Annotated in this window: 51 protein-coding genes and 1 pseudogene (2 of these 52 only partly in view); 33 read left to right on the top strand and 19 right to left on the bottom strand. The window is 55.8% G+C overall.

The genetic code is table 11. The annotated features are described in order from the left end of the window. Positions 1-690, bottom strand: the 5' portion of a protein-coding gene (gene uxuA, locus WH279_RS00830; RefSeq protein ID WP_339454696.1) for a mannonate dehydratase. The gene continues 498 nt to the left of window position 1, outside the view; the window shows 690 of its 1,188 coding nt (coding positions 1-690); the start codon lies at positions 688-690; its stop codon lies beyond the left edge, outside the window. A gap of 62 nt (positions 691-752) precedes the next feature. Beyond that, a complete protein-coding gene (locus WH279_RS00825) occupies positions 753-2,042 on the bottom strand; it encodes an MFS transporter (RefSeq protein WP_167864243.1) in 1,290 nt (429 codons plus the stop codon). Between the two features lie 262 nt (positions 2,043-2,304). On the opposite strand from WH279_RS00825, the gene WH279_RS00820 reads away from it, so the two are divergent. Next, positions 2,305-2,991 (top strand): FadR/GntR family transcriptional regulator, encoded by a 687-nt coding sequence (locus WH279_RS00820; protein WP_339454695.1) that lies wholly within the window; start codon positions 2,305-2,307, stop codon positions 2,989-2,991. Between the two features lie 63 nt (positions 2,992-3,054). On the opposite strand, the gene WH279_RS00815 is transcribed toward WH279_RS00820, so the two are convergent. From WH279_RS00815 to WH279_RS00800, 4 genes are all read right to left on the bottom strand, one after another. Then, positions 3,055-4,092, bottom strand: a complete 1,038-nt coding sequence (locus WH279_RS00815) for an AI-2E family transporter (protein ID WP_159337795.1) — start codon at positions 4,090-4,092, stop codon at positions 3,055-3,057. 160 nt (positions 4,093-4,252) lie between these two features. Continuing rightward, on the bottom strand, positions 4,253-5,908 hold the full coding sequence (locus WH279_RS00810; RefSeq protein WP_339454694.1) for an ABC transporter permease: 1,656 nt from the start codon (positions 5,906-5,908) through the stop codon (positions 4,253-4,255). A gap of 44 nt (positions 5,909-5,952) precedes the next feature. Beyond that, complete coding sequence (locus WH279_RS00805; RefSeq protein ID WP_339454693.1) at positions 5,953-6,927, bottom strand: ABC transporter substrate-binding protein; 975 nt, start codon at positions 6,925-6,927, stop codon at positions 5,953-5,955. After that, complete coding sequence (locus WH279_RS00800; protein ID WP_133844289.1) at positions 6,924-7,628, bottom strand: ABC transporter ATP-binding protein; 705 nt, start codon at positions 7,626-7,628, stop codon at positions 6,924-6,926. Before WH279_RS00800 ends, WH279_RS00805 begins: the two co-directional genes overlap by 4 nt. Before the next feature lie 151 nt (positions 7,629-7,779). Between WH279_RS00800 and WH279_RS00795 the strand changes: the two genes are divergently transcribed. Further along, positions 7,780-8,988 (top strand): MFS transporter, encoded by a 1,209-nt coding sequence (locus WH279_RS00795; RefSeq protein WP_339454692.1) that lies wholly within the window; start codon positions 7,780-7,782, stop codon positions 8,986-8,988. Positions 8,989-9,093: 105 nt separating this feature from the next. Here WH279_RS00795 and WH279_RS00790 read toward each other — a convergent pair whose 3' ends face one another. Then, complete coding sequence (locus tag WH279_RS00790) at positions 9,094-9,909, bottom strand: TIM barrel protein (protein ID WP_339454691.1); 816 nt, start codon at positions 9,907-9,909, stop codon at positions 9,094-9,096. Between the two features lie 517 nt (positions 9,910-10,426). Between WH279_RS00790 and WH279_RS00785 the strand changes: the two genes are divergently transcribed. Together WH279_RS00785 and iolB are read left to right on the top strand one after the other, a co-directional pair. Continuing rightward, complete coding sequence (locus WH279_RS00785) at positions 10,427-11,932, top strand: CoA-acylating methylmalonate-semialdehyde dehydrogenase (RefSeq protein ID WP_133844282.1); 1,506 nt, start codon at positions 10,427-10,429, stop codon at positions 11,930-11,932. Between the two features lie 47 nt (positions 11,933-11,979). After that, positions 11,980-12,801: a 5-deoxy-glucuronate isomerase gene (iolB, locus tag WH279_RS00780; RefSeq protein ID WP_133844279.1), complete on the top strand. Its 822-nt coding sequence runs from the start codon at positions 11,980-11,982 to the stop codon at positions 12,799-12,801. A 154-nt stretch (positions 12,802-12,955) separates the two neighbouring features. Here iolB and WH279_RS00775 read toward each other — a convergent pair whose 3' ends face one another. Then, on the bottom strand, positions 12,956-13,810 hold the full coding sequence (locus WH279_RS00775; protein WP_159337799.1) for a MurR/RpiR family transcriptional regulator: 855 nt from the start codon (positions 13,808-13,810) through the stop codon (positions 12,956-12,958). Between the two features lie 220 nt (positions 13,811-14,030). Beyond that, positions 14,031-15,953 (bottom strand): bifunctional 5-dehydro-2-deoxygluconokinase/5-dehydro-2-deoxyphosphogluconate aldolase, encoded by a 1,923-nt coding sequence (locus WH279_RS00770; RefSeq protein ID WP_339454690.1) that lies wholly within the window; start codon positions 15,951-15,953, stop codon positions 14,031-14,033. A 597-nt stretch (positions 15,954-16,550) separates the two neighbouring features. On the opposite strand from WH279_RS00770, the gene iolD reads away from it, so the two are divergent. From iolD to iolE, 4 genes are all read left to right on the top strand, one after another. Further along, positions 16,551-18,491, top strand: a complete 1,941-nt coding sequence (gene iolD / locus WH279_RS00765; protein WP_339454689.1) for a 3D-(3,5/4)-trihydroxycyclohexane-1,2-dione acylhydrolase (decyclizing) — start codon at positions 16,551-16,553, stop codon at positions 18,489-18,491. A gap of 199 nt (positions 18,492-18,690) precedes the next feature. Next, positions 18,691-19,704 (top strand): Gfo/Idh/MocA family protein, encoded by a 1,014-nt coding sequence (locus tag WH279_RS00760; RefSeq protein WP_167864248.1) that lies wholly within the window; start codon positions 18,691-18,693, stop codon positions 19,702-19,704. A gap of 91 nt (positions 19,705-19,795) precedes the next feature. Next, the gene (locus tag WH279_RS00755) at positions 19,796-20,680 is read left to right on the top strand and encodes a sugar phosphate isomerase/epimerase family protein (protein WP_133844269.1); all 885 of its coding nucleotides are present in this window, start codon (positions 19,796-19,798) and stop codon (positions 20,678-20,680) included. Between the two features lie 44 nt (positions 20,681-20,724). Continuing rightward, the gene (gene iolE, locus WH279_RS00750) at positions 20,725-21,621 is read left to right on the top strand and encodes a myo-inosose-2 dehydratase (protein ID WP_339454685.1); all 897 of its coding nucleotides are present in this window, start codon (positions 20,725-20,727) and stop codon (positions 21,619-21,621) included. A 58-nt stretch (positions 21,622-21,679) separates the two neighbouring features. On the opposite strand, the gene WH279_RS00745 is transcribed toward iolE, so the two are convergent. Both WH279_RS00745 and WH279_RS00740 read right to left on the bottom strand, forming a co-directional pair. After that, the gene (locus WH279_RS00745) at positions 21,680-22,240 is read right to left on the bottom strand and encodes a DcrB family lipoprotein (RefSeq protein ID WP_133844265.1); all 561 of its coding nucleotides are present in this window, start codon (positions 22,238-22,240) and stop codon (positions 21,680-21,682) included. A 158-nt stretch (positions 22,241-22,398) separates the two neighbouring features. Further along, on the bottom strand, positions 22,399-23,064 hold the full coding sequence (locus tag WH279_RS00740) for a 7-cyano-7-deazaguanine/7-aminomethyl-7-deazaguanine transporter (RefSeq protein WP_133844263.1): 666 nt from the start codon (positions 23,062-23,064) through the stop codon (positions 22,399-22,401). Between the two features lie 206 nt (positions 23,065-23,270). Here WH279_RS00740 and tusA point away from each other — a divergent pair, with 206 nt between their 5' ends. After that, positions 23,271-23,516, top strand: coding sequence for a sulfurtransferase TusA (gene tusA / locus WH279_RS00735; RefSeq protein WP_133844261.1), 246 nt, complete (start codon positions 23,271-23,273; stop codon positions 23,514-23,516). A 174-nt stretch (positions 23,517-23,690) separates the two neighbouring features. Here tusA and WH279_RS00730 read toward each other — a convergent pair whose 3' ends face one another. Next, positions 23,691-25,958 (bottom strand): zinc/cadmium/mercury/lead-transporting ATPase, encoded by a 2,268-nt coding sequence (locus WH279_RS00730; RefSeq protein ID WP_339454678.1) that lies wholly within the window; start codon positions 25,956-25,958, stop codon positions 23,691-23,693. A 357-nt stretch (positions 25,959-26,315) separates the two neighbouring features. Next, positions 26,316-26,942 carry a lysoplasmalogenase gene (locus tag WH279_RS00725; protein ID WP_200642607.1) on the bottom strand — a complete coding sequence of 209 codons (627 nt, stop codon included), beginning with the start codon at positions 26,940-26,942 and terminating at the stop codon, positions 26,316-26,318. A 152-nt stretch (positions 26,943-27,094) separates the two neighbouring features. Here WH279_RS00725 and WH279_RS00720 point away from each other — a divergent pair, with 152 nt between their 5' ends. Further along, positions 27,095-27,454 (top strand): DUF2500 domain-containing protein, encoded by a 360-nt coding sequence (locus WH279_RS00720; RefSeq protein ID WP_200642608.1) that lies wholly within the window; start codon positions 27,095-27,097, stop codon positions 27,452-27,454. Between the two features lie 64 nt (positions 27,455-27,518). On the opposite strand, the gene WH279_RS00715 is transcribed toward WH279_RS00720, so the two are convergent. Together WH279_RS00715 and rsmD are read right to left on the bottom strand one after the other, a co-directional pair. After that, positions 27,519-27,788: a DUF1145 family protein gene (locus tag WH279_RS00715; protein ID WP_133844253.1), complete on the bottom strand. Its 270-nt coding sequence runs from the start codon at positions 27,786-27,788 to the stop codon at positions 27,519-27,521. Beyond that, positions 27,778-28,383 (bottom strand): annotated as a pseudogene (gene rsmD, locus WH279_RS00710) (16S rRNA (guanine(966)-N(2))-methyltransferase). The gene WH279_RS00715 and the pseudogene rsmD overlap by 11 nt, the downstream one beginning before the upstream one ends. A 174-nt stretch (positions 28,384-28,557) precedes the next feature. Here rsmD and ftsY point away from each other — a divergent pair. The 4 genes from ftsY (at position 28,558) to rpoH (ending at position 32,927) form a co-directional block, all read left to right on the top strand. Beyond that, a complete protein-coding gene (gene ftsY, locus WH279_RS00705) occupies positions 28,558-30,120 on the top strand; it encodes a signal recognition particle-docking protein FtsY (protein WP_339454671.1) in 1,563 nt (520 codons plus the stop codon). Positions 30,121-30,126: 6 nt separating this feature from the next. Then, positions 30,127-30,795 (top strand): cell division ATP-binding protein FtsE, encoded by a 669-nt coding sequence (gene ftsE / locus WH279_RS00700; RefSeq protein ID WP_133846607.1) that lies wholly within the window; start codon positions 30,127-30,129, stop codon positions 30,793-30,795. Beyond that, positions 30,785-31,777, top strand: a complete 993-nt coding sequence (gene ftsX / locus WH279_RS00695; protein ID WP_133846608.1) for a permease-like cell division protein FtsX — start codon at positions 30,785-30,787, stop codon at positions 31,775-31,777. The genes ftsE and ftsX overlap by 11 nt, the downstream gene beginning before the upstream one ends. A 295-nt stretch (positions 31,778-32,072) precedes the next feature. Further along, positions 32,073-32,927, top strand: coding sequence for an RNA polymerase sigma factor RpoH (gene rpoH, locus WH279_RS00690; protein WP_339454665.1), 855 nt, complete (start codon positions 32,073-32,075; stop codon positions 32,925-32,927). Between the two features lie 74 nt (positions 32,928-33,001). Here rpoH and panM read toward each other — a convergent pair whose 3' ends face one another. Further along, on the bottom strand, positions 33,002-33,388 hold the full coding sequence (gene panM / locus WH279_RS00685) for an aspartate 1-decarboxylase autocleavage activator PanM (protein WP_339454663.1): 387 nt from the start codon (positions 33,386-33,388) through the stop codon (positions 33,002-33,004). A 388-nt stretch (positions 33,389-33,776) separates the two neighbouring features. Here panM and WH279_RS00680 point away from each other — a divergent pair, with 388 nt between their 5' ends. The 10 genes from WH279_RS00680 (at position 33,777) to ugpQ (ending at position 43,952) form a co-directional block, all read left to right on the top strand. Next, complete coding sequence (locus tag WH279_RS00680; protein WP_339454661.1) at positions 33,777-34,892, top strand: branched-chain amino acid ABC transporter substrate-binding protein; 1,116 nt, start codon at positions 33,777-33,779, stop codon at positions 34,890-34,892. A 194-nt stretch (positions 34,893-35,086) separates the two neighbouring features. Then, positions 35,087-36,013, top strand: a complete 927-nt coding sequence (livH, locus tag WH279_RS00675) for a high-affinity branched-chain amino acid ABC transporter permease LivH (RefSeq protein ID WP_133846615.1) — start codon at positions 35,087-35,089, stop codon at positions 36,011-36,013. After that, positions 36,010-37,284, top strand: a complete 1,275-nt coding sequence (locus WH279_RS00670; RefSeq protein WP_133846616.1) for a high-affinity branched-chain amino acid ABC transporter permease LivM — start codon at positions 36,010-36,012, stop codon at positions 37,282-37,284. The genes livH and WH279_RS00670 overlap by 4 nt, the downstream gene beginning before the upstream one ends. Then, complete coding sequence (gene livG / locus WH279_RS00665; RefSeq protein WP_133846617.1) at positions 37,281-38,048, top strand: high-affinity branched-chain amino acid ABC transporter ATP-binding protein LivG; 768 nt, start codon at positions 37,281-37,283, stop codon at positions 38,046-38,048. The genes WH279_RS00670 and livG overlap by 4 nt, the downstream gene beginning before the upstream one ends. A 1-nt stretch (position 38,049) precedes the next feature. Beyond that, positions 38,050-38,763, top strand: coding sequence for a high-affinity branched-chain amino acid ABC transporter ATP-binding protein LivF (livF, locus tag WH279_RS00660; RefSeq protein ID WP_062747708.1), 714 nt, complete (start codon positions 38,050-38,052; stop codon positions 38,761-38,763). A 232-nt stretch (positions 38,764-38,995) separates the two neighbouring features. Then, positions 38,996-40,312, top strand: a complete 1,317-nt coding sequence (gene ugpB / locus WH279_RS00655) for a sn-glycerol-3-phosphate ABC transporter substrate-binding protein UgpB (protein WP_133846618.1) — start codon at positions 38,996-38,998, stop codon at positions 40,310-40,312. Positions 40,313-40,409: 97 nt separating this feature from the next. Next, a complete protein-coding gene (ugpA, locus tag WH279_RS00650; protein ID WP_133846619.1) occupies positions 40,410-41,297 on the top strand; it encodes a sn-glycerol-3-phosphate ABC transporter permease UgpA in 888 nt (295 codons plus the stop codon). Continuing rightward, positions 41,294-42,139 (top strand): sn-glycerol-3-phosphate ABC transporter permease UgpE, encoded by an 846-nt coding sequence (gene ugpE, locus WH279_RS00645; RefSeq protein ID WP_133846620.1) that lies wholly within the window; start codon positions 41,294-41,296, stop codon positions 42,137-42,139. The genes ugpA and ugpE overlap by 4 nt, the downstream gene beginning before the upstream one ends. A 2-nt stretch (positions 42,140-42,141) precedes the next feature. Beyond that, positions 42,142-43,212, top strand: coding sequence for a sn-glycerol-3-phosphate import ATP-binding protein UgpC (locus tag WH279_RS00640; protein WP_200642615.1), 1,071 nt, complete (start codon positions 42,142-42,144; stop codon positions 43,210-43,212). After that, positions 43,212-43,952 carry a glycerophosphodiester phosphodiesterase gene (ugpQ, locus tag WH279_RS00635; RefSeq protein WP_200642616.1) on the top strand — a complete coding sequence of 247 codons (741 nt, stop codon included), beginning with the start codon at positions 43,212-43,214 and terminating at the stop codon, positions 43,950-43,952. Before WH279_RS00640 ends, ugpQ begins: the two co-directional genes overlap by 1 nt. Positions 43,953-44,020: 68 nt before the next feature. Here the strand turns inward: ugpQ and WH279_RS00630 are convergent, their stop codons facing one another. After that, the gene (locus WH279_RS00630) at positions 44,021-44,308 is read right to left on the bottom strand and encodes a DUF2756 domain-containing protein (RefSeq protein ID WP_200642617.1); all 288 of its coding nucleotides are present in this window, start codon (positions 44,306-44,308) and stop codon (positions 44,021-44,023) included. A gap of 155 nt (positions 44,309-44,463) precedes the next feature. Here WH279_RS00630 and ggt point away from each other — a divergent pair, with 155 nt between their 5' ends. Both ggt and WH279_RS00620 read left to right on the top strand, forming a co-directional pair. Then, positions 44,464-46,212, top strand: a complete 1,749-nt coding sequence (gene ggt / locus WH279_RS00625; protein ID WP_339454651.1) for a gamma-glutamyltransferase — start codon at positions 44,464-44,466, stop codon at positions 46,210-46,212. 255 nt (positions 46,213-46,467) lie between these two features. Further along, positions 46,468-47,649 carry an aspartyl protease family protein gene (locus WH279_RS00620; RefSeq protein ID WP_339454649.1) on the top strand — a complete coding sequence of 394 codons (1,182 nt, stop codon included), beginning with the start codon at positions 46,468-46,470 and terminating at the stop codon, positions 47,647-47,649. Positions 47,650-47,674: 25 nt separating this feature from the next. On the opposite strand, the gene WH279_RS00615 is transcribed toward WH279_RS00620, so the two are convergent. After that, positions 47,675-48,169 carry a GNAT family N-acetyltransferase gene (locus WH279_RS00615; RefSeq protein ID WP_200642620.1) on the bottom strand — a complete coding sequence of 165 codons (495 nt, stop codon included), beginning with the start codon at positions 48,167-48,169 and terminating at the stop codon, positions 47,675-47,677. Positions 48,170-48,533: 364 nt separating this feature from the next. Between WH279_RS00615 and WH279_RS00610 the strand changes: the two genes are divergently transcribed. The 4 genes from WH279_RS00610 to gntU all read left to right on the top strand — a co-directional run bounded on the left by WH279_RS00610 (position 48,534) and on the right by gntU (position 52,423). Beyond that, a complete protein-coding gene (locus tag WH279_RS00610) occupies positions 48,534-49,229 on the top strand; it encodes a pirin family protein (RefSeq protein ID WP_339454646.1) in 696 nt (231 codons plus the stop codon). A 105-nt stretch (positions 49,230-49,334) separates the two neighbouring features. Further along, positions 49,335-50,330, top strand: a complete 996-nt coding sequence (gntR, locus tag WH279_RS00605; RefSeq protein WP_339454644.1) for a gluconate operon transcriptional repressor GntR — start codon at positions 49,335-49,337, stop codon at positions 50,328-50,330. Between the two features lie 206 nt (positions 50,331-50,536). Beyond that, complete coding sequence (gene gntK, locus WH279_RS00600; RefSeq protein ID WP_133846632.1) at positions 50,537-51,076, top strand: gluconokinase; 540 nt, start codon at positions 50,537-50,539, stop codon at positions 51,074-51,076. A gap of 6 nt (positions 51,077-51,082) precedes the next feature. Then, entirely contained in the window at positions 51,083-52,423 is a 1,341-nt protein-coding gene (gntU, locus tag WH279_RS00595) for a gluconate transporter (protein ID WP_339454642.1), read from the top strand. Positions 52,424-52,600: 177 nt separating this feature from the next. Here the strand turns inward: gntU and WH279_RS00590 are convergent, their stop codons facing one another. Beyond that, the gene (locus tag WH279_RS00590; RefSeq protein WP_200642624.1) at positions 52,601-53,194 is read right to left on the bottom strand and encodes a YhgN family NAAT transporter; all 594 of its coding nucleotides are present in this window, start codon (positions 53,192-53,194) and stop codon (positions 52,601-52,603) included. 272 nt (positions 53,195-53,466) lie between these two features. Between WH279_RS00590 and asd the strand changes: the two genes are divergently transcribed. The 3 genes from asd to glgX all read left to right on the top strand — a co-directional run. Beyond that, positions 53,467-54,576: an aspartate-semialdehyde dehydrogenase gene (asd, locus tag WH279_RS00585; RefSeq protein ID WP_339454890.1), complete on the top strand. Its 1,110-nt coding sequence runs from the start codon at positions 53,467-53,469 to the stop codon at positions 54,574-54,576. A 465-nt stretch (positions 54,577-55,041) separates the two neighbouring features. Further along, positions 55,042-57,228 (top strand): 1,4-alpha-glucan branching enzyme, encoded by a 2,187-nt coding sequence (gene glgB, locus WH279_RS00580; protein ID WP_339454640.1) that lies wholly within the window; start codon positions 55,042-55,044, stop codon positions 57,226-57,228. Beyond that, positions 57,225-57,671, top strand: partial view of a glycogen debranching protein GlgX gene (glgX, locus tag WH279_RS00575; protein WP_339454638.1) — the beginning only. 1,539 nt of this gene lie beyond the right edge of the window; only the first 447 of its 1,986 coding nucleotides appear in the window; it begins with the start codon at positions 57,225-57,227; the stop codon falls past the right edge of the window. The genes glgB and glgX overlap by 4 nt, the downstream gene beginning before the upstream one ends.

Here is a 57,671-nt window from a genome sequence, read left to right as displayed (position 1 = left end):
CAGCACAATCCCGGCTTCTTTCGCCACCGGCACGATGGCGCGCAAGAATTCGGCCATATGCTCACGTAACTGTGCTTTGTCGATGCCATCATATTGGGATAGCTGCGCCTGGAACTGTTCCAGCGTGTAACCCTCTTCTGCGCCCGGCAGCCCGGCGATGATGTTGCGCGTCAGGGTATCGATCGCTTCCTGGCTCATGGCGGCAAAACAGGCGGCGGCTTCGCGCTGTTCCTGCGCGTCATAATCCTGCTGCGCTCCGGGGCGTTGCAGGATATGCAGCTCAAAGGCGGCAAAGGCAACATGGTCAAAGCGCAGCGCTTTTGCCCCGTCCGGTAGCGTCCAGCCGAGGTCGGTACGCGTCCAGTCCAGCACCGGCATAAAGTTGTAGCACACGGTGTCGATACCGCAGGCACCGAGGTTGCGCAGTGATTCCTGATAGTTGGCGATGTACTTTTTGTAGTCGCCGCGCTGGGTTTTAATCGACTCGTGGATCGGCACACTTTCCACCACCGACCAGACCAACCCTTTCTCTGCCAGCAGAGCCTGACGGGCTTTGATCTCTTCTACTGGCCACACCTCGCCGTTAGCGATATGGTGCAGAGCGGTCACGATACCCGTCGCGCCCCCCCGGCGGGCATCATCCAGCGAAACCGGATCGTTAGGGCCGTACCAGCGCCATGTATGTTCCATACGTTCTCCTTTCGGGGCTATCTGCCTGCGATAACGCCCCTGATGTTGAATGATTTAGCTAATTAATCCGCAATCGGATCTTTCACGATAAAGAAATAAGCCAGTGCGCCTGCGAAGGTCACGCAGGAGCAGATCACCAGCGCCATATTGAACGAACCGGTGGTATCGACCACCCAACCGGTGACAATCGGGGCGAATGAGGCACAGATAAAGCTACCGAAGTTTTGAATACTGCTGACCGAGGCCACCATGCGTGACGGTGCCATCACCTGTACCAGCCCCCAGGCGGACGTCCCGGCAAAGTGCACAAAGAACAGCGCCAGACTGATAAAACCGACGGCCATGGCGGTTGAGGTGGATTGCACCACTAACAGGGTACAGGCAGCGGAACAGACCAGGCCCAGGCAAATGAGCGCCTTGCGGGTTTTCGCCAGCGCATAGCCACGGCGCGCCAGACGGTCAGCAACGGTGCCATTCACCAGCATCCCTATCGAACCAAACAGAAAGGGAATGGCGGCGACCCAGCCAGTGCTGGTCAGGCTCAGACCTCGCTCGGCCTGTAAATAACCCGGCAGCCACGAGAGATACAGCCAGCCGGTGTAGTTCACGCCGCTGAAGCCGAGGATCATTCCCCATACGGTGCGCTTCTTAAACAACGCGCCCCACTCTTTCAGCGATACGCGGGTTTTCTGTGACGGCGTGGAGCCTTGATCGAGGTACTGCTGCTCCTCCGGCGTCAGGGCAAAACGGTCACGGTTGCGGTACCAGGCATACCAGCAGAGGGCAATCGCTACCCCGGCCACGCCAATAATCACAAACATCATGCGCCAGCCAAACGCCAGCATCAGCGCCACGAGGATCGGCGGGGCGAACGCCTGACCAAAGGTGGTGGAGGAGTTAAATATTCCCATCGGCAGGCCGCGTTCGCGGGCATTAAACCAGTCGTTGACGACTTTAACGCCGCTGGGCATAAACGGCGCTTCGCCTATCCCCAGACCGATACGCAGCATAATGAAGTGGCTGAAGCTGTTGACTGCGCCGGCCATCGCCTGCATCACCGACCAGAACAGCAGGCCGCCGCCCAGCACGATACGCGGGCCGAAGCGGTCCAGCAGCAGTCCGCTGGGCAGCTGGGAAATACCGTAAGAGAGGGAAAACGCCGAAAGCAGCACGCCGAACTCGGTTGCCGACAAGCCAAGATCGTTGCGGATCGCGGCATTGGCGATCGACAGCGATCCACGATCGAGGAAGTTAATGATCCCGGCGAGGAACAGCAGCGTCAGTGAAACGGTTTGTATCCGTTTGAGACGGCTGGATTTTTGTAAGGGTGATTCAAAGGCTGAAACCGTCATCGGTGTTCCTTGTACGGCTCAACGGCCGTTTTCTTATCAGGTAGTCACAGGTTACATTGTCTGGCCCAGTGGTCAGGCCGCTGGACCAGAGCATAAACGCGAAGGGCCTGTGGGTTCCGTGATCGCGATCGCAGCATGATCATTTTTCCCAATACAGGATCAGGTGGTGATGCCGGATCCACCGTAGGGGGGGGGGCGGGCCTCGCCCGGCTGTGGGGCCTTGTGATAAGCTCTGCCATCATCTTTGCCGCCAGGAATGGGTATGGAATTACCAACACTGAAAGTCGAACGCCTTTACCGGCAGATTTCTAACCTGCTGATTGGCTGCATTAAAAAGGGACAGTTTCCCGCCGGGGCCATTTTGCCGCCGGAGCGTGAATTAGCGAAGCAGCTGGGCGTCAGTCGTTCGTCGATTCGTGAAGCTCTGATTGCTCTGGAGATTACCGGCTGGGTGGAAATTCGCACCGGCAATGGCGTTTACGTGATGAACCCGCTGCCGCAAAGCGAAGATACACCGGTTGAAGAGGAGTTCAGCCTGAAGGCGCTGATCCAGGCCCGCCAGGTTTATGAAGCGATGACGGCTGAACTGGCGGCGCGCAACGGCAGTGACGATCAGCGTGCCGAATTGCAGGAGATCACCCAGGATCTCATCCAGCTACATGTTAATGACGAGAAATTCCTGCGGGAAGATAAGCGTTTCCATTTGCTGATCGCCGAGATGACCGGGAATGAAGTGCTGCGCGATATGATGGAATATCTGTGGAACAAGCGTAAAAGCTCGCGCTTTGTGCGGTTGGAGAGTCACTACGCGGAGAGCGATTTCCCGCGCGAGATGAACCAGGATCATGAAGACATTGCCCGTGCCATTATCGCAAGGGATGCCATTCAGGCGCGGGCCTGCATGGAACGCCATTTACAGCATGTGTATGACCGATTGTTTATCGAATAACACGGCCCGGCATATCGGCCAGTAGGGTTTTTGTAGGGGTCGGGCATGCCCGACCCGCGCGGATTAAATCGATTTGCGCCCATTCCCCAACAGGATCGCCAGCTTGCCGCCGCCGGGGGTGGTTTCCATCAGAATTTTACAGACGCTGGTCAGTGGGACGGAGAGCAGCATTCCCACCGGGCCGAGCAGCCAGCCCCAGAATATCAGCGACAAAAACACCACCAGGCTCGACAGCCCCAGTCCGCGTCCCATCACTCTGGGTTCCAGCAGATTGCCCAGCAGCATATGAATGGCGATAAACAGTGCTGCGACCAGCCCGGCTTCCAGCGGAGTGTTCAGCAACAGCGCCTGCAATACCGGGGGGATGCCGGCAATGACTGGCCCGATATTCGGCACAAAGTTCAGCACAAAAGCGACCACACCCCACAGCAGCGCGAATTTCACCCCCAGCGCCAGCAGTGCCAGCCAGACCAGCACGCCCGTTGCCAGACTGATCAGCGTTTTCAGTGCCAGATAATGGGTGACCCCCTTCAGCGCCTTATGCATGCCGGCAATACGGATCTGCGGATTGACCAGCGCGTAACGTAGCTTGTACGGCAGATGATGAACCTCAAACAGCATAAAAATCACCGTCATCATCACCAGAACGATCTGCGCCATTGCCCCGGAAAACTGCCCCAGCATGGTGGTGGCGACATCCATCACTGCATTCGGGTCCAGCCGCTGTGCCAGCGACTCAGGGGAAATCATGATATGAAAACGGGCGGCAACGTGTTGCACCAGGGCCAGTTTTTGCTCCGCCTGTGCCTGAAGCTGTGGGTAGACTTCGCCAAACTCCTGCAACGACCCGGCAATCATGGCGATCAGCAGCGCCAGGCCAATCAGCACCACCACCACGACCAGGCTGATAGCAACACCACGGCGCATTTTTCGCCGCATCAGCCAGCTTACCAGCGGGTTGAGCACGATGGCGAAAAACAGCGCCATCAGGAACGGCACGACGATCTCTGCCGACAGCTTGATTCCGCCCAGAATCACCACCAGCGTGGCCAGTTTTAGCAAAATATTTTGCCCGATCTTCTCCTGCGGCAATGGCTTCATTGCGTCTCCGTTTTGACAATATGCGCAGCAAGTGTAGCGGCTCTGGCGCGGCAGCCATTCACTTTAGGAATGGTCGTGTTTTTCCATTGGCAACGGGCGCGGCATGCCTCGCCCCTACGGCAATAAAGTTTTGTAGGGGTCGGGCATGCCCGACCCGGATTTATCCGCGCTCGCGTCGTTGCAGGATTGCCAACGCGGTGAGCATCAGCGCCAGCCCGGTGCCCATCGCAATGCTGGCCATCGCCATTCCCTGACCCACGGAACCCTGCTCAAACTGACGCCAGATAAAGACCGATACCGTCTGGGTACCTGCCGGGGCCAGCAGCAGCGACGTCACCAGCTCGCGCGAGGCGATGGCAAACACCATCAGCATTGCGGCCAGCAGGCTGGGGAACACCAGCGGCAGCACGATATGGCGCAATGCTGCCCAGGCGCTGGCACCGTGCACCCGCGCTGCCGGCTCCAGGTTGCTGCCCAGTTGTTTGAGCGCGCTACTGACATAGCGCACCGGCCAGGGCAGCAACAGGCAACAGTAGGAGAGCAACAGGATCGGCCAGCTGTTATAGGGTGTCAGCGGCCAGAACGGCTGATTCCACAGCAGGATCAGCCCAACGCCGACCACCACGCCCGGCAGCGCGGCCGGGAGCAGGGAGAGCGCATCGATGAGCGCAGCACCGCGAATACGCCGTACCACCACCAGCCAGGCCGCCAGAAACCCCAACAACCCGGTGATCAGTGCCGCGCCGAGCGCCAGGCCGAGGCTGGTGGAGAGCGCCGTCAGGGCATCACCCTGTAGCGCAAACAGCGCCGCGAAATGGCGTAGTGTCAGATTGCTGAGATGCATCCCGCCGGACAACGTGGAGAGCAGTGACGTCAGCAGCATGGAGCTCATCGGGAGCACCACCATTAGTAATGCCATCAAACAAAACAGCAGCAGCACCGGCGCGCGCCAGACACCGAGCGAAATGCCGCTGTTCTGCGCGGGCTTGCCGTTGATACTGGTGACATCTTTGTTGCCGACCAGCTTCTTCTGTAAAGCGAACGCGGCCAGCGCTACCATCACCAGCAGCATGGAGAGCAGCGACGAGCCCGGCAGGTCGATCGGCCAGTCTGCCAGGCGCTCCTCAATACCGACAGTCAACATCACCACCCCCGCACGTGAGCCGAGCGCGGCGGGAACGCCATACTCTTCAATCGCCAGGGTAAAGGCCAGCAGGATACCGGCGGCCAGCGCAGGCAGCAGCATGGGCAGGGTCACGTGCCAGAAAGCCCGCCATGCGCTGGCACCATGTACCCGTGCCACGATGGCCAGCTGCTGACCACTCGCCAGCAGGCTGCGCGACACGGCAAAGTAGACCACCGGGAAAATATTCAGTGTCATCACCAGCGTAATGCCGCTCTGACTGAACAGCAGATCGTTGAGATCGAGACCGATCGCCTGATACAGATAGCCATTATGTTGCAGCGCCAGCATCCAGCTGAGGGCAGAAATATAGGGTGGAGTCAGGAACGGGATCAGCAGCAGCAGATCCCAGATACGCGCCAGCGGCAAATGAAACAGCCCGCGCAGCGTGCCGAGAGGAATGCCGACCAGCGCACTGAGCAGCGCCACGCTCAGGCCGGTTTTCAGCGTACCGCTGAGTAGCGCGGGCAACTGCGGATCGGCCAGCAGCGTCGGGATCGGGGTAAAGGCACCGGCCAGCGATCCCTGTGCCAGCGCGGGAAACAGCGCCTGTAGCAGAATAAACAACAGCGGCAGAGCGACCAGAATAAGCAGCAGCGCCACGGTCAGCAGTGGAAGTAAACGAGAGGTCATCGTGGATTCCTGCAGGGCGACGCAGAGGCGCCGCCCGGGGAGAATTAAGGATGGCTGAACAGCGTGCCAAAGCGTTGCAGGACGGAGCTACGGTCGGCGTTACCACCGCTTTGGGCTGGCAGGATGTTCAGGTCACTGAGCAGTGGGCGTTTTGCGCCGACGTCAGAACGCGCGGGCATTAACCAGGCATCGGCGACTTTCTGTTGCCCCTCTTCCGACAGCACATAGTCGATAAAGGCTTTGGCCTCGGCCGCGTGCTGCGTACTTTTCAGGATCATCATCGGACGCGGTGCCACCACCGTACCGCTGGCCGGGAAGATCACTTTGATCGCTTCACCCTCCTGAATGCTGTTATAGGAGACGTAATCCACCGCGCCGAAGACGGCGGCTTTTGCACCCTGTAACACCGGGGTCAGCGCCTGAGCGTTAGGCCCGGCAATCACCATTCCGTTCATCTTCAACTGACTGAACAGCTGCCAGGCGCGGTTGCCCATGCTGTTTTGCAGGCCGATAAGCAGGTCAAGCGAGGCACCGGAGAGCGAGGGATCGGGGGTGGTTACGCGGTCTTTAAAGGCCGCACTGGTCAGATCGTTCCACTCTTTCGGCTCCGGGGTGCCGCTTTTGGTATTCCAGACAATCCCCAGCGCTGAAATGCCCTGGGCCACATACGCATCGGTTTTGAACGCAGCGGGCACCTTTTCGGCATTCGGGCTTTGATAGGGCAGCAGCCATTCACGCTTCTCAAGCTCTTCGGCCGTATCCCAGGAGGCGGAGATCAGGATGTCGGCCTGCGGATTGGCCTGCTCGGCCTCCAGTCGTGCCATCACCTTGCCGGTGGTGGCCTGGAAAATATTGACCTTCACGCCGCTCTGTTTCTCAAAGCCCGCCGCGAGGCTCTTCGCCAGCGATCCCGGCCCCGCGGTGTAAACCGTCAGCGCCTGTGCGTCATTCATTATCATGCCGGAAGATAACAGCATCGCGAAAAGTGCTCCTCTTTTCATCGAGTTTAACAAGGTCATGCGAGTTCCCCAGAGAGTGACGTAACGGTTTGAAGTGCAGAAACGGACCCGGCAGACAGCCAGACGATACGGTCAGCCAGCATTTCGGCTTCGCTGCGATCGTGGGTGACATACACGGCGGTCGTACCGAGCTGGCGCAACAGACTGGCCATTTCGCGACACAGAGATTCACGTAAATCGCGATCAAGATTGGAGAGCGGTTCATCGAACAGCAGAATCTTCGGTTCCGCAATAATCGCCCGTGCCAGCGCCACGCGCTGCTGCTGACCGCCGGAGAGATCGGCGGGTTTACGCCCGGCGAAATCCGCCAGCCCAACGCGTTGCAGGGCGGCCATTACCCGCTCATCGCGTTCGCGCGCAGCAACCCGGCGCATCAGCAGGGGAAAGGCAACGTTCTGCGCCACGCTCATATGCGGCCACAGGGCGTAATCCTGAAAGACCATGCCGATGTCGCGTTGTTCAGGTGGCAGGCAGTGGCCCGGGCTGGCAATCAGGCGTTCGCCAAATTGCAGCGTGCCCTGCTGCGGTTGCAGCAATCCGGCCAGCAGTTTCAGAAGGGTACTTTTGCCGCAGCCGGAGGGGCCAAGCAGGGCGACAATGCTGCCCGCCTCGATATGAAGATCGAGATGGTTGAGCACCGTCTGCGTGCCGAAGGCATAGTGGATGCCTTCCAGCGTGACGGAAGTGGGGGAACAGGTCATCTTGTTATCCTCTTTGGGACTTTGTGCGGGGAAGTATAGGGAGGCTGTATGACGGATTTATGGCGGAAGAAAGACGCCAGCGTTTGCTACCGGGTCTGCTATTTCGCGTATAGTGGACTTTCGTCCATTTTCCCCTGCGAGCAGGATTTTCATGTCTGAGCAGCCCGTCGGGGCCACGTCGCTAAGTGGCTTTCGCTTAAATCTGCGTATTTTCTCCGTAGTGATGTTCAATTTCGCCAGCTATATGACCATCGGTTTACCGCTGGCCGTGCTGCCCGGTTATGTCCACGATGTGATGGGCTACAGCGCCTTCTGGGCAGGGCTGGTGATCAGCCTGCAATACTTCACCACGCTGTTAAGCCGTCCCCATGCCGGGCGCTATGCTGACCTGTGGGGCCCGAAAAAAGTGGTGGTTGTTGGCCTGTGCGGCTGCTTTATCAGCGGGATTTGCTACCTGCTGGCGGCGTTGAGCAGTGGGCTGCCGTTGCTGAGTCTGCTGCTGCTGTGTGCAGGCCGGCTGATACTTGGCGTTGGGCAGAGCTTTGCCGGGACGGGCTCAACCTTGTGGGGGGTTGGGGTCGTCGGCTCGCTGCATATTGGCCGGGTGATCTCCTGGAACGGGATTTTCACCTACGGGGCGATGGCGATTGGCGCACCGCTTGGCGTGGCCATTTATCACTGGGGCGGCCTGATGCTGCTGGCAGGGATTATCACGGCGATTGCGCTGGTGGGTATTCTTCTGGCGCTACCACGAGCCCCGGTGAAAAGCAGTAAAGGCAAGCCACTGCCATTCCGCGCGGTGCTCGGCCGCATCTGGAGTTTTGGCCTGCTACTGGCAATGGGATCGGTGGGTTTTGGCGTTATTGCGACCTTTATCACGCTGTTTTATCAGGATAAAGGCTGGGATGGCGCGGCCTTTGCGCTGACGCTGTTCAGCGTGGCCTTTGTGTGTACCCGGCTGCTGTTTCCCAATGCCATTGCCCGCCACGGCGGGTTGACTGTGGCGCTGGTCTGTTTTGCGGTGGAAGCCATCGGCCTGTTTATGGTCTGGGGGGCGTGGGACCCGTGGCTGGCTCGTGTCGGTGCGCTGCTGACCGGGGCCGGATTCTCGCTGGTGTTCCCGGCGATTGGCGTGGTGGCGGTGAAAGTGGTGCCGCCGCAGAATCAGGGCAGTGCGCTGGCAACCTATACGGCGTTTATGGATCTGGCGCTGGGCATTACCGGGCCGCTGGCAGGGCTGGTGATGACCTACGCGGGTGTGCCGATTATCTATCTGCTGAGCGGGCTGCTGGTTTGTCTGGCGATGGTGGCCACGTTGCGGCTGAAAAAAGCGACCCCCGAAGGGGTCGTTGTCAAATGACACAGATAAGATGAAGATATTTGCCGCCTGTCGGGTCGGGCATGCCCGACCCCTACGACAGCGTGGGGTCCCGTAGGGGCGAGGCATGCCTCGCCCGGTGTCGGATCAGCCTTGCAACAATGCAATGCTCTGGCGGATCTCACGTTCGATATCCGCCGCACTCCAGTTATCCATCACTGAAGCAAATGGCTCGAAGGCGTAAACACCTTTGTAGCCCAGTTCTTCAAGGCGCTGCACCTGCCAGACGCTTTTCAGCAGGTCATCACCACTCAGCATCAGACGTTCTTCATCAGTCAGCTCGTTCACCGGGCGGCCATCAATGACGCCTGACAGATGCACCAGACCAATCTGGTCCACATCAATGCCGTCGGCAAAGTCCTGCTCAGCGCCTTCATACAGATGGTGGTGGAAGGTATCCAGCACCATCTTGAACGGCACCTCCGCCTGTTGGATCAGCTGCTGCGCCTGACCTGCGGAGCGCAGTGAACTCACCGGGAAGCCCAGTGGCTCAACCAGGCCTTCCACGCCGTAGCGGGCAAATAACGGGGCCAGCGTGCTCAGTGCCTTCTGCGTATCTTCGGCTGAAATTTTTGTGCCATCATTAAGTGGGCACATGACCAGCGCTTTTGCCCCAATGCCCTGTGCGTCTTTCAGCAGACTTTCGGCCCGTGCCAGCAGGTCATCACTGATCTGGTTAAACGGATACAGTGCGTTGATGGTGACAATTTCCAGACCATACTTTTCTGCCAGATCGCGAACCTGCTGGTGGCTCAGATTATCGGTGACGCTGCCGCCTTTCATATCGTTACGCAGTTCAACTTTATGCAGACCCAGCTTTTGCACCAGCTGGAAAAATGCCTCGATGCTGAGGGCAGGTGCAATTTTACGGTTAATACAAAAACGGGTTGGATCGATAGCCATCTGATGGCTCCTGTTGAGTAGGGTAGGAAGGTAAAAGGTTCGTTCAAGGTATCCCGCCAGCCATTTTTTGAGTGACCAGGCCAGTCGGTGATGCTGCACTGCTTATAAAAGAACATTTATTTCATATATAGTGAATAATGAAATTTAAATTTTTAGATCCGTCTCGCAAAATTTCACTCAACACCGGATAAAGCCAGCATAAATACAGAGTAATCCTGGCGTTTTAGTGGGGCCAAACGTGGCGTTATGTGACCGTGGTCCTGAAACGACTGCTCCGCGCACCGCCTGAGCTGAGGGCTTTTTTTACCCGGGTTCGTTCCTGAGGTGAAGCGACCGGGGTTCTCCCCTTGAAAAATGCGATCCAGGCCGCTAAAAACGAATTTTCTAAAGTGAAATATTTGAAAAATTTATTTCAATATTATACTGTCTCAACACGAATCAAGGTTTTGCCCGGCAAGGCAGCGGTATGACGTCAGACTGCCTGCGAGGGAAACTCATACTTCAAAGAGGCCAGCACATGACTATCGTAGGAAACTTTATTGGCGGTAAAACGTCTTTCAGCGCCAGCAACGAAACCATTCCGATTTACGATCCGGCAACCGGTAAGCCGGTGCGCGAACTGACGCAGAGCACCAGTGATGAAGTCGCCAATGCGATTGCCGTTGCGCATGAAGCATTCGATAGCTGGTCACGTACTTCTCCACTGCGCCGCGCCCGTATTCTGTTTAACTTTAAAGCACTGATGGAAGAGCATCGTGATGAGCTGGCCGAGTTGATCGTCAGTGAGCACGGTAAAGTCTGGTCAGATGCGCTGGGTGAACTGACCCGTGGTCTGGAAGTGGTGGAATTTGCCTGCGGTATTCCGCACCTGATCAAAGGTGAGAACTCTGCTGATGTCGGGACTGGCGTTGACAGTTACTCGCTGATGCAACCACTGGGCGTTGTGGCTGGGATCACCCCGTTCAACTTCCCGGCGATGGTGCCACTGTGGATGTTCCCGATTGCGCTGGCCTGCGGTAATACCTTTGTGCTGAAGCCACCAGCACTTGACCCGTCAGCGTCCGTACGTATGGCTGAACTGCTGACCGAAGCGGGCCTGCCGGATGGTGTGTTCAACGTGATCCACAGCTCGAACGAAAATGCTGAACAGCTCTACAAAGATCCACGCGTTCAGGCGGTGAGTTTCGTCGGTTCATCCGGCGTGGCAGAGCACATCTACACCACCGCCAGTGCCCACGGTAAACGTGTGCAGGCCTTCGGCGCCGCGAAAAACCATGCGATCGTGATGCCGGATGCCGATCTGGATGCGACGGTGAATGCCATCATGGGCGGTGCGTTTGGCTCTGCCGGTGAACGCTGCATGGCACTGCCGGTTGTGGTTGCCGTGGGTGACGACACCGCAGACAAATTGATTGCTGCGCTGACTCCGCTGGTGAAAGCCCTGCGTGTTGGCCCTGGCATTCACAAAGGCAAAGACGAAAACGAAATGGGGCCGGTTGTTTCTGCTGCGCACCAGAAGAAAGTGCTGGGCTACATCGACAAAGGTGAAGCAGAAGGCGCGAAACTGGTGGTTGATGGTCGTGGCATTCAGGTGGAAGGCAATCCTGATGGCTACTACGTTGGCGGTACGCTGTTCGATAACGTCACCACGGATATGGTGATCTGGCGTGAAGAGATCTTCGGACCCGTACTGAGCATCGTTCGTGCACCTGACTACAAAACGGCACTGGACCTGGTGAACAGCCACGAATTCGGTAACGGCAGCGCCATCTTCACCAGCAATGGTCATACCGGGCGCGACTTCGTACGTGAAGTGCAGGCGGGCATGGTTGGCGTTAACGTACCGGTTCCGGTACCCATGGCCTTCCACAGCTTCGGCGGCTGGAAACGTTCCGTGTTTGGTGCACTGAATGTGCACGGGCCGGACGGTGTGCGCTTCTACACCCGCATGAAAACGGCCACCGTACGCTGGCCGAGCGGTCAGAAAACCGTATCTGAGTTCAGCATGCCTACGCTGGGATAATTGAATATGGGCGAGGTGCGCCTCGCCCCTGTGAACAGAGAGGCTGTATGTCATTGCTATCCAAAGTAAAACAGCCGGATGCGCAGGGCCGTATCCAGCACGTCACCCCGGAAAGCGCTGGCTGGCGCTATGTTGGTTTTGATGCATACCAGTTGAAGAAGGGCCAGACGCTGACGCTTGAGAGCGGCAGCAAAGAGCTGTGCCTGGTGCTGGTTGCAGGGCTTGCCTCCGTGAAAACTCGTCAGGCTGAGTTCCCGAACATCGGCAAACGTATGTCGCCGTTTGAACGCACCCCCCCTTACTCTGTGTATGTTCCGCACAATGAACAGGTTGTCGTGGTCGCGGAGTCTGACCTTGAGCTGGCGGTGTGCAGTGCACCGGCGACGGAAGGCAAACTGCCTGCACGTCTGATCGCACCTGAAGATGTGGGTGTTGAGCAGCGTGGTAAAGGGAATAACAAACGCCTGGTACACAACATTCTGCCTGACGATAAGCCAGCGGACAGCTTGCTGGTGGTGGAAGTGTATACCGACGAAGGGAATACCAGTTCGTACCCAAGCCATAAACACGATCAGGAAGATTCACCTGATGAAACCTACCTGGAAGAAACGTATTACCATCGTTTCAACCCGGATCGCGGTTTCGCGATGCAACGTGTTTATACCGACGACCGTTCGCTGGATGTCTGTATGGCGCCTTACAATCAGGATGTGGTCACCGTTCCGCGTGGTTATCATCCGATGTCGACCGTTGCAGGTTATGACAACTATTACCTGAACGTGATGGCCGGGCCGGTGCGACTGTGGAAATTTACCTGGGAGAAAGATCATGCCTGGGTGAACAGCGATGAGTATCCCCGCAAAGGATAATCCCGCATGGCCGATCGTTGTGGGTCAGGCATGCCTGACCCCTACGAAACCGCCATTGACGTAGGGGCGCGGTATGCCTCGCCGGATGGCGTAAGAAAAGGTTGATGTTAAAACGAGCGATAAAACGGGTGGCCCTCACAGGCTACCCGTTTTTTTATGGGCGGGGTTTATTCGGGTCGACGTTGGTCAGTGCCAGCGACACGGCCAGCGTCTGGGCCAGGCAAAGCGAGGCCACCTGGGAACGGAAACCATCCACCTGCGCTTCACGCACCACAAAACAGACATCACTGAAGGCGGCGAGTGGGCTGACCTGGCTGTCAGTAATCGCGATCTGATGTGCACCACGTTTTGCGCCCAGCTCCACCAGCTCAACGGCTTCGCGTGCATACGGTGAGTAACTGATGGCAATCACCACGTCTTTCGGGTTCACCATGCTCAGCTGCTCGGCAAACATACCGCCCAGCCCGTCGATCAGAAACGCGCGGCGCTCCAGATGACGCAGAGCGTAAGTCAGATAGGACGCCACGCTGAATGAACGGCGTAAACCGATAACGTAAATGTTGTCGGCCTCATCCAGCATCTTCACCGCTTTTTCCAACTGCTCAGGATTGACCTGCATCGCCAGCTGTTGCAGCGCCTGCGAGTTGACCATCGTGAACACATTGAGGATTTCAGCCGGGCTTTCCGGGGCGCTGGCCGTTTCATCGGTGGCGGTCTGGCGGAACAAACGTGCGCGTTCGGTGTAGTTGACCGTCTCTTCCATCAGATGCTGGCGGAACACCTGCTTCATTTCATTGAAACCACTAAACCCAAAGGCATTTGAGAAGCGGATCAACGTAGAGGGGGGAACATCAGCCTGCTGTGCGATAGAGGCGACGGTATCAAAGGCGATGCTGTTGCTGTTATCAAGAATATAGCGAGCCACCTGCTTCAGGCGTTTACTGAGAGTGTCGTAGCGGCGACGGATATCGTCCTGCAACAGAGAAAGTTGGGTCGGATTATTAGTCATTAACGGCTCGCAAAAGTAAAATAGTGTTCTTCTGTGCGTTATTCTACCAGATGAACAAAAAATTTCACTTGATGACGAAAGCAGCGGCTTCTATTTCATCAGGGTTGGGAATCAGTTCACAAAATCGTAACCTTCTGCGTGCGCGGGGCAAAATAATAAATTCGTTTCAAAAAAAAAGGGTGACCCTGTACCAGGTCACCCTTATGGCTGTATCGCGTTTTTATTTCGCCGGACGCGCCTCACGCCAGTAGCCGATCAGTGTCAGGTAGTTACTTTTTACCTTCTCAATCAGTGCGGCATCATCCAGCTCACCCTGCAGCCACTGACGTGATGGCTGGCCGAAGATGGTGCGACCCACGGCAAAGCCTTTCACCCACGGTGACTTCGCGGCGGCAGCAAAGCCTGCTTTCAGTTCAGCTTCCGGTGCATCCAGGCCCAGCAGCAGAATGCCACGGCAGTGTGGATCGTGCTTTTCAATCAGCGCGCTGATGGCTTCCCAGCTGGCGTGTGACAGCGGAGGCAGCTTCCACCAGTCAGGCTGAATGCCCAGGCTGTAGAAGTGGGTGAGGATCTCCAGATAGTATTTCTCATCTTTATCCGGGTTGCTCTCCGGCAGGATCACTTCCAGCAGCAGCTCATGACCAGACTTGTTACAGCCGTTCCACACATCGAGGATCAGCGCATCCTGTTCCTGACGCATCTCTGCGCTGTCTTTCGGATGATAGAAGGTCAGACATTTGACCACGTGCTCCTGCGGCCAGTCGATCAGCTGAGAGCCAATGTTGCCGTGCTCCAGACGCAGCGGACGTGAGCTGGGTAATTCGATAGGGCGACCAATCCACCAGCCTTTACCAGTGATGGCATTCAGCGCGGGCTGACCATAAGTGGTGTCTGCCAGGATACCGCAGCGGCCATCGTCCAGACCGGCTTCTTTCGCCGCGGCCTGCGCACCCTGTAACAGCAGCAGTTTCAGGTCCGGGATACGTGCATCACTGACACCCGCTTCTGCTGCCATATCGGCCAGCTGTTTACGGTGGTCAAAAGCAAAGATGTTCAGTTCGTTCCACTGCTGCTTGCGGGTGGTCACGCGATGCAGGTGGTTGAGGCGGCTGTCGAGATCCGGACGTTTCACGTCTTTGTCGCGGCTCAGGAAGTCGTCCAGCTCTTCTTTGGTCGGCATGGCCGGGGCGCAGCCGTGGCGGGAAACAACCAGCGCGCCGCAGGCATTCGCGTAACGGCAGGCCTGCTCCCAGCTTTCATCGTTGAGCCAGCCGCGCAGCAGGCCAGACATAAAGGCATCGCCTGCACCCAGCACGTTCAGCACGTCAACGCGCACGCCGGTTTGCAGTTTGGTCTGTTCCCAGCTGTCCGGGATTTCGCCTTCAAATACCACACAACCCAGCGGGCCACGTTTGCACACCAGCGTGGCTTTTGTTGATTTACGCACATTTTTTAGCGCAGTCAGGCTGTCGGTGCTGCCACCCGCAATGTGGAACTCTTCTTCTGTTCCCACCACCAGATCGAAATAGTGCAGCACTTCCTGCAATTGCTGCGTGACACGCTCGGATTCCACAAAGCGGGTTTCGCCATCGCCCAGTGAGGTCAGGCCCCACAGAACCGGACGGTAGTCGATGTCCAGTGCGGTACGCAGACCATGACGACGTGCAATATCCAGCGCTTTCAGCACGGCGGCGCGGGTATCAGGATGCGACAGGTGCGTACCGGTGACGGCAACGGCACGCGAGGAGGCGATGTAATCTTCCTGGATATCATCCGGGACCAGACCCATATCGGCGCAGTTATCGCGGTAGAACACCAGCGGGAAGGTTTCCTGATCTTTGATCCCGAGGATCACCAGGCCGGTCAGGCGGGTTTTATCCGTAATCAGGCTCTGGGTATCACAGCCCACGCGTTGTAACTCTTCGCGCAGGAAGCGGCCCATGTGTTCATCACCGACACGTGCCAGCATGGCAGATTTCAGACCCTGAATCGCTGTGCCATAAGCAACATTGCCAGAGGAGCCACCAAGATACTTTGCAAAGGAGGTCTCATCTTCAAGGCGCGCACCGATTTGCTGGCCATAAAGGTCGACAGCGATGCGCCCGATACAAATCACATCGAGCGGCTTCTGTTGTGTACTCATACCTGTTGTTTCCTCTGTTTTTTACCCTGCCTCCTTGCCGTTTAACTGCCACGTCAATGATTGTGGGTAGTGCCGATGCTGTTGAGCGTTTCCAGCAGATCGGAGCCATCAGCCCGATCACATCCGGATCTAACATGTAGCGAAGTATGAGGAATAAAAATTCCAAATTCAATATGAAATGAAATTATTGCCCCAAAAGTGTGAGGTGGTTAAAACTCTTGCATCGTGGATTTCGCTACCCGATGGGGCAGTGGCGTTTCACGGCATTACAGAGATGTGAGCGGCCTCTCAACTTTCTTAACGCGCATCAGGGAACATATTGAAGTGAAACGATTTTTCTCTTTTGGGAGTAAAGGTATTGTTATCGTTTCATTTACCCGATGTAAATCACCCCTTTTCCCCCCGTTGCACCGTAGAATTTGATCTCACTCGCAAAATGAAATGTTTCTTCTGTAATTGTGTTTAGTGAAAAAAATATTTGTTTATAATCGGCTCACGTTTCACTTATAGCTGTCGCCGTTTTGATCCCAAGGCGACCACAAATGCGAACCTCGGTGGACCTTATGATGTGGCCACCGATACTGAAAGGAAGAGCAAATGGGCAAGATCAGATTAACCACAGCACAGGCTCTGGTCAGATTCCTGGACAACCAGTATCTGTCGGTAGACGGCGTTGAAACCAAATTTGTTAAAGGTATTTTCGCTATCTTCGGCCACGGTAACGTACTGGGCTTAGGCCAGGCGCTGGAACAGGATAGCGGCGATCTGGTGGTCTACCAGGGTCGTAATGAGCAGGGCATGGCGCATGCGGCCATCGGTTTTGCCAAACAGAAACTGCGCCGCGAAATTATCGCCTGTACCTCATCCGTCGGTCCGGGTGCCGCGAACATGGTGACAGCCGCCGCGACCGCGACCGCCAACCGTATTCCTTTGCTGCTGCTGCCTGGTGATGTGTTTGCCACCCGCCAGCCGGACCCGGTTCTGCAACAGATTGAGCAAAGTCACGATCTGAGCATCAGCACCAATGATGCTTTCCGCGCCGTCAGCAAATACTGGGACCGCGTCAGCCGCCCGGAGCAGCTGATGACCGCCTGCATTAATGCCATGCGTGTGTTGACCGATCCGGCCGACACGGGCGCGGTTACGATTTCACTACCGCAGGATGTGCAAGGTGAAGCCTATGACTTCCCTGACTACTTCTTCCAGAAACGCGTCCACCGTCTGGAGCGTCGCCTGCCCACCGAAGGCCAGCTGGCTGATGCAATCGCACTGATTGCCGGTAAGAAAAAACCGATGATCATCTGTGGCGGCGGGGTGAAATACTCGGGCGCGGGTGATGCACTGCGCGCCTTTGCTGAACGCTACAACATTCCCTTCGCTGAAACTCAGGCGGGCAAAGGCACCATCGTGTCTGACCATCCGCTGAACGTTGGCGGTGTGGGCGAAACAGGCTGCCTGGCGGCGAACCTGCTGGCAAAAGAAGCTGACCTGGTGATTGGTATCGGTACGCGTTACACCGACTTCACCACCGCCTCGAAATGGATTTTCCAGAATCCGGACGTCAGCTACGTCAACATTAACGTCAGCAACTTTGATGCCTATAAACTGGATGCTGTTCAGGTGGTGGCCGATGCACAGGAAGCCCTGACCGCCCTCGACGGCCGTCTGGCAGCAACCGGCTTCAGCAATGGCTGGGGCGAAAAAGTGTCACAGGCGCAGAGCAAACTGCTGAAAGAGACTCAGCGTGTTTATTCTTCGGTCTACAGCGGCACCGACTATGTGCCGGAAATTGATGATCATATGGATCGCGAAGCGGTGTGGGCTGAGTTTAACCGCCTGACTGACTCCTTCCTGACGCAGAGCAGCGTACTGGGTACGCTCAATGAGCGCCTCCCAAAGGATTCAGTGATTGTCGCGGCAGCGGGCAGCCTGCCGGGCGACCTGCAACGGATGTGGCGTACCAAAGATTACAACAGCTATCACGTCGAGTATGGCTATTCCTGCATGGGCTACGAGGTCAGCGCTTCACTGGGCGTTAAGCTGGCCGAGCCGCATCGTGAGGTCTTCACTCTGGTCGGTGATGGCTCCTTTATGATGCTGCACTCCGAATTGGTGACCTCGATCCAGGAAGGCGCGAAGATCAACGTGATCCTGCTGGATAACATGACTAACGGTTGTATTAACAACCTGCAGATGGAACACGGTATGGATAGCTTCACTACCGAGTTCCGTTTCCGTAATGCCGACGGCGGCAAACTGAACGGCGGCTTTGTGCCGGTCGACTTCGCCGCTATCGCCGGTGGCTACGGCTGTAAAACCTATCGCGTCACCACCCTGGAGCAGTTGCAGGCGGCGCTGATTGATGCGCAGAAACAGACGGTATCAACGCTGATTGATATTAAAGTTCTGCCAAAAACCATGATCCACAAATACTTCAGCTGGTGGCGCGTAGGTGGTGCCCAGGTGTCCACATCAGAGCGCGTAGACGCCGTGGCCCAGATGCTGAACGAACATATCGACCAGGCGCGTGAATATTAATTATACCCTTCATTCTTCACGCTGCAGGTGCGTTGGCTGCGCCTGTTCACCCCAGTCACATAGTTATCTATGCTCCTGGGGATTCGCAGGCTTGCCGCCTTCCTGCAGCGAGAATTATTTTGGGTATAAACATTTGTTGTTTATTTAACGGGCATTTTTATTTCGCCCGCTCTTATCCCCCTACATGTAAGGATCTGTCATGACATTAAAATTAGGTGTAATCGGAACGGGCGCTATCGGCCAGGAACATATCCGTCGTTGCAGTAAAGTACTGCAGGGCGCGCAGGTGGTGGCGGTTTCGGATATCAACGTAGAGGGTGCCAAAGCGGCCCTGGCACGCATTGGTATTGAAGCGGAAGTGTTTGCCAACGGCCATGACGTGGTGAAATCACCGAACGTTGATGCGCTACTGGTGACCTCCTGGGACCCGACTCACGAAGAGTTCACCCTGGCGGCGATTGAAGCCGGTAAGCCGGTATTCTGCGAAAAGCCACTGGCGATGAGCGCGGAAGGTTGCCGTCGCATCGTTGATGCCGAAATCAAATTTGGTAAACGTCTGGTGCAGGTTGGCTTTATGCGCCCCTACGATAGCGGCTATCGTGCGCTGAAAGAGGTGATCACCAAAGGCGAAATCGGTGAGCCGCTGATGCTGCACTGCGCGCACCGTAACCCCACCGTGCCGGAAAGCTATACCACCGATATGGCGATCACCAACACGCTGATCCACGAGCTGGATGTGCTGCGCTGGCTGACCGAAGATGATTACAAATCGGTACAGGTGGTGTTCCCACGTTCCACGTCGAAAACCCACGCTAAACTGCGTGATCCTCAGGTGGTGTTGTTTGAAACCCGTAAGGGCATTCGCATCGACGTGGAGATCTTCGTGAACTGTGCTTACGGTTATGACATTCAGTGTGAAGTGGTGGGTGAAGAAGGTATCGCCAAACTGCCAGAGCCGTCCGCCGTACAAATGCGTAAAGACGCCAAACTGTCTACGTCTATCCTGACCGACTGGAAAGACCGTTTCATTGATGCCTACGATGTTGAATTACAGGCATTTATTAACGACGCCACCGCAGGCAAGCTGACCGGGCCATCCGCCTGGGACGGCTATGCTGCTTCTGTCGCTGCCGATGCCTGCCTGAAAGCGCAGGAAAGCGGTGCGATTGAGCCGGTGGAACTGCCGCAGCGCCCGGCTTTCTACAATAACTGATCGCCAGGTTATAGGCCGGACGCGCTTAACCCCCGTCGACATGGCGGGGGATCACCGTAAAACAGCGTACTGATTTATCACGGAGAGTCTGATGAAAATTGCCTTTGATGTTGATGTCATTCGAGATTTAGGCATCACAAAAATGGTTCACCAGGTGGCTGACTGGGGCTACAAATATATTGAGCAGTCCCCGCATCCGCAGATCAACCCGTTCTACAAACATCCCAAAGCCAGTCGTGAAATCATCACCGAGTACAAAAACGCGCTGCGTGAGACCGGGCTGGAAATCTCCTCTTATATCGTTGTGTACCGCTGGTCCGGTCCGGACGAAGCGCGCCGTCAGGCCGCCGTCAGAAACTGGAAACGCATGATTGAGATCGCGGTTGAAACCGGTGTGCAGGTGATTAATACCGAGCTTTCTGGTAACCCGAACGAACCTGAAATCTGTGAAGAGATGTTCTATCGCTCGATGGAAGAGCTGCTGCCTATCGTCGAACGTGAAGGCATCCGCATCGAAATCCAGTCCCATCCGTGGGATTTCTGCGAAGAGAGCAATGAAACCGCCGACATGGTGAAATCGTTCCGCAGTGAGAACGTCAAGTATCTGTACAGCGTGCCGCACACCTTCTTCTACGACAAAGGGAAAGGGGATGTGAAAAGCATGCTGGAATATTCCGGTGTCGACCTGTCGCACGTGCTGATCGCGGACACCATGAACCACACTAAACACTGCCGCTATATTGTGAACCCGCCTGGCGTTGATGCCACGATTCACCAGCACGTGGGTGTGGGCGAAGGGGAAGTCGATTTCCAGACGCTGTTCCAGACGCTGCGTGATATGGACTTTGCTAACCGCACGTTCAAAGTCGGTGGTGAGTCAATTATTGCCTCTTCACTGTTCGGTTACCCGGAAAAAATGAATCGTCAGGCAGTGGAAACGCGCGAACTGATCGAGCGTGAGCTGCTGAGAAAATAAAGCGGGGCGGCAGTGGCCGCCCGGTGAACCTTTGAGGTAACACCATGAATAAAGATAACGTCAAACTGGCTATTGCACCGATCGGCTGGACCAACGATGACATGCCTGAGTTGGGTAGTGAGAATACCTTCCAGCAGATCGTCAGTGAAATGGCGCTGGCAGGTTTTACCGGCAGTGAAGTGGGCAGTAAGTACCCGCGCGATCCGGCTGTGCTGAAGCCGATGCTGGATATCCGTGGTATTGAGATCGTCAATGCCTGGTTCAGCACCTTCTTTGCTAATGGCGATAAAGCGAAAACCATTGATGAATTCATCAACCATCGTGATTTCCTGCATGCGATGGGGGCAAAAGTGATTGGCTGTTCAGAGCAGAGCCTGAGCATCCAGGGCACCACTAAAGCCGTGCTGGAAGAGAAACCTCACTTTACCGATGAGCAGTGGCGTCTGACGGTGGACGGCTATAACGAGCTGGCGAAACTGGCGGCTGAGAAGGGCATGACCGTGGGTCTGCATCATCATATGGGCACCGGTATTCAGACCACTGCCGAGGTGGATCGCTTTATGACCGAGACTAACGATGATGTTTATCTGCTGTTCGATACCGGCCACGCTTACTACTCTGAAGGATCCCAGGAAGCCATGCTGGCCATCCTGACGAAATACCTGCCGCGCATTAATCACGTGCACTTAAAAGACGTGCGTGATGAGGTTGTGGCGCAGGTGAAAAGCCAGAAGTTGTCATTCCTTGATGGCGTGAAGAAAGGCACCTTCACCGTTCCGGGTGATGGCGTGATTGATTTCGATCCGGTGTTTAAAATTCTCGACGATTTCGGCTACAAAGGCTGGATGGTGGTGGAAGCGGAGCAGGATCCTGCTCTGGCTAACCCATTTGAGTATGCGGTAAAAGCGCGTAAGTATATTCGCGAACACGCGGGGCTGTAAGAGCCAATAAAAAGCCCCCCGCACCAGAGGTGTGGGGGGCTTTTTTTACGCCATCAGATTATTTCAGCTGAATGGTGCTGATAATGCTTTCGGCTTCGGTTTGTGCCTGCTGCTGGTTTTCCGCAGGCAGCGTGATCTGCAGTGTCAGCAACTTGCCATCGACTTTACCCAGAACTACAGAAGACCATGAAGACTGGTTATTGGCAGAGATCACGGTGTCCAGCTGCTGTAACGGCTGGCCTTTCACGGTAATCGCTTTGTTGGTCACGACCTGAAGCTGTGCATCACGGTTACGCTGCTGCGCTTCAAGACGACCTGCCAGCACATCCAGCCCTTCGTTCGTGCTCTCACCATCAATCACGATGATCGCTTTCTGCCCTGACTCATCCGCATAGACGTGCATATTGTTTGCCTGAGTGCCGAGCTTACCGCTCTTGTCAGACATGCCTGCCGGCAGGGTGAAACTCAGTTTGCCATCCATCAGAGTGACATTCTGATTGGACTGACTGCTGCTGACGCCATTGTCATCGGCGGCAGCTTTCTCATCTTTCTTGCCATCACAGGCAGCCAGTCCAGCTACCAGCAGCGCGATTCCGGCATATTTCAGTAAGTTACGCATCAGGGTTCCTTTCACATTGGTCGCGTAGAGATCAGGTGCTTATACAATCGTATTCAGCCTTCAAAAGCAACTTATACCCGTCGTACTTCACGCTGCAGCGGTGTTGGCTGTGGCTCGAATGACTTGGGGTATATAACGGCCTGAGTTCAAACCTCAGATTAACCGAAGTTGACGCGGGTGCTATTGGATTTCTCTGCTAATCGTTTCAGCGCGGCATTCAGCAGCACGCCGTAAGCCGGCAGGAAGAACACCATGCAGATGAGCACCTTGAAGCTGTAATCCACCAGGGCGATCTCCACCCAGTGGGTGGCCATAAACAGGTCAGGACTTTTATAGAAGGCAATAAAGAAGAAAGCGAGGGTATCGCTGATATTGCCGAGGAACATCGCCGCCGCCGGTGCCATCCACCAGGCGGCTTTCTGGCGCAGGCGGTTGAACACGTGGATATCGAGGATCTGGCCGAGCGCATAGGCCATAAAGCTGGCGCAGGCGATGCGGGCAACAAACAGATTCATCTCTTCCAGCGCCGCGAAGCCCTGCCATTCTCCCTGATAAAACAGTGCGGAGATGGTATAGGAGATAAACAGCGCCGGGATCATCACGGCGAGGATAATGCGTCGTGCCAGTGGGGCACCGAAAATCCGTACCGTCAGGTCAGTCGCCAGGAAGATAAATGGGAAGCTGAACGCGCCCCAGGTGGTGTGCAAACCAAAAATTGCCACCGGCAGCTGCACCAGATAGTTACTGGAGGTGATCACCAGCAAATGGAAAAGGGACAGCCAGACCAGCGCGTGGGTGCGCTGGCGCGTAGAAAAAGCGATCATTGTTGTCAGCCTTTTTAGATTGGGGTGAGGGAACCCATGAAAATTTGTCTGTGTTTCGCTCAGGCGAATTCGCGGCATATTACCGCTTTGACCTGCTAATGCAATGGTTAATTTTAACGCAAACGTTATCGTTGCAGGCAATCCTTGCACACGCACCGACTGGCGCTAAAATAGACGCCGTCCGTAACATAATGACTGAGAATATCATGAGCGACCTTTTCGCCAATCCCGATCAGACCCTAGATGCGCTGGGCCTGCGCTGCCCGGAACCGGTGATGATGGTGCGCAAGACCGTGCGCCATATGCAGGACGGTGAAACCCTGTTGATTATCGCTGATGACCCGGCCACCACGCGCGATATCCCTGGTTTCTGCCGTTTTATGGAGCATACGCTGGTGGCTCAGAACACCGATGTTCTGCCGTATCAGTTTTTACTGAAGAAAGGATTGTAAGGTGCGGGTCGGGCATGCCCGACCCCTACGATATCCGGCGCTATCCCGGTGTGGCGATGCATGCCCGACCCACAACCTTGTACGTTGCACTATCCTGCCGTGGCGACGTATGCCTGGTCTCTGGTTGCGCTAGCCCGTAGGGGCGAGGCATGCCTCGCCCAACGTTTACCTGCATTATTTCTTGCGTAACAACCGCAGTGCGTTAGCGGTCACTAACGCTGTCGCCCCTGAATCGGCAAGTACCGCCAGCCATAGTCCGGTTATCCCCAGTAACGTCGTCACCAGGAACAGCCCTTTCAGCCCCAGCGCCAACGCCACATTCTGGCGGATATTATTATGGGTGGCGCGCGACAGGCGGATCATCGCGGCCAGGCCATTGAGCCGGTTATGGGTCAGCGCGGCATCGGCGGTTTCCAGTGCGACATCGCTGCCGCTGCCCATCGCAATGCCGATGGTAGCGGCCTTCATCGCCGGAGCATCGTTAATGCCGTCACCGACCATTGCCACCGGCTGCTGCTGATTAAGCTGGCTGATTGCCGCGACTTTATCTTCCGGCAACAGGCCTGCGCGGTAATCAATATTCAACTCAGTGGCGATGGCCGCGGCCGCGCGTGGATTATCGCCCGTCAGCATCACGGCCTGGATGCCCAGTGACTTCAGCTCGTCCAGTGCAGCTTTGGAATCGGCACGCAGCGTATCGCGCAGCGCAATGATCCCCAGCAACTGCTGGCCATCATGCATCAGCACTACGGTATTGCCCGCGTTTTCCAGGGTTTCCACGTTCTCACGCTGCGGTGCCAGCAACCCTTCAGGCAGTTTTGATGGTGCGCATATGGAAAGTAAGCGACCACTCACAATTGCTTCCACACCGCTGCCCGCCAGGGCGCGTTGCGCTTCGGCTTCAGGGATGGTCAGCTGTCGGTCTGTTGCCGCCGCCACAATCGCCAGCGCCAGCGGGTGGGATGAGCCCTGTTCGATGGCGGCAGCCGTTGCCAGTAACTGATGCTCATCCAGTGCGGCCAGCGGCAGAATAGCGGTGACCTGCGGTTTGCCTTCAGTCAGTGTGCCGGTTTTATCAAAGGCGATGGTTCGCACGCTGCCTAGGTTTTCCAGCGCCGCGCCGCCTTTAATCAATGCACCACGGCGTGCTGCAGCGGCCAGCCCGGAAGTGATCGCCGCCGGGGTGGAAATCACCAGCGCGCACGGGCATCCGATCAGCAGCAGTGTTAATCCTTTATAGATCCACGGCTGCCATGCAGCGCCCATGAGCAGCGGTGGTACCAGTACCACCGCCAGCGACAGTGCAATAATGGCCGGAGTATAGATACGGCTGAAGCGGTCGAGGAAACGTTCAATTGGCGCGCGTCGTTCTTCGGCTTCTTCAATCAGATGCAGAATGCGGTCAATGGCACTTTTACCGGGTTCGGACACCACTTCCAGTTGCACCAGACGATCCACGCTCAGGCAACCAGCGGCGATAGTCTCATTTTTCTGGCGTTCAACCGGTACGGACTCCCCGGTGAGGGCACTTCCATCAAAGCTGGCAAAAGCACTGAGCAGTTTCGCATCGGTGGGCAGCCGCGCGCCGGCGGCCACTTCAATCACATCTCCGGGGCGTAACGTGTTCACCGCCACGTTTTCACGCAGCCCTGAACGCAGGCGTAGCGCGGTATCCGGCTTGAGTGCCATCAGCGCAGTCACACCTTTGCGTGCACGTCCGGCGGCAAAGGACTCCAGCCGCTCTCCCAGCATAAACAACAGCAGTACCATCGCCGCTTCTGCGGTAGCCCCGATAAACAGTGCGCCGAGAGCCGCAACGGTCATCAGGGTTTCAATGCTGAATGGCGACCCGCTGCGCATCAGACGCAGGGCGCTGCGGCCAATCGGCCACACGCCAACCAGTGTGGTCAGGGTAAAGGCCAGTGTGCCCACCGGATGATTCAGGCTACTCAGCAGTGCACTTATCGCCATCAGTACAGCCAGCAGAATCAGGCTAATGTTCTCCTGCCAGAAATTTTGTTCGATTTTGGGCGCGATGGGTGCATCACTGCGTTGCAGTTGAAAACCGGCGCGAGCCACTGCCCGTTCAACGTCATCGCGAATATCGCTGTCGGCATCGACCCGCAGTTTTTCGCTGGTAAATATCACGCGCGCCATGGTTATCTGAGGGAGTTGTTTTACCGCGGTTTCTACCTTGCGTGCGCAGGCCGGGCAGTCCATCCCTGTCACCTGCCAGCTGAAGCTTAATGCGCCAGCTGGCCTGTCACCCTCATCATCGGGGTCGTTCCCCGAGCTGCAGGCTGTATCTTCACAACAGGGTGCATCAACGCCTGCTGCGCTGACAGCGGTGATTTTTTGAATAACGGGACGCGGGCGGGTGCTGCATCCGTGCTGTTTGCTGGTGTGCTGGTGACCACAACCACATGAAGAGTGCTGGTGCATAACGCCTCCTGACAGGTATCGGCGGGCACCAATGCCCGTCGAAGCCTATCTTACACTCTGGAGTGGACTCCAGAGTCAAGCACTATACCCGTCATACTTCGGGCCTCAGGTGCGTTGGCTGCACCCGCTCACTCCAGTCACATAGTTATCTATGCTGCTGGAGACTATGAGCCTCATCCGTGAGGCTCACCCTGCGGGCCAGCACAAGTGCTGTTCAAATCGGTTCCTGACCGATTTGTCACGGGCTTGCCGCGTTACTCGGCCTGGCCTCACCCCAGGGGGGCAGCGCGTTGCGCTGTTCAAAAAGGCTAAAGCCTGTTAGTCCTGAAACTCGAATTATTTAGGGTATGGTACAAATTACAACCATAGCGCGCGCACAATCATAAAGTGACCGCCGAAATAGCAGGCGGCGATAATCGCACTGTCAGCGCTAAAGCGGCGGCGATAATGGCTGACTAACCAGACGATGTTACCCAGCAGCAGCAATATTGCTCCGGCCATCAGGGTAAAGGCATCTTCGGACGGCAGAACAAAATAACGTTCCGTTGCCAGCCAGACCATCAGCAGTGCCATACCGAAAAAGGTGCAGATAGGCCAGCGCAGTTCTTCCAGACGGCTCCAGATCGTGGCGATCACCACGCCACCAATGATCAACAGCACTAACGGAATGGGCCAGAACACACTGAGCGTCATCTGGCTGGCGAAGTAGAGGGTATAAAGCAGGTGCGACAGGAAGAAAGCACCGATGGCATACAGCATACGTTTGGTGGGCAGTAACGTGAGCGCATCACCCACCAGTGTTGCCAGTACGCCCAGCAGAATCAGGTAATCAGTGGTTGCCAGCACCGGAGCCTGCCACGCCCAGGCCAGCAGCAGTAACATGGTGACGGGTTTAAACACCCAGCGTTGCCACTGTGGGCCGCGATAGGAGGCATCAACATACAGCCAGCCGGAAAAAAGAACCGCAAGGAATGACCAAATCATAAATTGTCCCTGTCGTTATAGATGAAAGTGATGCAACTTCACTCAGTCTAGGTGAAGGGGGGGGGATGTGACAATGAGAGGTCTCCGGTTGTATCCTGTTGCGCACGCGATGCACACACTCACCTTTTTACCTTCAGGAGGATGAAGAAAACATGAAGCCCCCTCTGATCTTTTTTATCGTACTGGCCGTGATCGCCATCTTAGCGACGCGTCAATTTATTAAGCAGCGTCGTGAAGTGGCGGTTAATGATGCTTCGCCGGTACGGGCTCTGGTGGTGGAAGTGAAATCCAAGCGGGAATACCCGGCACCGAACCGTCGTTCACGTCAACGCGAACATATTCCGGTAGAGGATATGCGTTATGAGGCCTGGTTCCATCCGTTAAATGGGGCGGGCGATTTTAAGCTGGAGTTAACTGCCGGGGACTATCATCAGATGGATAAGGGCAGTAAAGGTGAGCTGAAGGTCAAAGGTTCACGCTTTGTCAGTTTTGTGCCCGAGGCAGCACCCTGATGCGATGCCGGAAAATGATCTTTCCGGCACACAGACCCCGAACCTGATGAGGGAACGCGGCGGGTTACTGCTTAGGAAAATTCTTCTTTTGCCAGGCCAGCAGTTCAAATACCCCGAAGAAAAACACTTTAATCTGCATCAGGCCGCTTAGTTTTTCTGCGCCTTTCGGTTGAGTGGTACGCATCAGCACCAGTTGCAGACCATGCATAATCACCATGAAAAACAGCGCCACGTTAACAAAGTACGTCAGCGGTTTCGGGAACGGGTGTACCACGTTAAGCAGTAAAAAGGCCCAAACGAACAGCATCAGCACGCGGCCTGCATTAATCAGCATTGGAAATCTCCTTGTCAACACAGTGACGAATATACAGGCGGTAGGCCACCTGTCCGGCAATTTTCTCGCGGTGAAGCTGCCAGTTTACCGGGACGGGCGGGATGCCGTGCTCCACTTCACTTTCAACATACACCAGCGCGCCATCACTCAGCCAGCCGTTGCTCTCCAGTAACTGGGCAGTTTGCTCCAGCAGTCCCTTACGGAACGGTGGATCGATAAAGACCAGCTGATGTTCATCCCCTTTTTGCGCCAGAAATTGCAGGGTGTTGGTATTGACCACGCGTCCGCTCTTCGCTCCAAGGGTCGCGAGGTTTTTTTACAGCTGCTGTGCCACCGGGCGCTCCAGCTCCAGCAATGTGGCGCTGGCAGCATGGCGTGACAGTGCTTCCAGACCGAGTGCACCGCTCCCCGCATAGCAGTCGAGGCATTTTGCCTGCTGAATATCAGCGGCCAGCCAGTTGAACAGGGTTTCGCGTACCCGGTCAGTGGTCGGGCGCAGGCCCGCGCTGTCGGGAACCGGCAGCTTACGTCCGCGCCACTGCCCACCAATAATACGTATTTGTCCTGCTGCGCCGTTGCGGGGTTTCTTATTCATCTTGCTGAACTCTTAATAATTTGTTGCATAGTTTAACGGGCTAACCGGGCGGAGGAAACGTAAAAAGGGTGCTGTGATGCGCTTGGCAGAAAGTGTTAGACTAAGAGATTAATTAACAGATTAATTTTCGTACCGGAACCGGAACGGTTTTCCCGCGAGGAGTGTGGTTGCACCATGGCAAAGAATAAAAAACGTGGCTTTTTTTCCTGGCTTGGTCTGGGGCGCGAAGAACAGACGCCACAGGAAGAAGTAAAAGAAACGTTATCACCGCAGCCCTCTGCCGATACGCCAGCGGAAGTGCCCCCTGCCGCTGACTCTGCCCCTGAAAACGCTCACAACGCCGAAGCCGAAGCGGTTGCCCGTGCCGAAGCCGAAGCGGCTGCCCGTGCCGAAGCCGAAGCGACTGCCCGCGCGGAAGCCGAAGCGACTGCCCGCGCCGAAGCCGAAGCGGCTGCCCGTGCCGAAGCCGAAGCGGCTGCCCGTGCCGAAGCCGAAGCGGCTGCCCGTGCCGAAGCCGAAGCGGCTGCCCGTGCCGAAGCGGCAGCCCGCGCCGAAGCCGAAGCGGCAGCCCGCGCCGAAGCCGAAGCGACTGCCCGTGCTGAAGCCGAAGCCCGCGCCGAAGCCGAAGCGACTGCACGTGCCGAAGCCGAAGCGGCAGCCCGCGCCGAAGCCGAAGCGGCAGCCCGTGCTGAAGCCGAAGCGGCAGCCCGTGCTGAAGCCGAAGCGGCAGCCCGTGCTGAAGCCGAAGCAGCTGCGCTGGCCGCTGAGGTTGTGGAAGAAGAGCCACAGCAGGTCGTGGAGCAGGTTCGCCCGACCAAAGAAGGTTTCTTTGCCCGTCTTAAGCGAAGCCTGGTCAAAACCCGTGAAAACCTGGGTTCTGGTTTCATCGGCCTGTTCCGTGGCAAAAAAATTGATGACGATTTATTTGAAGAGCTGGAAGAGCAGTTGTTGATTGCGGACGTTGGCGTAGATACCACGCGTCGCATTATTGCCAGCCTGACGGCGCAGGCGAGCCGTAAGCAGTTACGCGATGCCGAAGCGTTGTACGGCCTGCTGAAAAGCGAAATGGCTGAGATTCTTGCTAAGGTTGAAGCGCCGCTGGATGTCACGGGAAAAACGCCGTTTGTTATCCTGATGGTCGGGGTCAATGGTGTGGGTAAAACCACCACGATCGGCAAGCTGGCGCGTCAGTTCCAGGCAGAAGGTAAATCCGTGATGCTGGCCGCAGGTGATACTTTCCGTGCCGCTGCCGTTGAGCAGTTGCAGGTGTGGGGCGAACGCAACAACATTCCCGTGGTGGCGCAGCATACCGGCGCGGACTCTGCCTCAGTGATCTTCGATGCTATCCAGGCCGCGAAGGCGCGCCACGTTGACGTGTTGATCGCCGATACGGCCGGGCGTTTACAGAATAAATCGCACCTGATGGAAGAGCTGAAAAAAATCACCCGCGTGATGAAGAAGCTCGACGAGCAGGCTCCGCATGAGGTGATGCTGACAATCGATGCCAGCACCGGCCAGAATGCCATCAGCCAGACTAAACTGTTCCACGAGGCCGTCGGCCTGACCGGAATCACCCTGACCAAGCTTGACGGTACAGCGAAAGGCGGGGTGATCTTCTCGGTGGCAGATCAGTTCAACATTCCGATTCGCTACATTGGCGTTGGTGAAGGGATTGAAGATTTACGATCGTTTAAGGCTGACGATTTTATAGAGGCACTTTTTGCCCGAGAGGATTAAATTAGGATGATTCGCTTTGAAGAAGTCAGTAAGGCTTATCTCGGCGGTCGGCAAGCGCTGCAGGGGGTAGATTTTCATCTGCGTCCCGGCGAAATGGCGTTTCTGACCGGACATTCCGGGGCGGGGAAAAGTACCTTGCTGAAGCTGATCTGTGGCATTGAGCGCCCGAGCGCCGGGCATATCTGGTTTGGCGGGCACGACATCAGCCGTCTGAAAAGTCGTGAAGTCCCGTTTCTGCGCCGTCAGATCGGTATGATCTTCCAGGATCACCATCTGCTGATGGATCGCTCGGTGTATGACAACGTGGCGATCCCGCTGATTATCAGCGGGGCCAGCGGTGAAGATATTCGCCGTCGCGTTTCAGCCGCACTGGATAAAGTCGGCCTGCTCGATAAAGCAAAAAGCTTCCCGATTCAGCTGTCTGGCGGTGAACAACAGCGTGTGGGTATCGCCCGTGCGGTCGTCAACAAGCCCGCCGTTCTGCTGGCGGATGAACCGACCGGTAACCTTGATGAGGCACTGTCAGAAGATATTCTGCGCTTGTTTGAAGAGTTCAACCGTGTGGGTGTCACCGTTCTGATGGCGACGCATGATATGGGACTGATTGGTAGCCGTCAGTATCGTTTGATGACGCTCAACCAGGGACGTTTGCACGGAGGTCATCGTGGCGAATAAGCGCAATCCCCGCCCGGCAGCAGCCAAAGCGGTAAAGCAGAAGGTGCCATCCAAAAGCAAAGCGCTGAAAGGCGGATGGCAAGAGCAGTGGCGTTATGCGATGCACGGCTCACTCTCTGACATGTGGCGCCAGCCGCTGGCCACGTTGCTGACAGTCATGGTTATCGCCATTTCTCTGACGCTGCCCAGTGTCTGCTATATGGTTTGGAAAAACGTCAGTCAGGCGGCAGACCAGTGGTATCCCGCCCCGCAACTGACCGTTTATCTGAGCAAAACACTGGATAACGACGCCGCTGAAAATGTCGTGGCGCAGCTGAAAAAAGAAGAGGGCGTCGACAAAGTTAACTACCTGTCACGTGAAGAGGCGCTGGGCGAATTCCGTAACTGGTCTGGTTTTGGCGGTGCAATGGACATGCTGGAGCAGAACCCGCTGCCAGCCGTTGCGATCATTACGCCGAAGCTGAATTTCCAGAACTCATCCACCATGGATAGCCTGCGTGACCGCGTGTCAAAAGTGCAGGGTATTGATGAAGTGAAGATGGACGACAGCTGGTTTGCCCGCCTGGCGGCGCTGACCGGGCTGGTGGGACAGGTGGCATCAATGATCGGCATCCTGATGATTGTGGCGGTGTTCCTGGTGATTGGTAACAGCGTACGTCTCAGTATTTTTGCCCGGCGTGACACCATTAATGTGCAAAAACTGATCGGTGCCACCGATGGGTTTATTCTGCGGCCTTTCCTTTACGGCGGCGCACTGTTGGGCTTCTGTGGGGCACTGTTGTCACTGGTCCTGTCTGAAGTGCTGGTGCTGCGGCTGGAGTCGGTGGTGGCCCAGGTGGCTTCCGTGTTTGGCACCACCTTCGGGTTGCACGGTCTGGCGTGGGATGAAAGCCTGCTGCTGCTGCTGATTGCGGCAATGATTGGCTGGGTCGCCGCGTGGCTGGCAACGGTACAACATTTACGCCGATTTACGCCTCAGTAACCCCTTTACACGTTTTTTTGATATAATCTTCCTCTGCTGCGTGAGAGTTTACCGCAGAGGAAGTTCATCAACTTGTCACTTCCCCCTGCGATTCTGATCCTTTCATGCGCCGCATATTATGTGTAAAACCTCCACTAATCTGATTGAACTTTTGGGGGGTTTTAGCATCATAGTAGGCAGCTTTAGACCTAAAGCTTCGCACAGATTGCTTTCGATTTTTGTCGGCAATTCGCGTAGTGTAGTCAGCGCGTCAGGGAATGGCGCTGTCACCACGCTTAACACAGAGAGGATTTGAATGACCAAAGAAATGCAAAATTTAGCTATTGCTCCCTTAGGCAACCTGGATGCATACATCCGGGCAGCTAATGCCTGGCCTATGCTGACGGCAGAAGAGGAAAAAGCGTTGGCTGAACAGCTGCATTACCAGGGTGATCTGGAAGCAGCTAAAACGCTGATCCTGTCTCACCTGCGCTTTGTCGTTCATGTTGCTCGTAACTATTCTGGTTATGGCCTGCCGCAGGCAGACTTGATCCAGGAAGGTAACATCGGCCTGATGAAAGCGGTGCGCCGTTTTAACCCGGAAGTGGGTGTGCGCCTGGTGTCCTTTGCAGTGCATTGGATCAAAGCCGAAATTCATGAATACGTTCTGCGTAACTGGCGTATTGTGAAAGTTGCCACCACTAAAGCACAACGTAAGCTGTTCTTTAACCTGCGTAAAGCCAAGCAGCGTTTGGGCTGGTTCAACCAGGAAGAAGTCGAAATGGTGGCGCGTGAACTGGGCGTCAGCAGTAAAGATGTGCTGGAAATGGAATCGCGCATGGCTGCGCAGGACATGACCTTTGACCCAACGCCGGACGACGAAGGCGAAGGGCGTTCAATGGCGCCGATGCTCTACCTGCAGGATAAGTCTTCCGACTTTGCCAATGGTATCGAGGAAGATAACTGGGACGATCACGCGGCGGATAAGCTGAGTGATGCGATGCTGGGGCTGGACGAACGCAGCCAGCACATTATCCGCGCCCGCTGGCTTGACGATGACAACAAAACCACCCTGCAGGAGCTGGCCGATCAGTACGGCGTTTCCGCAGAGCGTGTGCGTCAGCTCGAAAAGAACGCGATGAAGAAACTGCGTCTGGCGATTGAAGCATAGTCAATACCATGACAGCAGAGCGACCGGCATGTGGTCGCTATAAGGGCTGACCTTCTTTGAGGTCAGCCCTTTTTTTATTTCAACCATTCACCGTTCTGCTGCTTAAATCCGCCCGCCTGCATAAAGGCGGCTATCACTTCAGGTGCCGACGTTCCGTCGATGCAGACCGACCAGTAGGCCACATCTGGGTTTTGTGCCACTACCTCTTCCAGCAGATACAGCCCGACACCGCGCCTGCGTGTTACCTCCCGCACCTCCAACTGCGACAGCTTCCCCTGACCTGTGCGCACTTCCACTCTGACCGCCGCCAGCAGCCGATCGTTAAAGCGCGCAGCATAGAGTCGGAATTGATCATCCAACTGCGCTTCCAGAGCGTCGATATCAGCCTGTGGCCAGATTTTTTTTAAATCACTGCGATCCTGCTCTGAGCACTGTTGCAGACGGATGATAGTCAGTTTCATCGGAATAACCCGTACGTGAGAAAGGCATATTGTAGCGAAGTTGACCATACTATAACGTGTTAGTTTTTGCGTACAAAAACGAGGCGATGTGTTGAGTCTCTATCCTATATGCCGAGTAAATCATTGTTGATGATTTATCAGCCAGCATAAACTCCTGGGTATTCGGCTAAAATGCCACCGTTCGTGTTAGTGAATTGTCCTGCGGGACCCGCTATTTACTGAATATGTCAGTTGATTTACAGCAGAATATTCCTGTTTAATAACCTGAAATTTAAAGCCTTATTCATAAAAAATGCCGGTAGTCACTCTAACTCGTTCTTAGTTAAGCGTTTATCGCTGATTACACGGCACATAATAAATAGTAACCACAACAGATGGGGTAGTTCGGATGAAAATGAGTAAAGGTAGTGCGTTCCTGGCGGGCTGTGTTGCTCTGGCAATGAGCCATGCAGTAATGGCAAAAGACATCAAAGTCGCCATCGTGGGTGCGATGTCCGGCCCGGTGGCCCAGTATGGCGACATGCAGTGGACAGGCGCGCAGCAGGCTATTGCCGATATCAACGCCAAAGGCGGTATTAACGGCGATAAACTGGTCGCGGTGAAGTATGACGACGTCTGCGATCCTAAACAGGCGGTTGCAGTCGCTAACAAAGTGATTAACGACGGCATCCGTTACGTCATCGGCCACCTGTGCTCTTCCTCCACCCAGCCTGCTTCTGATATCTATGAAGATGAAGGCGTGCTGATGATTACCCCGGCAGCAACCGCACCTGACCTGACCAGCCGTGGCTATAAGCTGATTATGCGTACGACCGGTCTTGATTCTGACCAGGGCCCGACCGCAGCAAAATACATCCTGAGCGAGATCAAACCGCAGCGAATTGCCGTGGTTCACGATAAGCAGCAGTACGGTGAAGGTCTGGCGCGTTCCGTACAGGACAGCCTGAAAAAAGCGGGCGGCAACGTGGTGCTGTTTGAAGGTGTGACCGCAGGCGACAAAGATTTCTCTACGCTGGTGGCGCGTCTGAAGAAAGACAACGTCGACTTCGTCTACTTTGGCGGTTACCACCCGGAAATGGGTCAGATCCTGCGCCAGGCACGTGCGGCCGGTTTGAAAACCCAGTTTATGGGCCCGGAAGGTGTGGGTAACGCTTCCCTCTCTAACATTGCGGGTGCGGCTTCCGAAGGGATGCTGGTGACGCTGCCAAAACGCTATGACCAGGTGCCTGCCAACAAACCTATCGTTGATGCGCTGAAAGCGAAAAAAGAAGATTCTACCGGTCCATTCGTCTGGACAACCTACGCTGCCTTGCAGTCACTGGCCGCCGGTATGGAGCGCAGCAAGAGCGCAGAGCCGGAAGCTATCGTGAAAAACCTGAAAGAAGGCGCAGCAGTGCCAACGGTAATGGGTGACCTCAACTGGGATGAGAAGGGCGACCTGAAAGGCTTCGAGTTTGGTGTATTCAAGTGGCACGCTGACGGCTCTTCCACTGCCGTGAAATAAACCAGGCTGCGGGTCAGGCGTGCCTGGCCCCTACGGAATAATGCAGATCCGTGGGGTAACCCGGTGAATCCCCGGAATAACGGAGATCCTTGGGGTAGCTCAGCGCATCCCCGTAGGGGCCGGGCATGCCCGGCCCTTTGTCGTTTTCATCCACCTGCACCCGCTGTGCAGGTGGATTCGTAAGGTATTAAGGTATGTCCGAGCAGTTTCTCTATTTCTTGCAGCAAATGTTCAACGGTGTGACGTTGGGCAGCACCTATGCGCTGATCGCCATTGGTTACACCATGGTGTACGGCATCATCGGTATGATTAACTTTGCCCACGGCGAAGTGTATATGATCGGCAGCTACGTCTCGTTCATCGTCATCGCCGCATTGATGATGATGGGGATTGATGCCAGCTGGCTGCTGATTGGCAGCGGCTTCGTTGTCGCCGTGGTTATCGCCTCCTGTTATGGCTGGAGTATTGAGCGCGTGGCGTATAAGCCAGTGCGATCGTCTAAGCGCCTGATTGCCCTGATCTCCGCCATCGGGATGTCTATCTTCTTACAAAACTACGTCAGCCTGACCCAGGGCTCGCGCGATCTCGCGCTGCCAAGTCTGGTGACCGGGCAGTGGACGATTGGCGAAAGCAATGGCTTTGCCGCGACCATTTCCACTATGCAGATCGTGATCTGGAGCGTGACGTTCCTCGCCATGCTGGCGCTGACGATATTTATCCGCTACTCACGTATGGGCCGTGCCTGTCGTGCCTGTGCTGAAGATCTGAAAATGGCCAGCCTGCTGGGCATTAACACCGACCGGGTGATCTCACTCACCTTCGTGATTGGTGCGGCAATGGCGGCGGTGGCCGGTGTGCTGCTGGGCCAGTTCTACGGCGTGATCAGCCCTTATATCGGCTTTATGGCCGGGATGAAAGCCTTTACCGCTGCGGTACTGGGAGGCATCGGGAGTATTCCTGGTGCGATGATCGGTGGCCTGATTCTGGGGATTGCAGAAGCCCTGACCTCCGCCTACCTCAGCACGGAATATAAAGATGTGGTGTCGTTCGCGCTGCTGATTGTGGTGCTGCTGGTGATGCCTACCGGTATTCTTGGTCGTCCGGAGGTTGAGAAAGTATGAAAAAGCTCAACCTGCTTAACGCCCTTGTCTCATCGCTGATGCTATTGGTGTTGGCGGCATTCTTTATGGGCATGCGGCTGGATCTTGATGGCACCAAACTGGTGGTCAATAATGCTGGCAACGTGCGCTGGAACTGGATTGCGCTGGGTTGTGGTGTGGTGTTTTTGTTCCAGCTGCTGCGCCCGCTGGTGCAGAGCAGCCTGAAAAAAGTCTCCGGCCCGTCGCTGGTCCTGCCGGGGATTGATGGTTCAACCCCGAAGCAAAAACTGTTCCTGCTGGCTTTAATTGTTGCCGCCGCCGTGTGGCCGTTCCTGGTGTCACGCGGCACGGTGGATATCGCCACCCTGACGCTGATTTACGTCATGCTGGGCCTTGGCCTGAACGTGGTGGTGGGGCTGTCGGGGTTGCTGGTGCTGGGTTATGGCGGGTTTTATGCCATCGGTGCCTACACCTTTGCGCTGCTCAACCACTACTATGGCCTGGGTTTCTGGGAGAGCCTGCCGCTGGCAGGTCTGGTCGCTGCGGCGTTTGGTCTGCTGCTGGGCTTCCCGGTACTGCGTCTGCGCGGTGACTATCTGGCGATTGTTACCCTCGGTTTCGGTGAAATCGTGCGCATTCTGCTGCTGAACAATACAGAGATTACCGGTGGCCCGAACGGCATCAGTCAGATCCCGAAACCTTCTCTCTTTGGGCTGGAGTTTAACCGCAGCGCACGTGACGGCGGTTGGGATACGTTCCATAACTTCTTCGGCCTGAAGTACGACCCGAGCGACCGTATTATCTTCCTGTATATGGTGGCGCTGCTGCTGGTGGTGATCACGCTGTTTGTGATCAACCGTCTGCTGCGTATGCCGCTGGGGCGCGCGTGGGAAGCCCTGCGTGAAGATGAGATTGCCTGCCGCTCGCTGGGCCTCAGCCCAACGCGCATTAAGCTGACCGCTTTCACCATCAGTGCGGCCTTTGCCGGTTTCGCTGGTTGCCTGTTTGCCGCCCGCCAGGGCTTTGTCAGCCCGGAATCCTTCACCTTTGCCGAGTCCGCGTTTGTGCTGGCGATCGTGGTACTGGGCGGCATGGGATCGCAGTTTGCCGTGATTCTTGCCGCGATCTTGCTGGTGGTGTCACGTGAACTGATGCGCGATCTTAACGAGTACAGCATGCTGGTGCTCGGTGGCTTAATGGTATTGATGATGATCTGGCGTCCACAGGGACTGTTGCCGATGAAGCGCCCGCATCTGAAGTTGAAAACGGCAGAAAAAGGAGACCAGGCATGACTCAGCCTCTGTTAGCCGTTAATGGCCTGATGATGCGTTTTGGTGGTTTGCTGGCCGTCAATAATGTGGAACTGGAGCTGCGCCCGCAGGAAATCGTCTCGCTTATCGGCCCGAATGGCGCCGGTAAAACCACAGTGTTTAACTGCCTGACGGGGTTCTATCGCCCGACGGGTGGCTCTATCACGCTGGGGGACAAGCAGCTTGCGGGTCTGCCTGGGCAGAAAATCGCACGCATGGGGATTGTCCGTACCTTCCAGCATGTGCGCCTGTTCCGCGAAATGACGGTGATTGAAAACCTGCTGGTTGCCCAGCATCAGCACCTGAAAAGCGGCGTGTTCTCTGGTCTGTTGAAAACGCCAGCCTTCCGCAAAGCGGAAAGCGAAGCGCTTGACCGCGCAGCGACCTGGCTGGACCGCGTCGGGTTGCTGGCGCTGGCTAACCGCCAGGCGGGTAACCTCGCTTACGGGCAGCAACGCCGTCTTGAGATCGCCCGCTGCATGGTGACGCGTCCGGAAATCCTGATGCTGGATGAACCGGCTGCCGGCCTGAACCCGAAAGAAACTCACGAACTGGATGAGCTGATTGCGGAACTGCGCAACCAGCACAACGTTTCGGTACTGTTGATTGAACATGATATGAAACTGGTAATGGGTATTTCTGATCGTATTTACGTGGTCAACCAGGGAACGCCGCTGGCTAACGGTACGCCGGATGAGATCCGTAATAACCCGGACGTGATCCGTGCTTATCTGGGAGAAGCATAATATGAGTCAGGCCATGCTTTCCCTGAATAATATCAGTGCACATTACGGCAAAATCCAGGCGTTGCACAACGTCAGTCTGCATATCAATCAGGGTGAAATTGTCACCCTGATTGGTGCCAACGGTGCGGGTAAAACCACCATTCTCGGAACGCTGTGCGGGGAACCGCGTGCCACCGAAGGGTCAATTACCTTCGACGGCAAAGACATTACCGACTGGCAGACGGCGCGTATTATGCGTGAGGCGATTGCTATTGTGCCGGAAGGACGTCGCGTCTTCTCGCGTATGACGGTGGATGAGAACCTGGCAATGGGCGGTTTCTTTGCCGAGCGTCAGCAGTATCAGCAGCGCATCAAACGGGTGTATGAGCTGTTCCCGCGTCTTTATGAGCGCCGTGTACAGCGTGCCGGCACCATGTCTGGCGGTGAGCAGCAGATGCTGGCCATTGGCCGTGCGCTGATGAGCCAGCCGCGTCTGCTGCTGCTGGATGAGCCATCGCTGGGCCTGGCCCCGATCATTATCCAGCAGATTTTCGACACCATCGAACAGCTGCGTCAGGAAGGCATGACGATTTTCCTCGTTGAACAGAATGCCAACCAGGCGCTGAAGCTGGCCGACCGGGGCTACGTGCTCGAAAACGGTCATGTGGTGCTGGAAGATACCGGGGCTGCATTGTTAGCCAATGAAGCGGTACGTAGTGCGTATTTAGGCGGTTAATGTCCGGGGCGGGCATGCCAGTAAAACGGGTCGGGCATGCCCGACCCCTACGTTATCCGTTGGGGCGCGGCATGCCTCGCCCGATATCAATAATGCACCCTCGACCGTCACCTCGCTGTCACCCCACTGTCATAACTTCGTTATTTTTCTGTCATTTTCGCATGTCATGTTACCTCCCGACTCAAAGAATGCGCGATAACGCGCCTTATAACACCGGGTACAGGAAACCGACATGTCATCAATCGCCTTTCGTCATACCGCACTTAGCGTGGTACTGGGACTGACTCTTAGCGCCAATGCGCTGGCCGCCACTGAGATCCCATTCTGGCACTCAATGGAAGGTGCGCTGGGTGAAGAAGTTAACTCGCTGGCCACCCGCTTTAACGCAGAAAACCCTGACTATAAAATCGTACCAACCTACAAAGGTAACTACGAGCAGAGCATGTCAGCGGGTATTGCTGCCATTCGTTCTGGCAAAGCCCCAGCGATTTTGCAGGTGTACGAAGTCGGTACGGCCACGATGATGGCATCGAAAGCGATTGTTCCGGTCAATGAAGTGTTTAAAAACGCGGGCATTGCGATGGATCCGAAGCAGTTTGTGCCCGCGGTGGCAGGCTACTACAGCGATTCCAAAGGCCAGCTGATTTCCCAGCCATTTAACAGTTCCACCCCGGTGCTGTACTACAACAAAGACGCCTTCAAAAAAGCCGGCCTTGACCCAGAGCAGCCGCCAAAAACCTGGCAGGATCTGGCGAAATATACGGAAGCACTGCGTAAAGCGGGCATGACCTGTGGTTACGCCAGCGGCTGGCAGGGCTGGATCCAGATTGAGAACTTCAGCGCCTGGCATGGTCTGCCCGTTGCCACCAAAAACAACGGTTTTGACGGCACTGACGCGGTACTGGAATTCAACAAACCGACGCAGGTTCGCCATATTGCCCTGTTGGAAGAGATGAACAAGAAGGGTGATTTCACCTACTTCGGCCGTAAAGATGAATCCACCGCCAAGTTCTATAACGGCGATTGTGCCATCACTACCGCCTCTTCAGGCTCGCTGGCGGATATCCGTAGCCACGCCAAGTTCAACTACGGCGTAGGCATGATGCCGTACGATGCAACCGTGCCGAACGCGCCACAGAACGCCATCATCGGTGGGGCCAGCCTGTGGGTCATGAAAAACAAAGATGCAGAAACCTACAAAGGCGTCGCCAAATTCATGCAGTTCCTGGCGAAACCAGAAATTGCTGCTGAATGGCACCAGAAAACCGGTTACCTGCCGATCACCACGGCCGCGTATGAGCTGACCAAACAGCAGGGCTTCTATGACAAGAACCCGGGTGCGGACATTGCGACGCGTCAGATGCTGAACAAAGATCCACTGCCGTTCACCAAAGGGATGCGTCTGGGCAACATGCCGCAGATCCGTACCGTGGTGGATGAGGAGCTGGAAAGCGTCTGGACCGGCAAGAAAACTCCGCAGGCGGCACTGGATAGCGCCGTTGAACGGGGTAATCAACTGCTGCGTCGTTTCGAACAACAGACCAAATAACGTAGACGCATGTAGGGGTGGATCCCCGATCCGCCCATCAGGGCCGACCAGAACAGCGGTCGGCCCCTGTGACGTTTTTCGCACGAGATAAACCTTTATGTCCCAACCCCGTCCCGTATTTCGCGCCAAAGCACTGCCCTACCTGCTGGTGCTGCCACAGCTGTTAATCACGATTATTTTTTTCCTCTGGCCCGCGGGCGAAGCCCTGTGGTACTCGGTCCAAAACGTCGATCCTTTCGGCATCTCCAGCACGTTTGTCGGGCTGGAAAACTTTATTCGCCTGTTTGGCGACAGCTACTACCTTGATTCCTTCTGGACCACGCTGGTGTTCAGCGGTCTGGTCACCGTAATTGGTCTGGTGGTGTCACTGCTGTTTGCCGCGCTGGTCGACTACGTGCTGCGCCTTAAACGCTTTTATCAGACGCTGATGCTGCTGCCTTATGCGGTGGCCCCTGCGGTAGCGGCGGTGCTGTGGATGTTTCTGTTCAGTCCGGGCCTCGGTCTGATTACCCATTTCTTAGGGCTGCTGGGTTACAGCTGGAATCATGCGCAAAATAGCGGCCAGGCGATGTTCCTGGTCGTTTTGGCCTCGATCTGGCAGCAAATGAGCTACAACTTCCTGTTCTTCTTTGCCGCGTTGCAGTCTATTCCTAAATCCCTGGTGGAGGCGGCCGCGATTGACGGCGCAGGCCCGGTGCGGCGTTTCTTCAGCCTGTCGTTGCCGCTGATCGCCCCGGTCGGTTTCTTCCTGGTGGTCGTCAATCTGGTGTACGCTTTCTTTGATACCTTCCCGGTGATTGATGCCGCCACGGGCGGTGGCCCGGTACAGGCGACGACGACGCTGATTTATAAAATTTACCGTGAAGGCTTTGCCGGTCTGGATCTCTCCTCGTCCTCTGCGCAGTCCGTGGTGCTGATGGTGCTGGTGATTATTCTGACGGTGATTCAGTTTCGCTATGTCGAGAAGAAGGTGCGCTACCAATGATCGAAAACCGACGCGGGCTGGATATTTTCAGCCATACCCTGCTGGGCCTCGGTATCCTCACCGTGCTGTTCCCGCTGTATGTGGCGTTTATTGCCGCCACTCTCAGTACGGAACAGGTGTTTCAGGTGCCGATGCCGCTCATCCCGGGTACGCACTTGTGGGATAACATTTCCAGTATCTGGACACACGGCGTAGGGCAAAACAGCGCGCCCTTCAGCACCATGCTGTTTAACAGCCTGATCATGGCGCTGGCGATCACCACCGGAAAAATTACCGTCTCCATGCTGTCGGCGTTTGCGCTGGTGTGGTTCCGCTTCCCGCTGCGTAACCTGTTTTTCTGGATGATTTTTATCACCCTGATGCTGCCGGTTGAGGTGCGTATTTTCCCGACGGTGGATGTGATTGCCGACCTCAATATGCTCGACAGCTACAGCGGGTTAACCCTGCCGCTGATGGCGTCGGCCACCGCCACGTTCCTGTTCCGTCAGTTCTTTATGACGCTGCCTGATGAACTGATGGAGGCTGCACGTATTGATGGCGCCAGCCCGATGCGCTTCTTCTGGGACATCGTACTGCCGCTGTCGAAAACCAATCTGGCAGCGCTGTTTGTCATCACTTTTATCTACGGCTGGAACCAGTACATGTGGCCGTTGCTGATTGTCAGCGACAGCAAACTGGGGACGGCCGTCGCGGGGATCCGCAGCATGATTGCCACCGGTGATGCGGCAACCCAATGGAACCTGGTGATGGCGGCGATGATCCTCACGCTGATCCCACCGGTCGTGATTGTTTTAGTGATGCAGCGCGCCTTTGTTCGCGGTCTGGTTGAGAGTGAGAAATAACGATGGCAGGTGTAAGACTTCAGGCAGTAACGAAATCCTACGATGGGATAAACCCGATTATTCAGCCGCTGGATGTCTCAATCCGTGACGGTGAGTTTATGGTGATGGTCGGGCCAAGCGGCTGTGGAAAATCGACGCTGCTGCGCATGGTGGCCGGGCTGGAACGTGTGACCAGCGGGGATATTTATATTGATACCCGCCGTGTGACCGAAGAGGAGCCAAAAGATCGCGGTATCGCGATGGTATTCCAGAACTATGCACTCTACCCGCATATGAGCGTGGAAGAGAATATGGCCTGGGGCCTGAAAATTCGCGGTATGGGCAAAGAACAGATCCGTCAGCGTGTACAAGAAGCGGCACGCAGCCTGGAGCTGGAAGCACTGCTACAACGTCGCCCGCGTGAACTGTCCGGCGGCCAGCGCCAGCGTGTGGCGATGGGGCGCGCCATTGTGCGCGAACCGGCCGTATTTCTGTTTGATGAACCGCTGTCTAACCTGGATGCCCGGCTGCGTGTGCAGATGCGTCTGGAGCTGCAGCAGCTGCATCGTCGTCTGAACACCACCAGTCTGTACGTGACCCATGACCAGGTGGAAGCGATGACGCTGGCGCAGCGGGTGATGGTGATGAATAAAGGCGTGCTGGAACAGCTCGGTACGCCGGTGGAAATTTATGAGCGCCCGGCCACGCGTTTTGTCGCCAGCTTTATTGGTTCCCCGGCGATGAACCTGCTGGAAGGGCAGGTGAATGCCGACGGTTCACGTTTTAATCTCAGCGACAGTATGGCGCTTCCCCTGAGCGTACCGAAGGCAAAATGGGCCGATCGCGCATTGACGATGGGCGTTCGTCCGGAGCATATTGAACTCTCTTCCCGGCAGGACGGCGGCATTCCACTGGTGGTGGATACGCTGGAAATGCTGGGAGCGGATAACCTTGCACACGGCCGCTGGGGCAATAATAAACTGGTGGTGCGCCTGCCGCATTCGGTGCGACCTGAGATGGGCAGTACGCTGTGGCTGCATCTGCCGCCGCAGTCATTGCACTTCTTTGACCCTCATGGACAACGGATCGACTAATGAATAAGACCTGGCCATACCCGCCCATTGTTGCCCATCGCGGCGGCGGGAAACTGGCGCCGGAAAATACCCTGGCCGCTATCGATATCGGTGCGCAACTGGGCCACCGGATGATTGAGTTTGATGCCAAACTGTCGCAGGACGGTGAAATTTTCCTGCTGCATGATGACACCCTTGACCGCACCAGCAATGGTTGGGGTGTGGCAGGGCAGTTGCCGTGGGACAAGCTGGTCCAGTTGGATGCCGGTAGCTGGTTTGGTAGCGCGTTCACCGATGAGCGCCTGCCGCTGCTGGCTGATGTCGCGGCACGCTGCCGCCAGCATCGTCTGATGGCGAATATCGAAATTAAACCCACCACCGGTCTGGATGCAGAAACCGGGCGGGTGCTGGCGCTGGCGTCAAGGGTGATGTGGCAAGGGCAGGTGATGCCGCTGCTGTCATCGTTCTCGTATCAGGCGCTGGAAGCGGCACAGCAGGCGGCACCGGAGCTGCCACGTGGGCTGCTGCTGGATGAGTGGGATGACAACTGGCAGGCGCTGACCACCACGCTGGACTGCGTGTCGATTCACCTGAATCATAAGCTGCTGGATAAGGCGCGCGTTGCACTGCTGAAACAGGCCGGGCTGCGTATTCTGGTGTATACGGTTAACAACCCGGATCGGGCGCGTGAGCTGTTGCAGTGGGGCGTGGATGCGATCTGCACCGACCGCATTGATGTGATTGGACCGGATTTCCGCTGAATAACGGGTCGGGAATGCCCGCCCCCTACGTAAAACTGTAGGGGGCGAGGCATGCCTCGCCCTGAGCATCAATTCTGCGGCAGCTGTTTCACCTGACCGTCTTTGGTGCGCTGGGCCGCACTGTCACGCTGCTCCTGCATTTTCCGCTGCAAATCCTGCTGCTGACGCTGTTGATCCTGCTGGAGTTTCAGCTTCTGCTGCGACTGCTGGTTTTGCATATTCTGCTGCAAACGCTGCGTGCTGGGATTGTAGCCCGGCTGTTGTGGGTTGCTGTTATTGCTGTTATTGCTCAGCATGTTCGCCATACCGGTTAACGGCAGAATGGCGGCAAAGATAACTAACCATTTCATTTTCATTTTTATTCCTCCGTGTTACTGCCTTAAGTCTACTTCAGCCACAAGATCTGCACGCCAGGAGTGTTCCTGATTTGCGTTAAAACTCGTAGTTCATCCATTTTTGTGCATATTTATCAGAGGCAAACATAACGTAAAGATAATTAAAGGATGTAACAATGATGACACAAGCTACTCTGAAGCGCCTGTCGTGGTCGCTGTTAGCGGGTTTACTGGTGTGGCAGGGGGCTGCTGCCGCTCCTGCTGCGCCGCCTGTTTCTTACGGGGTCGGGGCGGACACCTTCCATCCGGTGAAGGCACAGCATGGGATGGTCGCGTCGGTCGATGCAACGGCGACAGAGGTGGGGGTGAAAATCCTCGAGCAGGGCGGTAATGCGGTGGATGCCGCTGTCGCCGTGGGTTATGCGCTGGCGGTGACGCATCCGCAGGCCGGGAATCTCGGCGGTGGTGGTTTTATGCTGCTGCGCACCGCGTCCGGAAATACCACCTCGATTGATTTTCGCGAGATGGCCCCGGTACACGCCAGCCGCGATATGTTCCTGGATGCGGCGGGCAACGCCGACAGCAAAAAATCACTGACTTCCCATCTTGCCTCCGGCGTGCCGGGCACGGTGGCGGGATTCTCACTGGCCAGCCAGAAATATGGCACCCTGCCGCTGAGTACCTTAATCAAACCGGCACTTGAGCTGGCACGTAAAGGCATCGTGGTGAATGACTCGCTGGCGGATGACCTGAACGTTTACGGCAAAGAGGTGCTGGTGGGGCATGCGAACAGTAAAGCCATCTTCTTTAAAGCCGATGGCACGCCTTATCTCAAAGGCGAAAAGCTGGTGCAACGCAATCTGGCGCGTAGCCTCGAACTGATTGCACAGCAGGGACCGGATGCCTTCTATAAAGGCAAAATTGCCGATGAGATCGCAGGTGAGATGCAGCAGCACGGTGGGCTTATCAGCAAAACGGACCTGGCGAACTACCGTGCGATCGAGCGCAAGCCGATCAGCGGCACCTACCGTGGCTATGAAGTCTTCTCGATGCCGCCACCCTCATCAGGCGGCATTCATATTGTGCAGATCCTCAATATTCTGGAAAACTTTGACCTGGCGAAGATGGGATTTGGCAGCGCAGATGCCATTCAGGTGATGGCGGAAGCAGAAAAATATGCCTATGCCGATCGCTCGGAATATCTGGGCGATCCGGATTTCGTCAAGGTGCCGTGGCAGGCGCTGACCAGCAAAGCGTATGCTAAATCGCTGGCGCAGCAGATTGATGTCGCCAAAGCGCGCCCTTCCGCGGAGATTAAACCCGGTAAGCTGGCCCCGTATGAAAGCAATCAGACCACGCACTTCTCGGTGGTGGATAAAGACGGCAACGCGGTGGCGGTCACCTACACGCTCAACACCACCTTCGGCAGCGGCATTGTCGCCGGTGACAGCGGCATTCTGCTGAATAACGAGATGGATGACTTCTCTGCCAAGCCGGGGACGCCAAACTTCTTCGGTCTGGTGGGCGGTGAAGCCAATGCGGTACAGCCATACAAGCGCCCGCTCTCTTCCATGTCGCCGACCATTATCGCTAAAGACGGGAAAACCTGGCTGGTGACGGGCAGCCCGGGTGGGAGCCGTATCATCACCACTGTGCTGCAAATGGTGGTGAACAGCATTGATTTCGGAATGAACGTCGCCGAAGCTACCAACGCGCCGCGCTTCCATCATCAGTGGTTACCGGATCAGCTGCGTGTGGAGAAAGGCTTCAGCCCGGATACGCTGAAACTGCTGAGCCAGAAGGGGCAGAATGTGAAGGTGATGTCTGCTATGGGCAGCACGCAGAGCATTATGCTGGGCCCGGACGGGATGCGTTACGGCGCGTCAGATCCGCGCACCATTGATGATTTAACCGCGGGGTATTGATGTGATGCGGGCCGACTGGAAAAATCATCGGCCCGCCGGAGACCACGACTGGCCTCAAAAAAACGCAAAACCAAGGTGTCATAGGTGAGTGAGATATCTGGATGAGGTATTTAAGCTGAATGCTGTGTTTTTTTGCTTTTTCGCTACAATTAGCACGCTTAAATCTCGTTTTATCCTCTTTTTAACGTAGATTGAGAGACGTAAACGTTATGCGGTCCCACACTGGAACAGGGGGCATCCACCACAAGGAAGGTTATGAAGTATTCTGCACTGAGCATCATTTTTTCCGCCATGCTGCTGTCGGGATCAGTATCGGCCCTGGCTGACCGTACTCCTGCTGCCGCCCCACCGCCCCTGTTAACGAGCCCCGTGCGGCCCGATGTTCTGATTGTGCCGGTGGCCATCAGCGGCAGGCAGTATCATTTCCTGCTGGATACCGGCATCAGTACGCTGGTGATTGATAATGCGCTGGCGAGTGAGCTGACGCATCGGCTGCCCGGTGACCAGGTTCCGGCGTTGCAACGGGCGATTCTGGCTGCGGGTATTCAGACGCCGGGTGGGCCATTGCCTCAAGATGCGCTCCTGCTTTGGCAGCCGATGGCGATAGCGATTGGCGCTCGCGTGTTGCCCGCCAGTGCGCCGTGGCTGGGGATGGATCTCAGTGTGTTCACTCAGGTGACTGGTGTGAAAATTGACGGGATTTTAGGTCAGGATATTTTTCGCCAGTTTGCATGGCAGGTTGATAATCAACAGGGGCAGCTCAGCATCTGGCAGCAAGCGCCCGGTACGCTGGATTACCCGTTGTGTGTTCCCTACCGCGATGCTTATGATTCCGGGCCTGAACTGTTGCTGGACTATCATCATCGCCCGGTTCCAATGAGGGTTGATACCGGCGTCTATTACAGTTACATCGGTGATGAGCTGATTAACGCAAGCCGCGAACGTCCTGAAAGCGCGGTACTGACGGGCATCAATCAGCCTGTTCTGGGGCTAACTGTCCAGGAGGTGAGTGATGGATACTCACTGACGGGCTTAAGTTTTAATCAGATGCCGCTGGGTAAGCTGTTGGTACGTGAGAACAAACAGGGGGCATATGGTCTGGGGATGAACTTTCTGGCACGCTTTGATAGCTATCTTTTTATACCCAAAAAAATGCTGTTTTGTTATCGGGAACAGCACTTTACACGCGACGAGCCTGAACCGCAGCGCATCCTTTCCGTTCGTTATTACGCGCATCGGGTTGAGTTCTTTTCTAATTCTCTGACTGCACTGGCCCGCTTTGGTTTGCAAAACGGAGATGTGCTGGTGGAAGTGAACGGCAGTAAAGTGCTGCCTGAAGGTATTCATCAACTCCGTATTGCCCTGGCGGACACGCCGGCAGGGCAATTGGTGCTCAAGATTGAGCGTCGCGGTAAAATGAAAACGATCAGGATCTGATGACGCAGCGGCATCCCTGAGACGATTACCGCCGGAAACGCGCCATATAGAGGGCATCAACCTGCTGGCCATTCCGTAAGGCATAACGCCGGGCGCAGCCTTCAGTTTCAAAGCCAAACTGTTCATACAGCGCAATGGCGGCATGGTTGTCGGCGAAGACCGTGAGTTCGATGCGCTCAACGTTCAGCCAGTTGTCACAGAGATCGATGATTGTGCGCATCATCGCTTTCGCCACACCCTGGCCGCGATAACGGACATCGACTCCGATGCCAAATGTGGCAGTATGACGGCGGCGGGCGCGATTGTTAACTTCCAGCGTGGCCTGGCCAGCCACTTTATCATCCATGCAGGCCACCAACATTTGCATGCCATCCGGCACAGAGGCGATGCGCTCCTGCCACTTTTTTAGCGAAGGATGGGGGAGCTGTAGTGTATCGGCATAGGTTTCCGGCTGGCTGTATAGCTGATAAATGGCAGTCGCATCTTCCGCAAGCACATGTCGAACAACAATCTCACTCATTTTCCCTCTCCTGAATGTGTAGAATCCTCTTTAAAATCAGGGTTTTTTATCGTCATAGCAAGCAAAAAATAATCAAAAAATGGCTTTACAGGTGCGAATGATAATGATTATTATTGTCATGCGTTTTCAGGAGTGCCCCTGGCATAAACTGAGAAAGCACGACATTGCTCACATTGCTTCAGTATTTCTTAGCCAGCCTCGGGTGCTGGCTTTTTTTTGCCTGTTTTTCTCCGCGCATCAGCAATTCTCCTGTTTCTTTCTCCATTTTTATATCGAATATTTTGAACAGAGAAGACAATTTTATCCGCTATCATCCATAGTGCTACAGGTCCAGACTGTGTCAAAACGTTGAGGAGAATTGAATATGATTTACTTACGCAAAGCACAAGATCGTGGTCATGCAAATCATGGCTGGCTGGACAGTTACCACACCTTCTCTTTCGCCGATTACTACGATGCCAATTTTATGGGCTTCTCGGCACTGCGCGTGATTAACGAAGATGTGATTGATGGCGGGCAGGGATTTGGTACACATCCTCATAAAGATATGGAAATCCTGACTTACGTGCTGTCCGGTACGGTTGAACACCAAGATAGCATGGGCAACAAAGAGCAGATCCCGGCGGGTGAATTCCAGATTATGAGCGCCGGTACAGGCGTCCGTCACTCTGAGTACAACGCCAGCAAAGACGTACCGCTGCATTTGTACCAGATCTGGATCATCCCGGAAAAAACCGGTATTGAGCCACGTTACGCGCAGCGCCGCTTCGACGATGTGCAGGGGCGCCAGCTGGTGCTGTCACCGGATGCCCGTGAGGGTTCGCTGAAGGTGTTCCAGGATATGACGCTGTCCCGTTGGGCGCTGAAATCCGCTGAGCAGGGTAGCGTCGATGTGGAAGAGGGACGTCGCATCTGGATCCAGGTGGTGAAAGGGCAGGTGACCGTCAACGGCGAAGCGGCAGCAACGTCTGACGCGTTTGCCATCTGGGATGAAAAATCCCTGGCGATTGTTGCCAGCAGCGATGCCGAAATCCTGCTGTTCGATCTGCCGCCGGTCTAAGTGTTCTCCCTGTCACATTTTGGGTGCGGTTTACCGCACCCTTTCTCTTTTTTATCCCTATCTTTGTTACACTCAGCTCAACTCGTTCCTATTCGTTGAAGCCAGATGAAGAAAAAAAGACCGGTACTACAGGATGTTGCCGATCGCGTAGGCATCACTAAAATGACCGTTAGCCGCTATCTGCGTCATCCCGATCAGGTTTCTGCCGCGCTGCAGGGCAAGATCGCTGCCGCGCTGGATGAGCTGGGTTATATCCCTAATCGCGCCCCCGATATGCTCTCTAATGCCACGAGCCGGGCGATTGGCGTGTTGCTTCCCTCGTTGACCAATCAGGTTTTTGCCGACGTATTACGCGGTATTGAAGCGGTGACCGATGCAGCGGGTTACCAGACGCTGCTGGGCCATTTTGGTTACAGCGCTGAAAAAGAAGAGTTGCAGTTGCGCTCGCTGCTGGGCTGGAACATTGATGGCCTGATCCTCACCGAACGCACCCATACGGCTGCCAGCCTGCGCATGATTGAAACCGCCGGCATTCCGGTGATTGAGATGATGGACTGCATCTCGCCGTGCCTCGATATGGCGGTCGGGTTTGATAACGTCGAGGCCGCACGTCAGATGACCCATGCCATTTTGCAAAAAGGCCACCGCCATACGGTGTATCTCGGCGCCCGCCTGGATGAACGCACCTTGCAAAAAGAGCAGGGCTATCGCCTGGCGATGCAGGAAGCCGGGCTGGAGCCTCGCTGCGTGATGATGGAAGCCGCGTCATCGTTTTCCGCAGGGGCGATGCTAATGTGCGAAGCGCAGAAGCGCTATCCGCAGACCGACAGCCTGTTTTGTACTAATGACGACCTGGCGGTCGGCGCGATGTTTGAGTGCCAGCGCCAGGGGCTGCAGGTGCCACATCAGATGGCGATTGCCGGTTTCCACGGCCACGATATTGCTCATGTGGTTAACCCGCCGCTGGCGACGGTGCAGACGCCGCGTGAGCGGATGGGGCATGAATCTGCGGCGCTGCTGCTGGCGCGTATTCGCGGTGAAAACGTAGATGCGGCACCGCTGGACGTCGGCTTTACGATTCTGGCGGGCGGGAGTATTTAACATGGGTCGGGCATGCCCGACCCCTTCGCCTCCATCGAATTATCCCTTTGTGCCTCTCTCCGTCTGAATCTGTCATTTTTTTGAACCTCCTCACATTTACCAGCTTTTTCCGCCGTGCCTGTTGCCATACTTACTGCACATCCAGACAATGTTACCGATAACAAATAACCGAACACATCTGCTACCTCTCTGCCGGAGCCAAAACAATGACCACTCATTCATCGCCTAATCACGTCTTCGTACTGATGGGTGTATCCGGAAGCGGCAAATCTGCCGTTGCCAATGCCGTTGCGCATCAACTGAAGGCGGCCTTCCTCGATGGTGATTTTCTGCACCCACGCGCCAACATTGAAAAAATGTCTGAAGGTCATCCACTGAATGATGACGATCGTCGTCCGTGGCTGGAGTCGATCAACGATGCGGCATTCGCTATGCAGCGCACCAACGATGTGTCGTTGATTGTCTGTTCGGCGCTGAAAAAAAGTTATCGCGATATTTTGCGCAAAGGTAACAGCAACCTCTCATTCGTCTATCTGAAAGGTGACTTCGATACCATTGAGTCGCGTCTGCGCGCACGCAAGGGGCACTTCTTCAAACCGCAGATGCTGGTGACACAATTTGCCACGCTGGAAGAGCCGGGCAGCGATGAAGATGATGTGCTGGTCGTCGATATTAATCAGTCACTTGATGACGTTGTTGCGGCAACACTCAAAACCATTGACGGTGCGACAGAAAAAAATAAGTAGGGTGTAATGAGTACTGCAACACTGGTGTTAACGGCAGCGGGCTCGGTTTTGCTGCTGCTGTTTTTAGTGATGAAGGCAAGGATGCATGCCTTTGTGGCGCTGATGTTAGTGTCTATCGGCGCAGGTCTGTTCTCCGGGATGCCGCTGGATAAAATTGCCACCACGATGGAAAAGGGCATGGGCGGTACGCTCGGTTTCCTCGCCATTGTGGTCGCGCTGGGCGCGATGTTTGGCAAAATTCTGCATGAAACCGGCGCGGTCGATCAGATCGCCATCCGTATGTTGAAAACCTTTGGTGAAAGCCGCGCCCATTATGCGATGGGGATTGCCGGGCTGATTTGTGCCCTGCCGTTGTTCTTCGAGGTGGCCGTGGTGCTGTTAATCAGCATTGCCTTTGCGGTTGCGCGCCGTACCGGCGATAACCTGGTGAAGCTGGTTATCCCGCTGTTTGCCGGGGTGGCTGCAGCGGCAGCGTTTCTGCTGCCCGGGCCAGCACCGATGCTGCTGGCTTCACAGATGCATGCTGATTTCGGCTGGATGATCCTGCTGGGCCTGTGTGCCGCCATTCCGGGAATGCTGATTGCCGGACCGCTGTTTGGCCGTTTCATCAGCCAGCATGTGACTTTTGGTGTCCCCGCGGAAGGCGATCATCCAGAATTTGATGAGAGCAAACTGCCTTCGTTTGGCTTTAGTCTGTCATTGATCCTGTTTCCCCTGCTGCTGGTCGGGCTGAAAACTGTTGGCGCACGCTTTACCACGCCTGGCTCTACGCTGTACGAGTGGCTGGAGTTTATCGGTCATCCGTTTACCGCCATCCTGCTCGCCTGCCTGGTGGCGATTTATGGTCTGGCATACCGTCAGGGCATGGATAAAGAGCGCGTGATGGAGATTTGCGGCGCAGCGTTACAGCCTGCGGGGATTATTCTGCTGGTGATTGGTGCCGGGGGCGTGTTCAAACAGGTGCTGGTGGATTCCGGAGTGGGTCCGGCGCTGGGTAACGCGCTAACCGGGGCCGGGTTACCGGTGGCCTTGGCCTGCTTCGTGCTGGCCGGTGCCGTGCGCATTATTCAGGGGTCGGCAACGGTGGCCTGTTTAACGGCGGTGGGCCTGATTATGCCTGTGATTGAGCCGCTGCATTATTCCGGTGCACAGATGGCGGCGCTGTCGATCTGTATTGCCGGCGGTTCGATTATCTGTAGTCACGTCAACGATGCCGGTTTCTGGTTGTTTGGCCGTTTTACGGGCGCAACCGAAGGGCAGACGCTGAAGACCTGGACAATGATGGAAACCATCCTCGGCACCGTTGGGGCAATTATCGGTATGATTGCGTTCGAATTGTTGTCGTAGTCTACAAGGGCGAGGCGTGCCTCGCCCCTACGTATTAATACGATGTTGGCAGGATTGAGGCGTGCCTTGCCCTACGTATTAATACGATGTTGGCAGGATTGAGGCGTGCCTTGCCCTACGTATTAATACGATTTACGTAGGGTCGAGGCATGCCTCGACCTTAAGCCCATGCCAGCATCACAGCTTCAGATAAACGCGTATCCCATCGAGAAACATCTGCGTTGCCAGCATAATCAGAATCAACCCCATCAGCCGCTCCAGCGCATTGACCCCTTTATCTCCCAGCAGTCGTAAAAACAGCCCCGATAACAGTAAAATCACCACCGTCAGTCCCCATGCAATCAGCAGTGCACCGACCAGATGGCCCATATTCTGTGGATACTGGTGCGACAGCAGCATCAGGGTTGCCAGCAAAGAAGGTCCGGCCACCAGCGGGATCGCCAGTGGCACCAGGAATGGCTCTTCACCCGCCGACAACCCGGTACTGCTACTTTCCTGCGAAGGGAAAATCATCTTAATGGCGATGAGAAACAGAATAATGCCGCCGGAGATCGATACCGTTTCGGTACGCAGATTCAGGAACGCGAGAATTTTTTCGCCCGCAAACAGAAACAGCAGCATGATCAGCAGCGCAATCAGCATTTCGCGAATGAGCACCATCCGTCGACGTTTCGGCTCCAGATGCTTCAAAACCGACATAAAAATCGGCAAATTGCCCAGCGGATCCATTATCAGCAACAATAATATCGTGGCCGAGATCATTTCAGTCATCGTTGTTGTTCTCTTTATTCATCAATGTTCGCCTCTTATAAGCAGAGCTGCTAAAAAAAACCGTCTAATCGATTTAATTCACTTGCCACTTTTCCTGCAACTTGTAAGGTTTAGCAATCTAATATTTTAACTCTAACAGGTCAGGCGCCACTGTCGCAGCCAGTTTGCTTACCGCCAGCGTACAGCAACCGTAGCGTACTGAAGTACGTGAGGATTGCGAGCACTGCCGGGGGAGAAAATGGCAAGTAAAGTAGCCCGGGATAAAGGTAATGATGAAATCTGTAGGATTGGTAGGTTGGCGTGGGATGGTGGGCTCGGTACTCATGCAGCGCATGAGCGAAGAGCGCGATTTTGATGTGATTCGCCCGGTATTCTTCTCGACGTCTCAGCACGGCCAGGCGGCGCCAGCGTTCGGCGGCCAGTCTGCGGGCACGTTGCAGGATGCCTTTGATATTGAAGCGCTGAAAGCGCTGGATATTATCATCACCTGTCAGGGCGGCGACTACACCAGCGATATTTATCCTAAGCTGCGCGCAGCCGGCTGGAACGGCTACTGGATCGATGCGGCATCCACGCTGCGTATGAAAGATGACGCGATTATTATTCTCGACCCGGTCAACCACAAGGTGATCCACGACGGCCTGAACAACGGAATAAAAACCTTCGTTGGCGGTAACTGCACCGTGAGCCTGATGCTGATGTCACTGGGCGGTCTGTTTGAAAATAACCTGGTGGAGTGGGCGTCCGTGGCGACCTACCAGGCGGCTTCCGGCGGTGGCGCGCGCCATATGCGTGAACTGCTGACCCAGATGGGCATGCTGCACAACCACGTGGCGAAAGAGTTGCAGGACCCGGCTTCTGCCATCCTCGACATTGAGCGTAAAGTCACCGAGCTGAGCCGTACTGGCGTGTTGCCAACCGATAATTTCGGCGTGCCGCTGGCGGGCAGCCTGATCCCGTGGATCGACAAACAGCTGGATAACGGCCAGACGCGCGAAGAGTGGAAAGGCCAGGCGGAAACCAACAAAATCCTGCGTACCAGCAGCGTCGTCCCGGTTGACGGTCTGTGCGTACGCGTTGGCGCGCTGCGCTGCCACAGCCAGGCGTTTACTCTGAAGCTGAAAAAAGATGTGCCGCTGGCAGAAATCGAACAAATGCTGGCCGCGCATAACGACTGGGTGAAAGTCGTGCCAAATGACCGTGAGATCTCCATGCGTGAACTGACGCCAGCCGCCGTTACCGGCACGCTGAACACCCCGGTAGGCCGCCTGCGTAAGCTGAACATGGGGCCGGATTATCTTTCTGCCTTTACCGTCGGTGACCAGCTGCTGTGGGGCGCGGCAGAACCGCTGCGCCGTATGCTGCGTCTGCTGGTAGGTTAATTCGGGTATTTTCCCCTCTGCCATTGGCAGGGGGATGTCACCCTGTATCCAATTGCATCATCATTTTTCACTGTTATTACGTGTACCTTCCTGAGTTTTAACTGGCGATTCTCTGCGCCAGATTTCAGTGCCTTTCCCTTGCCCGGAGCTTGATCCCTGGCAGGCCTAAGAAGGGTCTGATGTTCCTGTCTCACGCCTTTAAAGCAATAAACTTTGATCTGAAAGAAATATTTTTACGCTTTCATCCATGGCTATTGTTTTCCCCTGGCTATGCTTAAAAGCAACAGTCCCTAAAACATTATTCTTTTTCACTTCGTTATTTTATTGCACGCTGCGGCAGTTTTTATCCAGTGAAGGTTACCTCTGCCGGTCAGTGTGTTTTGGGCTCAATGAAGAGCAGTGCATCGGCGATACCCGAACCGGGGATTCAGCCAGTCGACTGCCGATCATCACGGGAAGAAAGTCATGTCAGAGCTTATGGATCGTCGTGTGATTAACGCTTTAGTCTCTGGTCATTTTGCTGACCCCTTTTATTTACTGGGCATGCACAAGACTGACAAGGGTCTTGAAGTACGTGCTCTGTTACCGGACGCCAGCGAAGTCTGGGTGATTGAAACCAGTACGGGCAATAAATGTGTGCAGCTGGCGTGCCTCGACTCTCGCGGTTTTTTTCAGGGGGTGATCCCCAAACGTAAGACCCCGTTTCGCTATCAACTGGCCGTCACCTGGCACGGCCAGCAAAATTTAATTGATGATGCTTACCGCTTTGGTCCGCTGCTGCCGGAAATGGACAGCTGGCTGCTGGCGGAAGGGACCCATCTGCGGCCCTATGAAACCCTGGGTGCGCATGGCGATGTGATTGACGGTGTGATTGGCACCCGCTTTGCCGTCTGGGCGCCGAATGCCCAGCGCATCTCTGTGGTCGGTGAATTCAACTTTTGGGATGGCCGTCGGCATCCGATGCGCCTGCGGCGCGAAATTGGTATCTGGGAGTTGTTCATCCCGGGTGCCACGCAGGGGCAGCTTTATAAGTTCGAGATTATCGACCATCAGGGCCAGCTGCGCCTGAAAGCTGACCCGTACGCGTTCGAGGCGCAGATGCGTCCGCAAACCGCCTCCATGATTTGCGGTATTCCAGAGAAAACCACGCTGTCGCCGGAGCGCCAGCGTGCGAACGGTTTTGACGCACCGATCTCGATTTATGAAGTGCACCTGGGTTCCTGGCGCCGCCACACGGATAACCACTTCTGGCTGAGTTACAAAGAGCTGGCAGAACAACTGGTGCCTTATGCCAAAGAGATGGGCTTTACCCATCTGGAGCTATTGCCCATCAATGAGCATCCATTCGACGGGAGCTGGGGTTATCAGCCACTGGGAATGTATGCCCCAACGCGCCGTTTCGGCACTCGCGATGATTTCCGTGCCTTTATTACGGCGGCCCACAATGCCGGGCTGAACGTGCTGCTGGACTGGGTTCCCGGCCACTTTCCATCGGATGAATTTGGTCTGGTGAAGTTTGATGGCACGGAGCTGTATGAACACGGTGACCCGCGCGAAGGCTTTCACCAGGACTGGAACACGCTGATTTATAACTTTGGTCGCCGTGAGGTGAGTAATTATCTGGCGGGGAATGCACTGTACTGGATCGAGCGTTTCGGCATTGATGGCCTGCGGGTGGATGCAGTGGCATCCATGATTTACCGCGACTACAGCCGCGCCGAAGGCGAATGGGTACCAAATCATGTTGGCGGACGTGAGAATTTCGAGGCGATTTCTTTCCTGCGCTACACCAACCGAACGCTGGGCCATGCGGCCCCCGGTTCGATTACCGTGGCGGAGGAGTCAACGGACTTTGATGGCGTGTCGCGACCGCCGGAAATGGGCGGCCTGGGCTTTTGGTTTAAATGGAACCTCGGCTGGATGCACGACACCCTCGACTATATGAAGCTCGATCCGATCTACCGTCGCCATCATCACAATCTGATGACGTTCGGTATGCTTTACAACTACACCGAAAACTTCGTGCTACCGCTGTCCCACGATGAAGTGGTTCACGGCAAGAAGTCGATTCTGGACCGCATGCCAGGTGACACCTGGCAGAAGTTCGCCAACCTGCGTGCCTATTACGGCTGGATGTTTGGCTTCCCGGGTAAAAAGCTGTTGTTTATGGGGAATGAGTTCGCTCAGGGCAAAGAGTGGAACCACGATACCAGCCTGGACTGGCATCTGCTGGAAGGGGAAGACAACTGGCATAACGGCGTGCAGCGTCTGGTGCGCGATCTGAATCATACCTACCAGGCACAGACGCCGCTGCATCAGCTGGATTTCGACCCGGCCGGGTTTGAATGGCTGGTGGTGGATGATTTTGATAACTCGGTGTTTGTCTTTGTGCGCCGCGATCGTGACGGCAATGAGCTGATCGTCGCCAGTAACTTTACCCCGGTGCAGCGTGAAAGCTATCGCTTTGGCGTGTCGGGTGCCGGGCGCTGGCGCGAAGTGCTGAACACCGACTCCGGCCATTATCACGGCGGTAATAACGGCAACCTGGGAACGGTCAGCACCGATGACTGGGGCAGCCATAACCGCAGCCACTCTCTCAGTCTGACGCTGCCTGCGCTCTCGACGCTGTGGCTGGTGCGGGAGGCAGAATGACGCCATTACGGGAGGGGCTTCCTGCACCACGCGGTGCCAGCTATGACGGCAAGGGCGTGAATTTTACGCTGTTCTCGCAGCATGCGGAACGCGTGGAGCTGTGTCTGTTTGATGCCAGCGGCGCGGAAACCCGCGTTGACCTCCCGGCCCGCAGCGGTGATATCTGGCATGGCTACCTCCCCGGCGGTAAACCGGGCCAGCGTTATGGTTACCGCGTGCATGGCCCGTGGCAGCCGCAACAGGGGCAGCGTTTTAACCCGGCGAAGCTGTTGCTCGATCCCTGCGCGCACGAGGTGCTGGGTGAGGTGACGGACGATCCCTGCTTCCAGTGTGGAGTGCAGCAGCCCGACCCTCTCGACAGTGGACCACTGGCACCGAAAAGCGTGGTGCTGGCGGATGATTTCGACTGGGGAGACGATGCTGCGCCGCGTGTTCCCTGGGGC

It is taken from the genome of Erwinia sp. MYb375, from assembly GCF_037479175.1.
Taxonomy (GTDB): domain Bacteria; phylum Pseudomonadota; class Gammaproteobacteria; order Enterobacterales; family Enterobacteriaceae; genus Erwinia; species Erwinia rhapontici.
This window is presented reverse-complemented; position numbering and strand designations above follow the sequence as displayed.

Bases quoted from the DNA above. Each gene is read 5' to 3' on its own strand.
- ugpE (WP_133846620.1), top strand. From the start codon at position 41,294: ATGATCGAAAACCGACGCGGGCTGGATATTTTCAGCCATACCCTGCTG.
- WH279_RS00740 (WP_133844263.1), bottom strand. From the start codon at position 23,064: ATGATCGCTTTTTCTACGCGCCAGCGCACCCACGCGCTGGTCTGGCTG.
- WH279_RS00670 (WP_133846616.1), top strand. From the start codon at position 36,010: ATGAAAAAGCTCAACCTGCTTAACGCCCTTGTCTCATCGCTGATGCTA.
- iolB (WP_133844279.1), top strand. From the start codon at position 11,980: ATGTCATTGCTATCCAAAGTAAAACAGCCGGATGCGCAGGGCCGTATC.
- livF (WP_062747708.1), top strand. From the start codon at position 38,050: ATGAGTCAGGCCATGCTTTCCCTGAATAATATCAGTGCACATTACGGC.
- iolE (WP_339454685.1), top strand. From the start codon at position 20,725: ATGAATAAAGATAACGTCAAACTGGCTATTGCACCGATCGGCTGGACC.
- livH (WP_133846615.1), top strand. From the start codon at position 35,087: ATGTCCGAGCAGTTTCTCTATTTCTTGCAGCAAATGTTCAACGGTGTG.
- panM (WP_339454663.1), bottom strand. From the start codon at position 33,388: ATGAAACTGACTATCATCCGTCTGCAACAGTGCTCAGAGCAGGATCGC.
- glgB (WP_339454640.1), top strand. From the start codon at position 55,042: ATGTCAGAGCTTATGGATCGTCGTGTGATTAACGCTTTAGTCTCTGGT.
- WH279_RS00725 (WP_200642607.1), bottom strand. From the start codon at position 26,942: ATGATTTGGTCATTCCTTGCGGTTCTTTTTTCCGGCTGGCTGTATGTT.
- WH279_RS00630 (WP_200642617.1), bottom strand. From the start codon at position 44,308: ATGAAAATGAAATGGTTAGTTATCTTTGCCGCCATTCTGCCGTTAACC.
- iolD (WP_339454689.1), top strand. From the start codon at position 16,551: ATGGGCAAGATCAGATTAACCACAGCACAGGCTCTGGTCAGATTCCTG.
- WH279_RS00800 (WP_133844289.1), bottom strand. From the start codon at position 7,628: ATGACCTGTTCCCCCACTTCCGTCACGCTGGAAGGCATCCACTATGCC.
- WH279_RS00770 (WP_339454690.1), bottom strand. From the start codon at position 15,953: ATGAGTACACAACAGAAGCCGCTCGATGTGATTTGTATCGGGCGCATC.
- ugpQ (WP_200642616.1), top strand. From the start codon at position 43,212: ATGAATAAGACCTGGCCATACCCGCCCATTGTTGCCCATCGCGGCGGC.
- WH279_RS00590 (WP_200642624.1), bottom strand. From the start codon at position 53,194: ATGACTGAAATGATCTCGGCCACGATATTATTGTTGCTGATAATGGAT.
- tusA (WP_133844261.1), top strand. From the start codon at position 23,271: ATGAGCGACCTTTTCGCCAATCCCGATCAGACCCTAGATGCGCTGGGC.
- rpoH (WP_339454665.1), top strand. From the start codon at position 32,073: ATGACCAAAGAAATGCAAAATTTAGCTATTGCTCCCTTAGGCAACCTG.
- gntR (WP_339454644.1), top strand. From the start codon at position 49,335: ATGAAGAAAAAAAGACCGGTACTACAGGATGTTGCCGATCGCGTAGGC.
- ugpA (WP_133846619.1), top strand. From the start codon at position 40,410: ATGTCCCAACCCCGTCCCGTATTTCGCGCCAAAGCACTGCCCTACCTG.
- WH279_RS00745 (WP_133844265.1), bottom strand. From the start codon at position 22,240: ATGCGTAACTTACTGAAATATGCCGGAATCGCGCTGCTGGTAGCTGGA.
- WH279_RS00805 (WP_339454693.1), bottom strand. From the start codon at position 6,927: ATGACCTTGTTAAACTCGATGAAAAGAGGAGCACTTTTCGCGATGCTG.
- WH279_RS00680 (WP_339454661.1), top strand. From the start codon at position 33,777: ATGAAAATGAGTAAAGGTAGTGCGTTCCTGGCGGGCTGTGTTGCTCTG.
- ftsY (WP_339454671.1), top strand. From the start codon at position 28,558: ATGGCAAAGAATAAAAAACGTGGCTTTTTTTCCTGGCTTGGTCTGGGG.
- WH279_RS00825 (WP_167864243.1), bottom strand. From the start codon at position 2,042: ATGACGGTTTCAGCCTTTGAATCACCCTTACAAAAATCCAGCCGTCTC.
- WH279_RS00640 (WP_200642615.1), top strand. From the start codon at position 42,142: ATGGCAGGTGTAAGACTTCAGGCAGTAACGAAATCCTACGATGGGATA.
- WH279_RS00760 (WP_167864248.1), top strand. From the start codon at position 18,691: ATGACATTAAAATTAGGTGTAATCGGAACGGGCGCTATCGGCCAGGAA.
- WH279_RS00730 (WP_339454678.1), bottom strand. From the start codon at position 25,958: ATGCACCAGCACTCTTCATGTGGTTGTGGTCACCAGCACACCAGCAAA.
- WH279_RS00715 (WP_133844253.1), bottom strand. From the start codon at position 27,788: ATGCTGATTAATGCAGGCCGCGTGCTGATGCTGTTCGTTTGGGCCTTT.
- WH279_RS00720 (WP_200642608.1), top strand. From the start codon at position 27,095: ATGAAGCCCCCTCTGATCTTTTTTATCGTACTGGCCGTGATCGCCATC.
- WH279_RS00790 (WP_339454691.1), bottom strand. From the start codon at position 9,909: ATGGCTATCGATCCAACCCGTTTTTGTATTAACCGTAAAATTGCACCT.
- WH279_RS00820 (WP_339454695.1), top strand. From the start codon at position 2,305: ATGGAATTACCAACACTGAAAGTCGAACGCCTTTACCGGCAGATTTCT.
- WH279_RS00610 (WP_339454646.1), top strand. From the start codon at position 48,534: ATGATTTACTTACGCAAAGCACAAGATCGTGGTCATGCAAATCATGGC.
- WH279_RS00785 (WP_133844282.1), top strand. From the start codon at position 10,427: ATGACTATCGTAGGAAACTTTATTGGCGGTAAAACGTCTTTCAGCGCC.
- ftsE (WP_133846607.1), top strand. From the start codon at position 30,127: ATGATTCGCTTTGAAGAAGTCAGTAAGGCTTATCTCGGCGGTCGGCAA.
- livG (WP_133846617.1), top strand. From the start codon at position 37,281: ATGACTCAGCCTCTGTTAGCCGTTAATGGCCTGATGATGCGTTTTGGT.
- gntU (WP_339454642.1), top strand. From the start codon at position 51,083: ATGAGTACTGCAACACTGGTGTTAACGGCAGCGGGCTCGGTTTTGCTG.
- ggt (WP_339454651.1), top strand. From the start codon at position 44,464: ATGATGACACAAGCTACTCTGAAGCGCCTGTCGTGGTCGCTGTTAGCG.
- WH279_RS00755 (WP_133844269.1), top strand. From the start codon at position 19,796: ATGAAAATTGCCTTTGATGTTGATGTCATTCGAGATTTAGGCATCACA.
- WH279_RS00615 (WP_200642620.1), bottom strand. From the start codon at position 48,169: ATGAGTGAGATTGTTGTTCGACATGTGCTTGCGGAAGATGCGACTGCC.
- WH279_RS00775 (WP_159337799.1), bottom strand. From the start codon at position 13,810: ATGACTAATAATCCGACCCAACTTTCTCTGTTGCAGGACGATATCCGT.
- WH279_RS00810 (WP_339454694.1), bottom strand. From the start codon at position 5,908: ATGACCTCTCGTTTACTTCCACTGCTGACCGTGGCGCTGCTGCTTATT.
- ugpB (WP_133846618.1), top strand. From the start codon at position 38,996: ATGTCATCAATCGCCTTTCGTCATACCGCACTTAGCGTGGTACTGGGA.
- asd (WP_339454890.1), top strand. From the start codon at position 53,467: ATGAAATCTGTAGGATTGGTAGGTTGGCGTGGGATGGTGGGCTCGGTA.
- gntK (WP_133846632.1), top strand. From the start codon at position 50,537: ATGACCACTCATTCATCGCCTAATCACGTCTTCGTACTGATGGGTGTA.
- WH279_RS00795 (WP_339454692.1), top strand. From the start codon at position 7,780: ATGTCTGAGCAGCCCGTCGGGGCCACGTCGCTAAGTGGCTTTCGCTTA.
- WH279_RS00620 (WP_339454649.1), top strand. From the start codon at position 46,468: ATGAAGTATTCTGCACTGAGCATCATTTTTTCCGCCATGCTGCTGTCG.
- WH279_RS00815 (WP_159337795.1), bottom strand. From the start codon at position 4,092: ATGAAGCCATTGCCGCAGGAGAAGATCGGGCAAAATATTTTGCTAAAA.